Source organism: Kitasatospora sp. NPDC053057 (assembly GCF_044546945.1).
Classification (GTDB): Bacteria; Actinomycetota; Actinomycetes; order Streptomycetales; family Streptomycetaceae; genus Kitasatospora.
The window spans coordinates 1-55,865 of sequence record NZ_JBITZP010000003.1 but is presented as its reverse complement, the minus strand read 5'-3'; the positions used below and the strand labels follow the sequence as shown (position 1 = coordinate 55,865).

General features: G+C 71.6%; 50 protein-coding genes, 2 tRNA genes and 1 other RNA gene. 25 read left to right on the top strand and 28 right to left on the bottom strand.

What is annotated here, in order from left to right; genetic code table 11:
• Nucleotides 1-32: 32 nt before the first annotated feature.
• Nucleotides 33-533, bottom strand: coding sequence for a MarR family winged helix-turn-helix transcriptional regulator (locus ACIG5E_RS04940; protein WP_396531507.1), 501 nt, complete (start codon nucleotides 531-533; stop codon nucleotides 33-35).
• Between the two features lie 39 nt (nucleotides 534-572).
• Nucleotides 573-2,237, bottom strand: coding sequence for an FUSC family protein (locus ACIG5E_RS04935; RefSeq protein ID WP_396531506.1), 1,665 nt, complete (start codon nucleotides 2,235-2,237; stop codon nucleotides 573-575).
• Nucleotides 2,238-2,376: 139 nt separating this feature from the next.
• Here ACIG5E_RS04935 and ACIG5E_RS04930 point away from each other — a divergent pair, with 139 nt between their 5' ends.
• The gene (locus tag ACIG5E_RS04930; RefSeq protein ID WP_396531505.1) at nucleotides 2,377-3,165 is read left to right on the top strand and encodes an alpha/beta fold hydrolase; all 789 of its coding nucleotides are present in this window, start codon (nucleotides 2,377-2,379) and stop codon (nucleotides 3,163-3,165) included.
• A gap of 98 nt (nucleotides 3,166-3,263) precedes the next feature.
• Here the strand turns inward: ACIG5E_RS04930 and ACIG5E_RS04925 are convergent, their stop codons facing one another.
• On the bottom strand, nucleotides 3,264-4,082 hold the full coding sequence (locus tag ACIG5E_RS04925) for an isocitrate lyase/phosphoenolpyruvate mutase family protein (protein ID WP_396531503.1): 819 nt from the start codon (nucleotides 4,080-4,082) through the stop codon (nucleotides 3,264-3,266).
• 113 nt (nucleotides 4,083-4,195) lie between these two features.
• Here ACIG5E_RS04925 and ACIG5E_RS04920 point away from each other — a divergent pair, with 113 nt between their 5' ends.
• Complete coding sequence (locus ACIG5E_RS04920) at nucleotides 4,196-5,233, top strand: DUF5937 family protein (protein ID WP_396531502.1); 1,038 nt, start codon at nucleotides 4,196-4,198, stop codon at nucleotides 5,231-5,233.
• A gap of 152 nt (nucleotides 5,234-5,385) precedes the next feature.
• On the top strand, nucleotides 5,386-6,060 hold the full coding sequence (locus tag ACIG5E_RS04915; protein ID WP_030288117.1) for a Crp/Fnr family transcriptional regulator: 675 nt from the start codon (nucleotides 5,386-5,388) through the stop codon (nucleotides 6,058-6,060).
• Between the two features lie 77 nt (nucleotides 6,061-6,137).
• On the opposite strand, the gene ACIG5E_RS04910 is transcribed toward ACIG5E_RS04915, so the two are convergent.
• From ACIG5E_RS04910 to ACIG5E_RS04890, 5 genes are all read right to left on the bottom strand, one after another.
• Nucleotides 6,138-6,971 (bottom strand): MBL fold metallo-hydrolase, encoded by an 834-nt coding sequence (locus tag ACIG5E_RS04910; RefSeq protein WP_396531501.1) that lies wholly within the window; start codon nucleotides 6,969-6,971, stop codon nucleotides 6,138-6,140.
• A 218-nt stretch (nucleotides 6,972-7,189) separates the two neighbouring features.
• Nucleotides 7,190-7,363, bottom strand: coding sequence for a hypothetical protein (locus tag ACIG5E_RS04905; protein ID WP_396531500.1), 174 nt, complete (start codon nucleotides 7,361-7,363; stop codon nucleotides 7,190-7,192).
• A 92-nt stretch (nucleotides 7,364-7,455) separates the two neighbouring features.
• Nucleotides 7,456-8,322, bottom strand: coding sequence for an NUDIX hydrolase (locus ACIG5E_RS04900; protein ID WP_396531499.1), 867 nt, complete (start codon nucleotides 8,320-8,322; stop codon nucleotides 7,456-7,458).
• A 63-nt stretch (nucleotides 8,323-8,385) separates the two neighbouring features.
• Complete coding sequence (locus tag ACIG5E_RS04895) at nucleotides 8,386-8,853, bottom strand: RidA family protein (RefSeq protein WP_396531498.1); 468 nt, start codon at nucleotides 8,851-8,853, stop codon at nucleotides 8,386-8,388.
• A complete protein-coding gene (locus ACIG5E_RS04890) occupies nucleotides 8,850-9,008 on the bottom strand; it encodes a DUF4177 domain-containing protein (protein ID WP_094743074.1) in 159 nt (52 codons plus the stop codon). The genes ACIG5E_RS04895 and ACIG5E_RS04890 overlap by 4 nt, the downstream gene beginning before the upstream one ends.
• A 247-nt stretch (nucleotides 9,009-9,255) precedes the next feature.
• On the opposite strand from ACIG5E_RS04890, the gene ACIG5E_RS04885 reads away from it, so the two are divergent.
• Both ACIG5E_RS04885 and ACIG5E_RS04880 read left to right on the top strand, forming a co-directional pair.
• The gene (locus ACIG5E_RS04885; RefSeq protein ID WP_396531497.1) at nucleotides 9,256-10,344 is read left to right on the top strand and encodes an ArsA-related P-loop ATPase; all 1,089 of its coding nucleotides are present in this window, start codon (nucleotides 9,256-9,258) and stop codon (nucleotides 10,342-10,344) included.
• Nucleotides 10,341-11,531: an ArsA family ATPase gene (locus ACIG5E_RS04880; protein ID WP_396531496.1), complete on the top strand. Its 1,191-nt coding sequence runs from the start codon at nucleotides 10,341-10,343 to the stop codon at nucleotides 11,529-11,531. The genes ACIG5E_RS04885 and ACIG5E_RS04880 overlap by 4 nt, the downstream gene beginning before the upstream one ends.
• A 75-nt stretch (nucleotides 11,532-11,606) precedes the next feature.
• Here the strand turns inward: ACIG5E_RS04880 and ACIG5E_RS04875 are convergent, their stop codons facing one another.
• Nucleotides 11,607-11,930: a WhiB family transcriptional regulator gene (locus tag ACIG5E_RS04875; RefSeq protein WP_030240986.1), complete on the bottom strand. Its 324-nt coding sequence runs from the start codon at nucleotides 11,928-11,930 to the stop codon at nucleotides 11,607-11,609.
• Between the two features lie 505 nt (nucleotides 11,931-12,435).
• Between ACIG5E_RS04875 and ACIG5E_RS04870 the strand changes: the two genes are divergently transcribed.
• The gene (locus ACIG5E_RS04870; protein ID WP_396531495.1) at nucleotides 12,436-14,688 is read left to right on the top strand and encodes a transglycosylase domain-containing protein; all 2,253 of its coding nucleotides are present in this window, start codon (nucleotides 12,436-12,438) and stop codon (nucleotides 14,686-14,688) included.
• A gap of 215 nt (nucleotides 14,689-14,903) precedes the next feature.
• Here the strand turns inward: ACIG5E_RS04870 and ACIG5E_RS04865 are convergent, their stop codons facing one another.
• A complete protein-coding gene (locus ACIG5E_RS04865; RefSeq protein ID WP_396531494.1) occupies nucleotides 14,904-15,356 on the bottom strand; it encodes a GatB/YqeY domain-containing protein in 453 nt (150 codons plus the stop codon).
• Between the two features lie 90 nt (nucleotides 15,357-15,446).
• Here ACIG5E_RS04865 and ACIG5E_RS04860 point away from each other — a divergent pair, with 90 nt between their 5' ends.
• The 4 genes from ACIG5E_RS04860 to ACIG5E_RS04845 all read left to right on the top strand — a co-directional run bounded on the left by ACIG5E_RS04860 (nucleotide 15,447) and on the right by ACIG5E_RS04845 (nucleotide 19,027).
• Nucleotides 15,447-16,175: a CGNR zinc finger domain-containing protein gene (locus tag ACIG5E_RS04860; protein ID WP_396531493.1), complete on the top strand. Its 729-nt coding sequence runs from the start codon at nucleotides 15,447-15,449 to the stop codon at nucleotides 16,173-16,175.
• Complete coding sequence (locus ACIG5E_RS04855) at nucleotides 16,175-17,119, top strand: metallophosphoesterase (protein WP_396531492.1); 945 nt, start codon at nucleotides 16,175-16,177, stop codon at nucleotides 17,117-17,119. Before ACIG5E_RS04860 ends, ACIG5E_RS04855 begins: the two co-directional genes overlap by 1 nt.
• A gap of 99 nt (nucleotides 17,120-17,218) precedes the next feature.
• Nucleotides 17,219-17,292, top strand: a tRNA-Pro gene (locus tag ACIG5E_RS04850).
• Between the two features lie 772 nt (nucleotides 17,293-18,064).
• Nucleotides 18,065-19,027, top strand: coding sequence for a YDG/SRA domain-containing protein (locus ACIG5E_RS04845; protein WP_396531490.1), 963 nt, complete (start codon nucleotides 18,065-18,067; stop codon nucleotides 19,025-19,027).
• A gap of 55 nt (nucleotides 19,028-19,082) precedes the next feature.
• Here the strand turns inward: ACIG5E_RS04845 and ACIG5E_RS04840 are convergent, their stop codons facing one another.
• Entirely contained in the window at nucleotides 19,083-21,899 is a 2,817-nt protein-coding gene (locus ACIG5E_RS04840; RefSeq protein WP_396531489.1) for an ATP-binding protein, read from the bottom strand.
• A gap of 179 nt (nucleotides 21,900-22,078) precedes the next feature.
• Here ACIG5E_RS04840 and ACIG5E_RS04835 point away from each other — a divergent pair, with 179 nt between their 5' ends.
• The 4 genes from ACIG5E_RS04835 (at nucleotide 22,079) to ACIG5E_RS04820 (ending at nucleotide 26,626) form a co-directional block, all read left to right on the top strand.
• Nucleotides 22,079-22,456, top strand: coding sequence for a nuclear transport factor 2 family protein (locus tag ACIG5E_RS04835; protein WP_396531488.1), 378 nt, complete (start codon nucleotides 22,079-22,081; stop codon nucleotides 22,454-22,456).
• 172 nt (nucleotides 22,457-22,628) lie between these two features.
• Nucleotides 22,629-24,050 carry an MFS transporter gene (locus tag ACIG5E_RS04830; RefSeq protein ID WP_396531487.1) on the top strand — a complete coding sequence of 474 codons (1,422 nt, stop codon included), beginning with the start codon at nucleotides 22,629-22,631 and terminating at the stop codon, nucleotides 24,048-24,050.
• An 81-nt stretch (nucleotides 24,051-24,131) separates the two neighbouring features.
• A complete protein-coding gene (locus ACIG5E_RS04825) occupies nucleotides 24,132-25,982 on the top strand; it encodes a S9 family peptidase (RefSeq protein WP_396531486.1) in 1,851 nt (616 codons plus the stop codon).
• Nucleotides 25,979-26,626, top strand: a complete 648-nt coding sequence (locus tag ACIG5E_RS04820) for a hypothetical protein (protein WP_396531485.1) — start codon at nucleotides 25,979-25,981, stop codon at nucleotides 26,624-26,626. Before ACIG5E_RS04825 ends, ACIG5E_RS04820 begins: the two co-directional genes overlap by 4 nt.
• Nucleotides 26,627-26,669: 43 nt before the next feature.
• Here ACIG5E_RS04820 and ACIG5E_RS04815 read toward each other — a convergent pair whose 3' ends face one another.
• The 10 genes from ACIG5E_RS04815 to ffs all read right to left on the bottom strand — a co-directional run bounded on the left by ACIG5E_RS04815 (nucleotide 26,670) and on the right by ffs (nucleotide 36,581).
• The gene (locus ACIG5E_RS04815; RefSeq protein ID WP_396531483.1) at nucleotides 26,670-27,461 is read right to left on the bottom strand and encodes an SURF1 family protein; all 792 of its coding nucleotides are present in this window, start codon (nucleotides 27,459-27,461) and stop codon (nucleotides 26,670-26,672) included.
• 84 nt (nucleotides 27,462-27,545) lie between these two features.
• The gene (locus ACIG5E_RS04810; protein ID WP_396531482.1) at nucleotides 27,546-28,700 is read right to left on the bottom strand and encodes a hypothetical protein; all 1,155 of its coding nucleotides are present in this window, start codon (nucleotides 28,698-28,700) and stop codon (nucleotides 27,546-27,548) included.
• Complete coding sequence (locus ACIG5E_RS04805; protein WP_030288192.1) at nucleotides 28,693-29,238, bottom strand: SigE family RNA polymerase sigma factor; 546 nt, start codon at nucleotides 29,236-29,238, stop codon at nucleotides 28,693-28,695. Before ACIG5E_RS04805 ends, ACIG5E_RS04810 begins: the two co-directional genes overlap by 8 nt.
• A gap of 332 nt (nucleotides 29,239-29,570) precedes the next feature.
• Complete coding sequence (locus ACIG5E_RS04800; RefSeq protein WP_396531481.1) at nucleotides 29,571-30,629, bottom strand: aspartate-semialdehyde dehydrogenase; 1,059 nt, start codon at nucleotides 30,627-30,629, stop codon at nucleotides 29,571-29,573.
• Nucleotides 30,630-30,657: 28 nt separating this feature from the next.
• Nucleotides 30,658-31,938: an aspartate kinase gene (locus ACIG5E_RS04795; RefSeq protein ID WP_030288196.1), complete on the bottom strand. Its 1,281-nt coding sequence runs from the start codon at nucleotides 31,936-31,938 to the stop codon at nucleotides 30,658-30,660.
• A 340-nt stretch (nucleotides 31,939-32,278) separates the two neighbouring features.
• Entirely contained in the window at nucleotides 32,279-32,986 is a 708-nt protein-coding gene (locus ACIG5E_RS04790) for a DUF5063 domain-containing protein (protein WP_396531480.1), read from the bottom strand.
• The gene (gene recR / locus ACIG5E_RS04785; RefSeq protein ID WP_188307117.1) at nucleotides 32,979-33,578 is read right to left on the bottom strand and encodes a recombination mediator RecR; all 600 of its coding nucleotides are present in this window, start codon (nucleotides 33,576-33,578) and stop codon (nucleotides 32,979-32,981) included. The genes ACIG5E_RS04790 and recR overlap by 8 nt, the downstream gene beginning before the upstream one ends.
• Nucleotides 33,579-33,720: 142 nt before the next feature.
• The gene (locus ACIG5E_RS04780) at nucleotides 33,721-34,059 is read right to left on the bottom strand and encodes a YbaB/EbfC family nucleoid-associated protein (RefSeq protein WP_072654976.1); all 339 of its coding nucleotides are present in this window, start codon (nucleotides 34,057-34,059) and stop codon (nucleotides 33,721-33,723) included.
• 114 nt (nucleotides 34,060-34,173) lie between these two features.
• Nucleotides 34,174-36,387: a DNA polymerase III subunit gamma and tau gene (locus ACIG5E_RS04775; RefSeq protein ID WP_396531479.1), complete on the bottom strand. Its 2,214-nt coding sequence runs from the start codon at nucleotides 36,385-36,387 to the stop codon at nucleotides 34,174-34,176.
• Nucleotides 36,388-36,490: 103 nt separating this feature from the next.
• An RNA gene (ffs, locus tag ACIG5E_RS04770) (signal recognition particle sRNA small type) lies at nucleotides 36,491-36,581 on the bottom strand.
• A gap of 110 nt (nucleotides 36,582-36,691) precedes the next feature.
• Between ffs and ACIG5E_RS04765 the strand changes: the two genes are divergently transcribed.
• Together ACIG5E_RS04765 and ACIG5E_RS04760 are read left to right on the top strand one after the other, a co-directional pair.
• Nucleotides 36,692-36,779: transfer RNA gene (locus ACIG5E_RS04765), tRNA-Ser, on the top strand.
• A 329-nt stretch (nucleotides 36,780-37,108) separates the two neighbouring features.
• Entirely contained in the window at nucleotides 37,109-38,200 is a 1,092-nt protein-coding gene (locus ACIG5E_RS04760) for a DUF4236 domain-containing protein (protein WP_396531478.1), read from the top strand.
• 77 nt (nucleotides 38,201-38,277) lie between these two features.
• On the opposite strand, the gene ACIG5E_RS04755 is transcribed toward ACIG5E_RS04760, so the two are convergent.
• The 3 genes from ACIG5E_RS04755 to ACIG5E_RS04745 form a co-directional block, all read right to left on the bottom strand.
• Nucleotides 38,278-39,513 (bottom strand): tyrosine-type recombinase/integrase, encoded by a 1,236-nt coding sequence (locus tag ACIG5E_RS04755; protein ID WP_396531477.1) that lies wholly within the window; start codon nucleotides 39,511-39,513, stop codon nucleotides 38,278-38,280.
• Between the two features lie 10 nt (nucleotides 39,514-39,523).
• On the bottom strand, nucleotides 39,524-39,823 hold the full coding sequence (locus ACIG5E_RS04750; RefSeq protein ID WP_380417380.1) for a helix-turn-helix domain-containing protein: 300 nt from the start codon (nucleotides 39,821-39,823) through the stop codon (nucleotides 39,524-39,526).
• A 334-nt stretch (nucleotides 39,824-40,157) separates the two neighbouring features.
• A complete protein-coding gene (locus ACIG5E_RS04745) occupies nucleotides 40,158-40,679 on the bottom strand; it encodes a helix-turn-helix domain-containing protein (RefSeq protein WP_396531476.1) in 522 nt (173 codons plus the stop codon).
• A gap of 337 nt (nucleotides 40,680-41,016) precedes the next feature.
• Between ACIG5E_RS04745 and ACIG5E_RS04740 the strand changes: the two genes are divergently transcribed.
• Nucleotides 41,017-42,498 (top strand): DnaB-like helicase N-terminal domain-containing protein, encoded by a 1,482-nt coding sequence (locus tag ACIG5E_RS04740; RefSeq protein WP_396531475.1) that lies wholly within the window; start codon nucleotides 41,017-41,019, stop codon nucleotides 42,496-42,498.
• Between the two features lie 760 nt (nucleotides 42,499-43,258).
• Here ACIG5E_RS04740 and ACIG5E_RS04735 read toward each other — a convergent pair.
• Together ACIG5E_RS04735 and ACIG5E_RS04730 are read right to left on the bottom strand one after the other, a co-directional pair.
• Nucleotides 43,259-43,834: a GNAT family N-acetyltransferase gene (locus ACIG5E_RS04735; RefSeq protein ID WP_396531473.1), complete on the bottom strand. Its 576-nt coding sequence runs from the start codon at nucleotides 43,832-43,834 to the stop codon at nucleotides 43,259-43,261.
• A 23-nt stretch (nucleotides 43,835-43,857) separates the two neighbouring features.
• The gene (locus tag ACIG5E_RS04730) at nucleotides 43,858-45,264 is read right to left on the bottom strand and encodes a hypothetical protein (RefSeq protein ID WP_396531471.1); all 1,407 of its coding nucleotides are present in this window, start codon (nucleotides 45,262-45,264) and stop codon (nucleotides 43,858-43,860) included.
• A 370-nt stretch (nucleotides 45,265-45,634) separates the two neighbouring features.
• Here ACIG5E_RS04730 and ACIG5E_RS04725 point away from each other — a divergent pair, with 370 nt between their 5' ends.
• A complete protein-coding gene (locus ACIG5E_RS04725) occupies nucleotides 45,635-45,892 on the top strand; it encodes a hypothetical protein (protein ID WP_396531470.1) in 258 nt (85 codons plus the stop codon).
• Between the two features lie 52 nt (nucleotides 45,893-45,944).
• Complete coding sequence (locus tag ACIG5E_RS04720; RefSeq protein WP_396531469.1) at nucleotides 45,945-46,952, top strand: NAD-dependent epimerase/dehydratase family protein; 1,008 nt, start codon at nucleotides 45,945-45,947, stop codon at nucleotides 46,950-46,952.
• Here the strand turns inward: ACIG5E_RS04720 and ACIG5E_RS04715 are convergent.
• Nucleotides 46,949-47,821, bottom strand: coding sequence for a glycosyltransferase family 2 protein (locus ACIG5E_RS04715; protein WP_396531467.1), 873 nt, complete (start codon nucleotides 47,819-47,821; stop codon nucleotides 46,949-46,951). The genes ACIG5E_RS04720 and ACIG5E_RS04715 overlap by 4 nt on opposite strands.
• A gap of 18 nt (nucleotides 47,822-47,839) precedes the next feature.
• Between ACIG5E_RS04715 and ACIG5E_RS04710 the strand changes: the two genes are divergently transcribed.
• The 4 genes from ACIG5E_RS04710 to ACIG5E_RS04695 all read left to right on the top strand — a co-directional run bounded on the left by ACIG5E_RS04710 (nucleotide 47,840) and on the right by ACIG5E_RS04695 (nucleotide 53,083).
• Complete coding sequence (locus tag ACIG5E_RS04710; protein WP_396531466.1) at nucleotides 47,840-48,601, top strand: hypothetical protein; 762 nt, start codon at nucleotides 47,840-47,842, stop codon at nucleotides 48,599-48,601.
• Nucleotides 48,602-48,612: 11 nt separating this feature from the next.
• On the top strand, nucleotides 48,613-49,923 hold the full coding sequence (locus ACIG5E_RS04705) for a hypothetical protein (RefSeq protein WP_396531465.1): 1,311 nt from the start codon (nucleotides 48,613-48,615) through the stop codon (nucleotides 49,921-49,923).
• Between the two features lie 501 nt (nucleotides 49,924-50,424).
• On the top strand, nucleotides 50,425-51,705 hold the full coding sequence (locus ACIG5E_RS04700; protein ID WP_396531464.1) for a hypothetical protein: 1,281 nt from the start codon (nucleotides 50,425-50,427) through the stop codon (nucleotides 51,703-51,705).
• Nucleotides 51,706-51,994: 289 nt separating this feature from the next.
• Nucleotides 51,995-53,083, top strand: coding sequence for a DUF4041 domain-containing protein (locus tag ACIG5E_RS04695; RefSeq protein ID WP_396531463.1), 1,089 nt, complete (start codon nucleotides 51,995-51,997; stop codon nucleotides 53,081-53,083).
• 575 nt (nucleotides 53,084-53,658) lie between these two features.
• On the opposite strand, the gene ACIG5E_RS04690 is transcribed toward ACIG5E_RS04695, so the two are convergent.
• Nucleotides 53,659-54,471 (bottom strand): helix-turn-helix domain-containing protein, encoded by an 813-nt coding sequence (locus ACIG5E_RS04690; RefSeq protein WP_396531462.1) that lies wholly within the window; start codon nucleotides 54,469-54,471, stop codon nucleotides 53,659-53,661.
• A 158-nt stretch (nucleotides 54,472-54,629) separates the two neighbouring features.
• Here ACIG5E_RS04690 and ACIG5E_RS04685 point away from each other — a divergent pair, with 158 nt between their 5' ends.
• A complete protein-coding gene (locus ACIG5E_RS04685; protein WP_396531461.1) occupies nucleotides 54,630-54,992 on the top strand; it encodes a VOC family protein in 363 nt (120 codons plus the stop codon).
• A 23-nt stretch (nucleotides 54,993-55,015) separates the two neighbouring features.
• A complete protein-coding gene (locus tag ACIG5E_RS04680) occupies nucleotides 55,016-55,432 on the top strand; it encodes an SRPBCC family protein (protein WP_396531460.1) in 417 nt (138 codons plus the stop codon).
• The last annotated feature ends 433 nt before the right edge of the window (nucleotides 55,433-55,865 follow it).

Genomic DNA, 55,865 nt, shown 5'->3' with positions numbered 1-55,865 from the left:
GAGGCGGGTCATCGGATCCGGCCGGAGGGTGTTCACCGCAGCGGGCGGCCGATGGTGCCCTCAAGGGTGTTGAGCAGGCCGGCCAGGGCCTCGGCGAGGCGGTCCTGCTCGTCGGGGGTGAGGCCGGAGAGCAGGGCGCGGTCGTGGGCGACGAGCTCCTGGACCAGGCCGTCGACCAGCTCCCGTCCGGCGTCGGTGAGCGAGAGGTGGGCGACCCGGCGGTCGCGGTCGTCGGTGCGGCGGCTGACCAGCCCGCGCTCCTCCAGCAGCCGCAGGCGCTTGGTCACGGCGGCACCGGAGGCGAAGCTCTCGCGGGCCAGCTGGGTGGGTGTCAGCTCGACGTCGACCCGGCGCAGGGCGCCGAGGATGTCGAACTCGGCACGGGTGAGGCCGGCCCGGGTGAGCGGGTCGGGCGTCTGCTGGAGCAGCGCGGCGCAGCGGTTGATCCGGCCGAGGACGGCGATCGGGCCGGTGTCCAGGCCCGGGTAGGCGCGCTCCCACTGGCGCAGCACACCTGCGACGACGTCCTCCACGTGCGCTGCTCCCGTTCCGCGACCGACCGTCCGTCGATCCTAGACCGCGCGTACTCCGGTGCCGCGCCGCTCCAGCAGGGCTGCCAGCAGGTGGTGGGCGTGCTGCTCGGTGTCGGCGGTGCGCTGGTGCGGGAGGGCGGGGCGGCGCCACTCGCCGGTGGCGGTGTCGGCGGCCTCGCGCAGTTCCAGCAGGGCGCCGGCCAGCCCAGTCCGGGCGGCCGCGGCCTCGGAGCCGACGGCCTCGGAGCCGACGGCCGCGGCGGCCGCGACGGCGGCCCGGGTGGCGGTCTCGGCCCCGGCCAGGGCGCGGGACAGCCGGGTGGCGGTGCGCCGGTTGGTGACCAGCAGGCAGGCGGCGAGGCCGGTGAGCGCGCCCACGCAGGTGTCCAGCCAGCGGTCGGCGACCAGGGTCCGGGCGGGTTGGAGGCCTGCGAACTCGGTCATCAGCAGGGCCATCGGGGTGACGAAGACGGTGGCCAGCCAGTAGCTGCGGGCGATCGTCGCCTCCGCGCCGAACTGGCACAGCAGCCCCAGCCCGATCAGTGCCACCTGCCCCGAGCGCGCGACGGGCAGTGCGGCGGTGAACAGCACCAGGCCGATCAGGTTGCCCAGCACCCGTTGCATGGCGCGCTGCCAGGAGAGCGTGCTGTTGGCCTGGAACACCGAGGCCGCGGTGACCACCGCCCAGTACGGTCGGCCGACGCCGAACGCCAGCGAGAGCCATCCGGCGGCGGCGCAGCCGACGGCGACCCGCAGGCCGATCGGCAGCAGCGCCGAGCCGGGCCCCAGCGCCCGGCGCAGTGCCTGGCGCGGCGACGGTCGGGGGCCGGGGCGGTGGACGCCCAGTTCGGCGGCCTCGGCCTCGGTGAGGTCGAGCCGCGGCAGCTGGCGGCCCCGGCGCAGGTCGCGGGCCCAGGCCGCGTACCGCTCGGCAACATCGGCAGCGGCGACGTCAGCGGCCACCGGCTCGGCGGGCGCGGCCAGGGCCGACTCCGCGTGGACGAGCAGCCGCTCGGGAGCGTCGCCGAGGGCGCGCCACCGGGCCGGGGAGGAGAGGGCGAGGCTCTGCCGGGCCGCGTCGACCGCACCGACCAGGGCGGTCCGGCCAGCCGCGTCCGGGGCGCCGGGCGCAGTGCGGGCCAGCCGGGCGGCGGCCTCCAGCGCGCGGGCGGTGGCGATCCGCTCGGGCCCGTACGGGCGCAGCAGCGCGGGGGCCATGCAGACCAGCCAGGCCAGTGCGGCGCCGAGCGCGGTGAGCGCCAGGTGCGGCGGCAGGTCGGCGGGGTGCTGCGGAACGAAGGCGCAGCTGGCGGTGGTGAAGGTGATGATCAGACTGCCGGGCGGGCCGATTCGGGCGGCGTCGCAGCACAGCTTGTGCAGCGCGGCGAGCACGGCCGCCACCGCGACCAGCACCACGGCGTCGCGGGTCAGCGCGGCGGCGGTGAGGGCGGCGGCGGTGCTGAGCACGGTGCCGAGCAGCACGCCGGCCAGGGTCCGGGCCCGGGCGCGGTAGGGCAGGCCGTGGCCGTACAGCGCGCCGAGGCCGCCGGCCGAGGTGTAGAGCGCGAGGTCGAGTCGGCCGAGGGCGAGCAGGGTGAGGTTGAGGATGCCGAGGGTCACCACGGCGCTGAGCGCGGGCTTGTGCCAGATGTCCCCGGGCGGGCCGACCCGGAGTGCCTGTCGGAACTGGGCGGTTGTGGCCATGGAAAAAGATTAGCAGTTAATTTATCCGTGAAGCATCTGCTCGCGGGATCGCCGAAAAATTTCTCCGCCGAAGCGATGAGTTCTGCGGCGAGCCCCGGTCTACCCCTATGACCGACTCGTACGACAGAAGGAACACCCCATGAGCACCGTGATCTCCGCCGACGGCACCACCATCGCCTGCACCGTCACCGGCTCCGGCCCGGCCGTGGTGCTGGTGGACGGGGCGATCGGCCACCGCGCCTTCGACCCGGGCGTCGCGGTCGCCGAGCAGCTCTCGGCCCACCACACCGTGTGGGCCTACGACCGGCGCGGCCGCGGCGGCAGCGGGGACACCGCGCCGTTCGCCGTGGAGCGCGAGATCGAGGACCTGGCCGCCGTCATCGCGGCGGCCGGCGGCTCGGCGGCCGTCTTCGCCATCTCCTCGGGCGCCGCGCTCGCGCTGCGGGCCGCCGCCGCGGGCGTCGGGATGACCCGACTCGCCGTCTACGAGCCGCCGTTCAGCACCGAGGAGGGGCAGGCCGAGCGCTTCGTCGGGTACGTCACCGAGCTGGAGGCGGCGCTCGCCGAGGGGCGGCGCGGAGATGCCGTCGCGGCCTTCATGACCTTCGTGGGGATGCCCGGGGAGATGGTGGACGGGATGCGCTCCGCCCCGGTGTGGCCGGTGTTCGAGGCGGTCGCGCCGACCCTGGCGTACGACGCGGAGGCGCTCGGCGCGCGGACCGGCGCGACCGTGCCGGTCGAGCTGCTGGCCACCATCGCCGTGCCCACCCTGGTCCTGGACGGCGGCGCCAGCCCGGAGCTGCTGCGGGCCCCCGCCCGCGCGGTGGCCGAGGCCGTGCCGGGCTCCGAGTACCGGACGCTGGCCGACCAGACCCACGAGGTGGCGGCCGAGGCGCTGGTGCCGGAGCTGCTGAAGTTTTACGCCTGACAGGCACCAGCCCCCGGAGCCGCTGAACCCCCGTCCAGAGCCTCGCCGAGCTGGGCTTCACCGGCTGACGCCTCCTGGAGCCTTGACTGCACACCCCGTCAGTACAGCTCGTTCAGCTCCCCGAAGCCGAGCGCCCCGTCGAGCTCCGTCAGCGTCCCGGCCCCGAGCAGTTCGACGGCGGCCCGGTGGGCCGTGGTGTACGCGGCCTGGGCGAGGCCGGTGCCGACGCTGACCCGCCGCACCCCGGTGGCGGCGAGCTCGGCGACGCTCGGCCCGCCCGCCCCGGCCATCGCGTTCACCGGCAGCGGGGAGCGTCGGCACAGCTCGGTGAGGGCGTCGAGGTCCAGCAGCCCGGGGACGAACAGGCCGTCGGCGCCCGCTTCGGCGTAGGCCTCGGCCCGGACCAGCACATCGTCGAGCCCGCCCAGTCCGAACAGGAACACGTCGGTCCGGGCGTTGACCAGCAGCTCGGGCAGCCCGGCCGCCGCTGCCGCGGTACGGGCCGCGCGCAGCCGCTCGGCCTGCTCGGCCACCGGGAACAGCGGGCCACCGACGGCCGTCGAGTCCTCCAGGTTGACCCCGGCGGCGCCGACGCCGACCAGTTCGGTGACGGTCGCGGCCACGTCGACGGGCAGCGGCCCGTACCCGCCCTCGGCGTCGACGGTGACCGGCAGGTCCACCGCGGCGACGACCCGGCGGGCCGCCTCGACCGCCGCCGCCCGGTCCATCCGCTGGCCGTCGCCGTGGCCCAGCGACCAGGAGACGCCGCCGCTGGTGGTGGCGATCGCCCGGGCGCCGGCCGAGGCGATGACCGCGGCGCTGCCCGCGTCCCAGGCGTTGGGCAGGACGAGCACGCCCTCCGCGACGAGCTCGCGCAGCCGCAGCGCCCGCTCGCGGGCCTCGGGGGTGGTGGACATATCTGGTCACCGGCTTTCGTACGGATCGGTGGGGACGCGGGCATCCTTCACCCCGGCCGGAGCGCGCCACCAGTGATTAAGCTGGGGCCGAATCTTCCGAAGGGGGCCCGCAGATGCGGACGGAACTCCAGTTCTCCACCCATGACTTGGCACTGACCCGGTTCGCGGTCAGTCCGATGCAGGAAGTGGTGACCAGCCTGCGCGCGCTCGCCCACTCCCCCGTCCCGGCGCTGCACCGCCGCTGGGCCGGGCAGGTGCGCGCCCGGCTGGCCGCCGCCGGGCTGGACCGGGGCCGGCTGGCCGCGATGGTCCCGCCCCACGGCCACCTGCCCGACTTCCTCAACCCCGCCCCGGCGGGTTGCTCGACCACGCTCGCCGAGGAGCTGGCCACGATCACCGCGACCGGCTCCGAGCAGGTCCGGGCCGACCTCGACATCCTGGCCGCCGAGGCCGGCGGCCGGCTGCCGGCCGCGCTGGTGCCGCTGCACCGCGACCCGGCGGGTCAGCTGCCCCGGCTGACGGCCGAGATCGAGGCGTACTGGGAGCTGGCGCTCGCCCCGTACTGGGCGCGGATCCGGGCGCTGCTGGCGGCGGACGTCTTCCACCGCTCCCGGCAGGCCGCCGAGCACGGCACCGCGCGGATGCTGAACGAACTGCACGGGACGGTCCGCTGGGACGGCACCGCGCTGCTGCTGGAGCAGCGGCACTGCGCCGTCACCCGGCTGACCGCCGGGGCCGGACTGCTGCTCGTGCCCTCGGCCTTCGCCTGGCCGCGGGTGCTCACCCGGGTGCTGCCGCCGGACCCGCCGCAGCTGGTCTACCCGGCGCGCGGCACGGCCGCGCTGTGGGAGGAGCGGCCCGGCTCGGCGGCGCGCACCGACGCGCTGGCCGCCGTCCTCGGCCGGTCCCGGGCCCAGTTGCTGGCCGAGCTCGACTCCCCGGCCTCGACCACCGAGCTGGCCCGCCGGACCGGGCTGTCCCCGGCCGCCGTCTCCCAGCACCTCACCGCCCTGCGCGCAGCGGGCCTGACCAGCGCCCACCGGGCCGGGCACGCCGTCCTCTCGGCCCGTACGGCAGTGGGCGACTCCCTGTTCGATCTCAACGGACAGACGTTCGACCGGGCGACGTCCGCCGAGCGTCCCGCCCCGTGACCCGCCGGTACGAATGGCCCCGCACCGCACACCCGGACACACCCCCTCCTCATATGATCGGAGCGACATGCGCCATGCTTGGTGATGCAGAACACTGAACGGAACTTGCGCCGGACGGCCCACCCGCCGGACGGCCGAGAAGGAGGAAGCACGTGGACGACGTTCTGCGGCGCGCCGCACTCTTCGCGGCACTCGACGACGAACAGGCCGGCGAGCTGCGCGCTTCCATGACCGAGGTCACCCTCGCCCGTGGTGAGTCGCTGTTCCACGAGGGCGACCCGGGCGACCGGCTGTACGTCGTCGCCGAGGGCAAGGTGAAGCTGCACCGCGCCTCGCCGGACGGCCGCGAGAACATGCTGGCCGTGCTCGGCCCCAGCGAGATGATCGGCGAGCTGTCGCTGTTCGACCCGGGCCCGCGCACCGCCACCGCCAGCGCGCTGACCGAGGTCAAGCTGCTCGGCCTCGGCCACGGCGACCTGCAGCCCTGGCTGCACGCCCGCCCCGAGGTCTCCATCGCGCTGCTGCGGGCCATCGCCCGCCGACTGCGCCGGACCAACGACGTGATGTCCGACCTGGTCTTCTCCGACGTGCCCGGCCGCGTCGCCAAGGCCCTGCTGGACCTCTCCCGCCGCTTCGGCGTGCAGTCCGAGGAGGGCATCCACGTCGCCCACGACCTCACCCAGGAGGAGCTGGCCCAGCTGGTCGGCGCCTCCCGCGAGACCGTCAACAAGGCGCTCGCCGACTTCGCCGGCCGCGGCTGGCTGAAGCTGGAGGCGCGCGCGGTGGTCCTGCTGGACGTCGAGCGGCTGTCCCGCCGCTCGCGCTGACGCTCCGAGCACCGCGAAGGGCCCGTCCGACCCGGACGGGCCCTTCGGCGTTTCCCGGACCGGCCCCGGGTCCGGGGTCAGTCCTGGTCCGGGATCAGCCCGTGCTCCTCCAGGTACTCCAGCTGGGCGCGCACCGACAGCTCGGCGGCCGGCCAGAGCGCCCGGTCCACGTCGGCGTAGACCCGGGCGACCACGTCGGCGGCCGTCCGGCAGCCCGCCTCGACCGCCGTCTCCACCTGGGCGAGCCGGGTGGCCCGGTGCGCCAGGTAGTAGTCGACGGCGCCGAGCGCGTCCGCGAGCACCGGGCCGTGGCCGGGCAGCACGGTACGGACGCCGTGCGCGGAGGCCATGGTGTGCAGGTGGCGCAGCGAGTCCAGGTAGTCCCCGAGCCGGCCGTCGGGGTGGGCGACCATCGTGGTGCCGCGGCCGAGCACGGTGTCCCCGGTGAGGACCGCGCCGTCGTCCGGCAGGTGGAAGGTCAGCGAGTCCGAGGTGTGGCCGGGGGTGGCGACCACCCGCAGGTCGAGGCCGCCGACGTCCAGCCGCTGGCCGCCGACCAGGCCCTCGGAGCCCAGCCGGTGCGCCGGATCCAGAGCCCGTACCTCGGTGCCGGTGAGCTCGGCGAAGCGGGCCGCGCCCTCGGAGTGGTCGGCGTGGCCGTGGGTCAGCAGGGTGAGCGCGATCCGCTTGCCGCGCTCCTCGGCGAGGTCGAGCACCCGGCGCAGGTGGCCCTCGTGCAGCGGGCCCGGGTCGATCACGACCGCGAGGTCCGAGCCGGGCTCGGAGAGCAGCCAGGTGTTGGTGCCGTCCAGCGTCATCGGCGACGGGTTCGGCGCCAGTACGCACAGCGCCCGGGACGTGGCCTCGCCGCCGACCACGGCGGCGGGGTCACCCGGCAGAAGGCCGCTCATGCGCCCGCCTCGCTGCGCTCGGTGGGCTCTTCGCGCAACGCGCACCTCTCGATGGCTCGCTCGCTTCGCTCGCTCATGCGCCCGCCTCGCCGCGCTCGGTGGGCTCTTCGCGCAACGCGCACCTCTCGATGGCTCGCTCGCTTCGCTCGCTCATGCGCCCGCCTCGCTGCGCTCGGTGGGCTCTTCCCGCAACGCGCACCTCTCGATGATTCGCTCGCTCACCGGCCACGCTCGCCGTCGCGATGCAGGGCCCGCAGCGGCAGGGCCCGGACGAGTGCACGCTGGGCGACCTCGACGAACGGGACCTGGCTGTCGCAGGCCGGGGTACGGGGGGTCAGTCGGCGGGCGGGCAGCTCGGGGGCCGTCCGGCGAGCCACGTCGTTGTGGTTCATCGGTCATCGGTCCTTTCTGGTCGTCTGATCGGCATCTTTTCAGCGGTGGTCGGGAATCCCGGGTCGGTCCTCGTGTGTCAGGAGTTCCCGGGTCAGGAGTCCTCCGGGAACTCCCCGTCGATGGTCAGTTCGTCGTACCCGGGCCAGCGGACCGTCATCCGGTCGCCGCGAACCTCGGCCCGGCCCAGCACCGGCTCCAACGTCCGCCCGGCGGCCGCGGCCAGCGCCTCGGCGGCGGTCCGGACCGGCGACAGCTCGCGCAGCACCGTCACGGTCGGCGGCAGCATGCCGAACCGGCCCTCGTGGTAGCCCCGGACCGCCTCGGTCGGCGTCAGCCAGGCGACCCGGTCGGCCTCGCCGACCTCCAGCGCCGCGCGCTGACCGGCCGGCAGGGCGGCGACGAAGAACCAGGTGTCGTAGCGCCGCTCCTCGAACTCCGGCGTGATCCAGCGGGCCCAGCCGCCCAGCAGATCGCTGCGCAGCACCAGCCCGTGGTCCCGCAGGAACTCGGCGAGGGACAGCTCGTGCGCCTCCAGCGCGGCCCGTTCCACGGACCAGTCGCGCGGCGCGGCGACGCTCTGCGCGTCCGGGCCGGCCAGCAGCACGCCGGCCTCCTCGAAGGTCTCGCGCACGGCGGCGCACACCACCGCCCGCGCCGTCCGGGCGTCCACCCCGAGGCGGCGCGCCCACTCCTCGGGCGACGGCCCGGCCCAGCCGGGCTCGACCTCGGCGTCGCGCGGGTCCACGCCGCCGCCCGGGTAGGCGTACATCCCGGCCGCGAAGGCCATCGAGGTGCGACGGCGCAGCAGGTAGGCCTCCGGCCCGTCGGCGCAGTCGCGCAGCAGCACGACCGTCGCGGCGGGCCTGGGCACCGCCGGGGTGAGCAGGCCGGAGTCGACCGCCCGGATCCGGGCGGGCCAGCCGGGCGGCATCGGGAGCGTCGTTGCTCGATGGTCCATGCCCGGATGCTAAGCGCACGGAGGCGGGGTTGGACAGGCCCAACCCCGCCTCCGCGATCACACTCAGGCGCTCTTGACGCGCACCTGGATCTCGACCTCGACCGGGGCGTCCAGCGGCAGCACCGCGACGCCGACCGCGCTGCGGGCGTGCACACCGGCCTCGCCCAGCACCTGGCCGAGCAGCTCGCTGGCGCCGTTGATCACCCCGGGCTGGCCGGTGAAGTCGGGGGCGGAGGCGACGAAGCCGACGACCTTCACGACCCGCTCGATCCGGTCCAGATCGCCGATCACGGACTTCACGGCGGCCAGGGCGTTCAGCGCGCAGGTCTGCGCGAGCTCCTTGGCCTCCTCCGGAGACACCTCGGCGCCGACCTTGCCGGTGCTCGGCAGCTTGCCGCCGACGACCGGCAGCTGGCCGGAGGTGAACACGAACTCACCGGACTGCACGGCCGGCACGTACGCGGCGACCGGGGCGGCCACCGGCGGCAGGGTCAGACCCAGCTCGGCGAGCTTCGACTCGACCTGGCTCATGCGTTCTTCTCCCGCTTGAAGTAGGCCACCAGCTGCTCCGGGTTCGGGCCCGGCACGACCTGGACGAGCTCCCAGCCGTCCTCGCCGAAGTTGTCCAGGATCTGCTTGGTGGCGTGCACGAGCAGGGGCGCCGTCATGTATTCCCACTTGGTCATGGCCAGACTCTAGACGAGCCGTCCCGGCGATCGCCGCCGCCCGCCGACCGGCGTGTGAGGTGAGGCACAAAGGGGGCATGATTCAGTCCTGGCACCCCGGGTGCTCCGGGCATCGGGAGCGCTCCCTGGTTACTCTCGCGAGAGGGCACCCTCATGGAGGGACACCCCGTCCGCGCGCGGGCACCCCCGGCAGGGGCACCTCGCGGGAGGGGACGCCCGTAGGGACGGAGACGGACGGAGACGCAGCGTGGCACGCACCCCCGGCCAGGCGGCCCGGCGCGACCCCGACTGGGAGGGGGTCCGGCTGCACGTGGTCAGCGGCAAGGGCGGCACCGGGAAGACCACGCTGGCCGCCGCGCTGGCCCTGGCCCTGGCCGCCGACGGCGGACGGGTGCTGCTGATCGAGGTCGAGGGGCGGCAGGGCATCGCCGAGCTGTTCGGGATCGCCGCGCTCCCGTACGAGGAGCGCCGGATCGCCTCGGTCTCCCGCCCCCAGCTGGGGCTTCCGGCCGGGGAGGCGCCCGCGGGCGGGGCACACGCCGGCGAGGTGCTCGCGCTGGCGATCGACACCGAGCAGGCGCTGCTCGAGTACCTGGAGATGTTCTACAAGCTCGGCCGGGCCGGCAAGGCGCTGCAGAAGGTCGGCTTCGTCGACTTCGCCACCACCATCGCCCCCGGCGTGCGGGACGTGCTGCTCACCGGCAAGGCCTGCGAGGCGGCCCGCCGCAAGGGTCCGGACGGGCGGCGTCGGTACGACGCGGTGGTGATGGACGCCCCGCCGACCGGGCGGATCACCAGGTTCCTGAACGTCAACTCCGAGGTCGCCGGGCTGGCCCGGATCGGCCCGATACACACCCAGGCGCAGGCCGTGATGCGGGTGCTGAGGTCGCCGGAGACCGCCGTGCACCTGGTCACCCTGCTGGAGGAGATGCCGGTGCAGGAGACGGTCGACGGCATCGCGGAGCTGCGCGAGGCGAAGCTCCCGGTGGGCGGGGTGATGGTCAACATGGTCCGGCCGCCGGTGCTGGACGCGGCGGCGGTGGCCGCGGTGGACGGGGACCACCGCGAGGACGTGGCGCTGGCCCTCGGCGAGGCCGGGCTGGGGGGCCGCTCGCGCAAGGCGGAGACGGTCCGGGCGGCGGTGGAGCCGCTGCTCGACCCGCTGCTGGAGCAGGCCAGGGAGCACGCCGAGCGGGTCGAGCTGGAGCGCGAGCAGCGCGCCGACCTGCAGCAGCTGCGGCTCCCGACGTACGAACTGCCGCTGCTGGGCGAGGGTGTGGACCTCGGCGGGCTGTACCGGCTGGCGGGCGAACTGAAGCGGCAGGGGGCGGCGTGACTTCGGCGAACAACGGCGCAGCGTCGGACGGCGTGCGGGGCACCGGCAGTCGGCTCGCGGTGGACGGGCTGATCGACGACCCGAAGACCAGGATCATCGTCTGCTGCGGCTCCGGCGGTGTCGGCAAGACCACCACCGCCGCGGCGATCGGCCTGCGGGCCGCCGAGCGCGGCCGCAAGGTCGTGGTGCTGACCATCGACCCGGCCCGGCGGCTGGCCCAGTCGATGGGCCTGACCGAGCTGGACAACACCCCCCGGGTGGTCAAGGGCGTCACCGGCGACGGGGAGCTCCAGGCCATGATGCTCGACATGAAGCGGACCTTCGACGAGGTCGTGCTGGCCCACGCCGACCCCGAACGGGCCAGGGCGATCATGGAGAACCCGTTCTACCAGTCCCTGTCGGCCGGCTTCGCGGGCACGCAGGAGTACATGGCGATGGAGAAGCTCGGGCAGCTGCGCGCCGCCGAGGAGTGGGACCTGATCGTCGTGGACACCCCGCCGTCCCGCTCGGCGCTGGACTTCCTGGACGCGCCCAACCGGCTCGGGTCCTTCCTGGACGGCCGGGTGATCCGGATCCTGACCGCGCCGGCCAAGGTCGGCGGCCGCAGCGCGATGCGGTTCCTCAACGCCGGGATGGGCCTGCTCACCGGCACCCTGGGCAAGATCTTCGGCGCCCAGCTGCTCACCGACGTGCAGACCTTCGTCAGCGCGACGGACTCGATGTTCGGCGGCTTCCGCGAGCGCGCCGACCGCACCTACCAGCTGCTCAAGGCGCCGGGCACGGCGTTCCTGGTGGTGGCGGCGCCGGAGCGGGACGCGCTGCGCGAGGCGGCCTACTTCGTGGACCGGCTCGCCGCGGACCGGATGCCGCTGGCCGGGCTGGTGCTCAACCGGGTGCACAGCACGGGCGCGCCGCAGCTCACCGCGGAGCGGGCGCTGGCGGCCGCCGAGGCCCTGGAGGAGAACGGCTCGGAGCACTCCTCGCCCGAGGCGGAGCTGCTCGCGGCCGGGTTGCTGCGGCTGCACGCCGAGCGGATGCAGATCATGGGGCGCGAGCGGCGCACCCGGGACCGGTTCGTCTCGGTGTACCCGGACGTGCCGATCGTGGAGGTGGCCGCGCTGCCGGGCGACGTGCACGACCTGGACGGGCTGCGGGCCATCGGGGAGCGGCTCAGCGGCGCGGCGTGAGCACCCCGGGGGGCCGGTGCGGCTGACGCGACCGGGGCCGACGGAGCCGACGCGGCCGGCCTGCCTCCGCCGGGTTCAGCCCGCCTGGGCGTAGTCCGTCAGTATCACGCCGGTCGCGAGGGACTCCTCGTACTCGGTGCGGGCCGTCTCCAGCAGCCTGCGCCACGAGATGACCGTCGGGCGGCGGCGCAGCAGCGCCCTGCGCTCGCGTTCCGTCATCCCGCCCCACACCCCGAACTCCACCCGGTTGTCCAGTGCGTCCGCCAGGCACTCCGTACGGACGGGGCAGCCGCTGCACACCGCCTTCGCCCGGTTCTGTGCCGCCCCCTGGACGAACAGTTCGTCCGGATCACTCGTGCGGCAGGCGGCCTGCGCACTCCAGTCGTCAACCCAGCCCATGCCGGCGCCGTCCTCTCCCGATGATTCGAGGCTCCCCCACGGCGGCAACGGCATATTCACCGTTGCCAGTTGAGGACGTTACGGAAGAAGGACAGCTTGCAACAGCCCCTTCGGGCTCAATCTCGAATGACCCGATTGGACTATGGGTATCGGTCATCTCACTCGTTGGAGTGATCGCAGGTCGCGGCCCTTGCCAGGCCGGAGGCCCCCACTCTCACCGCAGGCGCCGTCACGGAGCGCAACCATTCACTCGAACACAGCAGGCCTCAGCCGCCTCAAAATCCGGGGCAATTACGGGCAATTCGGGCAAGTCTTCCCACTCACAAGAGTGAGTGATGTTGACGCACCGAAGCTGTCGCAAGCTTGTGACAAGCCTAGGCGAACACCTGCCCCTATGTGCGGGATTCGGGGACGTAGGGTTCTCCCCATGGCACCGAAGCGCCCACCGGCACCCCAGCCCCCAGGCAACCCCGGAGCTCCGCGCCGCAAGAGCAGCGGATCACCGATGGACCACGTCGGCAACGGCGTGAAGTTCCTGGGCGTCAGCGTGCTCTCCGGAGTCCTGCTGGCAGGCCTCGCCCTGCCGGCCGTCGGCGCCATGGGGCTGACCGCCAAGGACACGGCGGAGAGCTTCCAGAACATCCCCGACGACTTCAAGACCCCGCCGCTCACCCAGGCCACCCAGATCTTCGACGCCAAGGGCGGCCTGATCGCGAAGGTGTACGAGCGCGACCGCACCGTCCTCAGCGCCGACCAGATGTCGCCGTACATGCGGCACGCCCAGGTCGACATCGAGGACGCCCGGTTCTACGAGCACGGCGCCGTCGACCTCAAGGGCGTCCTGCGCGCGGTCGGCAAGAACGCGGAGAGCGGCACCGCCGCCCAGGGTGCCTCCACGCTGACCCAGCAGTACGTGAAGAACGTCAACGTGGAGAAGGCCGGCGACGACCAGGCCGCCGTCCTGGAGGCCCAGCGCAAGACCCTGGGCCGCAAGATCCAGGAGCTCAAGGTCGCGATCAAGCTGGAGGAGGACCTGACCAAGGATCAGATCCTCACCAACTACCTCAACATCACCTTCTACGGCCACCAGGCCTACGGGGTCGAGGCCGCGTCCCAGCGCTACTTCAGCAAGAGCAACAAGGACCTGACCATCGCCGAGGCCGCCACCCTGGCCGGGCTGGTCCAGAACCCGTCGCAGTACGACCCGGTGCGCTACCCGGACAACACCATCAAGCGCCGCAACACGGTCATCGACAAGATGCTCGAGAACAAGCACATCACCGCCGACCAGGCGAAGGAGGCGAAGGCCGCCCCGCTGGGCCTGAAGTACAAGGACCCGCAGAACGGCTGCATCACCGCCCAGGCCGGCATGGGCTTCTTCTGCGACTACGTCCGCCACGTGGTCAAGCAGGACCCGGCCTTCGGCAAGAACGCCGACGACCGCAAGAAGCTGTGGGACACCGGCGGTCTGAACATCTACACCACGCTGGACCCGGACAAGCAGGCCGCCGCCCAGAACGCCGTCACCAAGAAGGTCAACGTGACCGACCAGGTGTCGGCCGCGGCGACCATGATGGAGCCCGGCACCGGCAAGATCCTGGCGATGGCCCAGACCCGCCCGTACGGCCTGGACCCGAACAAGAACCAGACCGTCGTCAACCTCAACGTCGACGCCTCGATGGGCGGCGGCAACGGCTTCCAGACCGGCTCGACGTTCAAGCCGATCATGGCCGCGGCGGCGCTGGAAGCGGGCATGTCGAACACCCAGTCGTTCCCGTCCGAGAACAAGATCGACTACCCCCAGATGTCGACCTGCAACGGCACCTGGAAGAACACCGACAAGCCCAAGGCCACGGTCAAGAACGAGTCGGCCGGCGAGGTCGGCCCGTACGAGCTCAAGCAGGCCATGGCGCTCTCGGTCAACACGTACTTCGTGGAGATGGAGCAGCAGGTCGGCCTCTGCCCGATGAAGCAGATGGCCAACAAGCTCGGCATCACCCAGTCCGCGAAGGGCGACCAGTTCCAGGAGGTGCCCTCGATGGTCCTCGGCACCCTGGAGCTCTCCCCGCTGACCATGGCGAACGTCTACGCGACCTTCGCCGCCCGCGGCAAGTACTGCACCCCGATCGCGATCAACAAGATCACCACGGTCGACGGCAAGGAGCTCAAGGTCCCGCAGTCCCAGTGCAACCAGGCCTTCTCCGAGCAGACCGCCGACTCGGTCAACACCGTCCTGCTCAACGTGACCGAGAAGGGCACCGCGGCCGCCCTCGGCCTCGACGACGGCCGCAAGATCGCCGGTAAGACCGGTACCACCGACGAGAAGAAGGCCGCCTGGTTCGACGGCTACACCCCGTCGCTGGCCACCGCGGTCTGGCTCGGCGGCCCGGCCGGCGGCGTCAAGATGAAGAACATCAACATCGGCGGCAAGCACTTCGACGAGGTGTTCGGCGCCGACGGCCCCGGTCCGATCTGGCAGATGGCGATGAACCAGGCGCTCAAGGGCACGCCCCTGGAGCCCATCCAGACCACCAACATCCCGGACCCCCAACCGACCACGCCCCCGCCGGGCACCCCCCCGGCGACCGACCCGAACGCCCAGCCGCCGCAGCAGCCGGGCCAGAACCCGCCGCCCGGCCCGGGGAACGGGAACGGCGGCCCCGGTGGGGTGATAGGAGGAGGGTTCACCCTCCCGCCCGGCATGATCGGCGGCAACGGGAACGGCAACGGCGGCAAGCACGGCGGCGGCAACGGCTGACCGGCTCTCCCCCGTACGAACGGCGAAGGGGCGCCCTCCGGATCTTCCGGGGGGCGCCCCTTCGGCGTGTCGGTGTGCTGCGCTTCGGCGTGTCGATGTGCTGCGCTTCGGTGTGTCCGGTGTTCTGCGCGCGGGCGTGTCCGGTGTTCTGCGCGCGGGCGTGTCGGTGTGCTGCGCTTCGGCGCGTCGGTCCGCTGCGCGCGGGTGCGTCCCGGTCAGGCCAGGGCGGCCTTCACGGCGGCGGCCACCCGGCCACCCTCGGCCAGGCCGTCCACCTTCGGCTTCACCAGCTTCATCACGGCGCCCATCGCCTGCGGGCCGCTCGCCCCGCTCTCGGCCACGGCGGCAGCCACGATCGCGGCCAGCTCCTCGTCCGACAGCTGCTTGGGCAGGTAGGCCGCCAGTACCTCGCCCTCGGCGCGCTCCCGGGCGGCCTGGTCGACCCGGCCGCCCTGGTCGAAGGCCTCGGCCGCCTCGCGGCGCTTCTTCGCCTCGCGGGTGATCACCTTGAGCACCTCGGCGTCGGACAGCTCGCGCTTCGCCTTGCCCGCCACCTCCTCGCTGGTGACGGCGGACAGCGTGAGCCGGATGGTGGACGAGCGCAGCTCGTCCCGGTCCTTGATGGCAGCCGTGAGGTCCTCCTGCAGCTGCGCCTTGAGCGTCGTCATGGCCACGAGTCTCCCACCTGCGCCGTTCGGTCGCTTGCCATTAAGTGCCGAGCACCGCCGGTTCGGCCTGTAACCACTTACCCTGGTTACATGACCGATCGAGACGGAGCACCGGACCCCGCGCCCGGCCTGGTCCTCAGCACCCCGGGCGACACCGCCTTCCTCTTCGACCCCGGTGCTCTCTGCCTCGAACTGCTCACCACCGGCGGCCCCGGCGACCTCTCCCGGTTCGAGGCCCTGCACCGCCCGTCCGACCTCACCGACTGGCTCCCCCGCTCCCGGCTGCGGCTGCCCGTCGGAGCCGTACGGATCACCGCCGAGCAGCTCGCCGACGCCCGCACCCTGCGCGACACCCTCTGGCGGCTGGCCGCCGCCCGCGCCCACGGTACGACCGGCACCGCCGCGGACCACGCCGCCCTCAACCGGGCCGCCGCCCACCCTCCGCTCGTCCCGCAGATCGCCCCCGACGGCACCGCGGCCGCCCCGCTGCCCGCCGACGGGGCCCAGCTGCTCTCCACCCTCGCCCGGGACGCCATCGCCCTGCTCACCGGCCCGTACGCGGACCGGATCCGGGAGTGCGGGGCGCACAACTGCCGGCTGCTCTTCGTCGACACCTCGCGGCCCGGGCGGCGGCGCTGGTGCTCGATGGAGCGGTGCGGCAACCGCAACAAGGTCCGGGCCCTGCGCGCCCGGCGGGAGTCCGAGGAGCCCGCAGCGGGGGCCGTTCCCGCAGCGGGGGCCGTTCCCGCAGCGGGGCCGTTTCCGCAGCGAGCCACCGGACGTTCACCAGCTGATCCACCGTCTGAGAGCATGGACTGATGCGACCGCTGTACTCCGTTCCCCTCGGTGTCGCCGCCGCCGGCGCCGCCTGCCTCGCCTACTCCGTCGGGTACGAGGTACGTGCCTTCCGGCTCCGCCGGGTCGAGGTCCCCGTCCTGCCGCCCGGCGCCAAGCCCGTCCGGATCCTGCAGGTGTCCGACATCCACATGGTGAGCGGGCAGGGCAAGAAGCAGCGCTGGCTGCAGAGCCTGGCCGGCCTGCGCCCGGACCTGGTGGTCAACACCGGCGACAACCTCTCCGACCCGCTCGGCGTCCCGGCCACCCTCGACGCGCTCGGGCCGCTCATGGAATTCCCCGGCGTCTACGTCTTCGGGTCCAACGACTACTACGGCCCGGCCCGCAAGAACCCGGCCCGCTACCTCCAGGCCATGCGCAGCGGCGTCCACGGCATGAACAACCCCGACGGCACCGGCAACCGCGGCATCAGTGGCGCCGTCCACAACCCCTGGGAGAAGCTCCGCGACGGCTTCGACGCGGCCGGCTGGCTCGGCCTGACCAACGCCCGTGGCCGCCTCACCGTCAACGGCCTCGACCTCGAGTTCACCGGCCTCGACGACCCGCACATCCGCCGCGACCGCTACGCCGAGGTCTCCGGCGGCCCCTCCGCCGACGCCGACCTCTCCCTCGCCGTCGTCCACGCGCCCTACCTGCGCGTCCTCGACGCCTTCACCGCCGACCGCTACCCGCTGATCCTGGCCGGCCACACCCACGGCGGCCAGCTCTGCATCCCCTTCTACGGCGCCCTGGTCACCAACTGCGACCTCGACACCCGCCGGGTCAAGGGCCTCTCCACCCACCAGGCCGGCGGCCACCGCTCCTACCTCCACGTCTCCGCCGGCTGCGGCACCAACCGCTACACCCCGGTCCGCTTCGCCTGCCCCCCGGAAGCCACCCTCCTCACCCTCACCCCCACCCCCCGCTGACCCGACCGGACGCCCGCGCGAAACCGGATTTCGTGTCTCGGCGAGCGTCCGGTAGAGTTCTACTCGTCGCGAAGGAGACGGAGCGACAAACAGAAAGACCGGGGTGTGGCGCAGCTTGGTAGCGCGCTTCGTTCGGGACGAAGAGGCCGTGGGTTCAAATCCCGCCACCCCGACCCAGTGCAGAGGGCCCATCGGAGAGATCCGATGGGCCCTCTGACGTTGCATCCGGAAGAATTCCCATGGCCGGGGTCGCACGCGTCCGACAGTGACGCCCGTCACCTGATGGCCGAAGCGCCCCGCTGTAGGGGTGAACTCCTTCGCTGTGGCGATGCCGTTCCCAGCCCATCAGGGGTCGACGAGCATGCCGCTTCCGTATGCGGGGGCCACCGGCTTCAGACCGCGCATCTGCACCTCTGGATACCGAGCGATGGGATGCGCGCGTACCAGCCAGCCAACTCATTGGACTCGGCGAAGCGCTCGATGCCGCGGAGCGGCTGGGGGCCAGGCGCGAATTCCTCGGGATGCTCCGGGCTCGCTGTGATCACCATTGGCACCTGTTGGCAGACGCTCCTGACCTGGTCGTGTGGGCGGCCGCTCGCCGGCTGCCCCTCGGCTGGGTGCACTGCGATGAATGGGATCCAGCGGCCCCGTCGGTGGGAGGACATCCATGACAACGACGTGCCCGCGTTGACCCGAAAAACGGCCGAGCGGCTTGTCTGTGCGTACAAGCAGCTGAGACGGAACGGTGTGTACCAACGAGCCGAAGTCCGCGAGCTGCCTTACTGGCACAAGCTCCTCAAGTCCGCTGGCATGACTCGCTAGGCGGCGTCCCACGGGCTGATGGCTCGCTTCGACGGGTGGAACCACGACGGGTCGGCATGCGTTTCGCGATACGAACATCGACCCCTGGTACATCGGTTCTTTGACGCTGAGAGGCCTGGAGCTTTGCCGAACGGAACATTCCCCATCCCGCCCGACGGCTTTGATGGCTTCGGAGCCGTGCCTGGGATAGAGGTCGGAAGCATCTTCGTCAACCGGCGGGCGCTCTCCAAGGCCAAGGTGCACCGGCCGTTGCAGGCGGGTATCTGCGGCACGGCCAAGAGCGGTGCCGAGTCCATCGTCGTCTCCGGAGGCTATGAAGACGACCAGGACCATGGCGACTTCATCGTCTACACGGGGCAGGGAGGTCGTGACCCCAATACGGGCCAGCAAGTCAGTCACCAGGAGCTCACCCGCGGCAACGCTGCTCTAGTCACCAGCATGACCACTGGGGAGCCGGTGCGAGTCATCCGCGGGGCGGCGGGAGATCCTCAGTACTCGCCCACGACCGGCTACCGCTACGACGGGCTTTTTCGTGTCGAGCAGTCCTGGCACGAGAACGGCCAAGCAGAGTTCCGCATCTGGCGCTATCGGCTGGAACGAATCGATTCTGCAGTAGGAACAGCGCCAAAGCCGCTACTCGTGGAGCCTGTTGGTCAGGAGAAGCCGACCCGCACGGAAGCGATGGTCCAAAGGGTCGTACGCAGCACCAAGGTTGCGAACTTCGTGAAGCAGACCCATGACTTCACCTGCCAGGTGTGCGGGATCCGCCTTCAAACGCCGACGGGCGCCTACGCAGAGGCGGCTCACATTCGCGGGCTGGGTCAGCCACACGACGGTCCCGACGTCACCGGCAATGTGCTCTGCCTCTGCCCGAACCACCATGCGCTGTTCGACTTCGGCATGTTGACCATTGGAGACGACCTGATGGTTACCGACCATGCGGCAGGTAGCCCGATCGGGAAGCTGCGCGAGGCCGCGAACCATCAGATAGACCGAGATCATCTGGCCTACCACCGAGAGCACTACTCGCCGGGGTGGAAGCATTCCCCAGACGTTCCAGACGACGACGTCGACGCCGAGGAGTAAAAGGATCGGGGCCCTGCCGACTTGTTCGGCAGGGCCCCGAGTCGTTCCACGCAGGTCAGAACACGGTGGGGAGGGCCGTGCGGGAGGTGATGCCGAGTTTGGGGTAGGCCTTGTAGAGGTGGTGGGCGACGGTGCGGGGGCTGAGGAAGAGTTGGGCGGCGATGTCGCGGTTGGTGAGGCCCTGGGCGGCCAGGCGGGCGATCTGGAGTTCCTGAGGGGTGAGGGAGTTCAGGGGGGTGAGGGGGGCCTGGGGGGCCGGGGTGCCGGTGGCGGAGAGTTCGGTGCGGGCGCGGGCTGACCAGGGGTGGGCGGCGAGGCGGTCGAAGGTTTCCAGGGCTGCGGTGAGGTGGGGGCGGGCGTCGGTGCGGCGGCGGGTGCGGCGGAGCCATTCGCCGTAGAGGAGGGCGGTGCGGGCGTGTTCGAAGGAGCGGTGGGAGGTGGCGTGGAGGTCGAGGGCGGCGCGGTAGGCGGGTTCGGCGAGTTCGTCGGGGCCGAGCAGGGCCTGGCAGCGCAGGCGTAGGGCTTCGGCCCAGGGGCGGTCGGCGGCGGCGGTCCAGCGGGCGAAGCGTTCGTAGGGTTCGGCGGCGCGCTCCTGGGTGCCGAGCCGGACGGCGGCCTCGACCAGGTCGGGGACGGCCCGGGTGGCGCTGACGTGGTGGCGGTGCGGGCCGGTGGTGAGGGCGTGGAGGCGGTCGGCGGCGCCGGCGGCGCGGCCCTGGCCGAGGTCGAGCAGGGCCAGCGCCCACTGGGCCCAGGGGTGGCCGGCGGCGGGTGCGGCGGTCTGCGGGCCGGTGGTGGCGAGGGAGGTGGTGGCCAGTTCGGTGCAGCGTTCGGTGCGGCCGTCGAGGGCGGCCAGGTAGGCGAGCAGTGCGCTGAGTTGACTGACCCACTGCTGCTGGCCGGTGTCCTGGGCGAGGGCGAGCGCCTCGGTGGCGGTGAGTTCGGCGTCGGCGTGGCGGCCGTGGAAGAGCTCGGCTTCGGCGAGGAAGAACTGCAGGGTGGGCATCACTCCGAGGGCGCCCTTGGCGCGGGCCTCGGCGACCAGTTCGCTGCCGAGGTCGACGGTCTCCTCGTCGCGGCCGAGGACGAGGGTGGCGCCGCAGAGTTGGACCAGGTCGGCGGGGCTCTCGGCGCCGGCGCGGCGGGCCGCATCGACGGCCTCGCGGGCGGCCGGCAGCGCGTCGGCGGGCCGGCCGAGGGCCGGGAGGACGGCGGCGGGCAGGTAGCGGGCGAGCGGGGCGAGGGGGTCGTCGGCGGCCAGGGGGAGGGCGGCGAGCCGGTCGAGCACGTCGGCCACCGGCTCCTCCCCCGCGTACCAGGCGGCGTGGAAGGCCTGCACCAGCATCCGGGCGGCGTAGGCGGGTTCGATGGCAGCGCCGTCCACGGCGAGGGCGGCGTCGAGCAGCAGCCGGTAGGCCGTCGGGTACGAGCCGCGCCAGAAGTGCGCGGTGGCCCGGACCTGGTCCAGCAGGGCGTGGGCGAGGGGGCTGTCGGTACGGGCGGCGGCCTCGTCGGCGAGTGCTTCGGCCCGGGCCAACTCGCCTTCCTCGGTGGCGGCTTCGGCGGCCAGGACGAGGCGGCGGGTGGCGCCGTCGCGGTCGGGGGTGAGCCTGGCGGCCCGTTCGTACGCGGCAGCGCCGCCGTGGCCGCCGCGTCGGCCGGTGCGGACGGCGGTGCGCTCCAGCGCGTCGGCGAGGGCGGCGTCGGGGGAGGTGGCGGCGAGGGCGAGGTGCCAGGTGCGGCGGTCGCCCTCCGGCAGGGCCTCGGCGATGGTGCGGTGGACCGTCAGCCGCTGGTGGTGCGGGGCGCGCTGGAGGATGGCGGAGCGCAGGAGCGGGTGGCGGAAGGCGATCCGGCGGTCGGGAGTGACGGTGACCAGGCCGGATTCCTCGGCGGGGGTGAGGTGTTCGGCGCCGACGCCGAGCGCGGACGCGGCGGGCAGCACGACGTCGAGTTCGCCGCTCTCCTCGGCGGCGGCGACCAGCAGCAGGGTCTGGGTGGCCGGGGGCAGGCCGGTGACCTGCCCGTGGAAGGCGATCAGCAGCCGGCTGGTGAGCGGCAGGCCGCTCGCGGTGTGCGCCTGCGGTCCGGTGGCGACGGGGAGTTCGGTGAGGGCGAGCGGGTTCCCGGCGGCTTCGGCGAGCAGCCGGTCGCGGACGGCGGCGGGCAGGTCGGGGCCGGCCCGTTCGGTCAGCACCCGGGTGGCGTCGGCCTCGGCCAGGCCGGTCACCCGTAGTTCGGGCAGGCCCAGTCGGCGCTCGGCCGGGGCGCCGCCCTCGGTGCGGGCGGCGAGCAGCAGGGCGACGCCTTCGGCCTGGAGGCGCCGGGCGGCCAGCAGCAGGGCGTCCAGGGAGGCTCGGTCGAGCCACTGCACGTCGTCGAGCACGCACAACAGGGGCTGGTCAGCGGCGAGTTCGGCGAGCAGCCCGAGGGTGGCGAGGCCGACCAGCAGCCGGTCGGCGGGCCCGGCGGCCGGTTCCGTTGCTGCGGGTTCCGTTGCTGCAGGTCCCGTTGCTGCGGGTCCCGTTGCTGCGGGTTCCGTTGCTGCGGGCTCCGCCACGGCCGGTCCGTCGCCGAGCCCGAACGCCGCCTCCAGGGCCCGTCGTTGCGGCCCGGGCAGGACGTCCAGCCGGTCCAGGCCGGGCGCCAGCAGCAGGCTCAGCCCGGCGAAGGGCAGTTCGGCCTCGTACTCGACGCCCGCGGCCCGGATCACCCGGAACGCCTTGCCGGCCCGTGCGACGGCGTCGTCCAGCAGGGCGGTCTTACCGATCCCCGCCTCGCCGCGGAGCAGCAGCGCCCCGCTGCGTCCGTCCCGCGCCTGCGCCAACAGACCGTCGACGGCGGCCTGTTCGTGTTCCCTCCCGTACAGCATGCCCCCGACCCTATCGAGCCGGCCGGCGCCGCCCCCAGGGGAACGGCTACGTATCCACGGGCGGGAACCTACGCACCCCCCTACCTATCCGTGACTGATTCGCCCGCGGCCGCCCGTCCCTACCTTTGTGAGCAGCGGGAACGACCCGCCAACCACCCACCGGAACACGGGAGATGACCATGACCGAGATCACCACCGCCGCCCTCCAGCAGCTCGCCGAGCGCTACCTCGCGGTGTGGAACGAGACCGACCCGGCGGCCCGCCGCAAGCTGATCGACGAGGTGTGGGCCGAGGACGGCCGCTACACCGACCCGCTGGCCGCCGTCGCCGGCCGGGACGCGATCGACGCGCTGATCGGCGCCGCCCAGGCCCAGTTCCCGGGGCTGGAGTTCACCCTCGGCCCGGTGGACGCGCACCACGACATCGCCCGGTTCACCTGGAACCTCGGCCCGGCGGGCGCCGAGCCGGTGGTGATCGGCTTCGACGTGCTGGCGGCCACCCCGGAGGGCCGGATCGGCACCGTGCACGGCTTCCTGGACCGCGTGCCGGGCGCCTGAGCAACCCGGAAAGCCCGCGGGCGGGGCGCCGCACCCCCACGGCGGCGCCCCGCTCCCGTCCCACCCTCACGACAGCCCGCCCCCGCCGCACCCCCACAGCGGCGCCCCCACGGCGGCGCCCCCACGGCGGCGCCCCCACCGCGGCGCCCCACCCCCTGGAGGAGAGCCCGAGATGAGCACCGCCCTGGACACCCCGCGGCCGACCGAAGCCGCGGCCGCCTCGGCGGCACCCGCCCCCAGGGGCCTGCTGCCGGTCGTCCTGACCGCCACCTTCATGACCGCCCTCGACACCTTCGTCGTCAACGTCGCCGTCCCCTCCGTCCAGGCCGATCTGGGCGCAGGCCGGGCGGTCGTCCAGTGGGTGATGGCCGGGTTCGGCCTGGCCCTGGCCGTCGGGCTGGTCACCGCCGGCCGGCTCGGCGACCGGTACGGCCGCCGTCGGGTGTTCGCGCTCGGCCTAGCCCTGTTCACCCTCGCCTCGGCGGGCTGCGGCCTCGCCCCCACCGCGGCCGCGCTGGTCGGCGGCCGGGTCGCCCAGGGCCTGGCGGCCGCGCTGATGGGCCCGCAGGTGCTGGCGATCCTGCGGACGGCGTTCAGCGGAGCCGCGCAGGCCCGGGCCTTCGCCCGGTACGGACTGACCATGGGCATCGGCGCGGTGTTCGGCCAGCTGATCGGCGGGCTGCTGATCCGCGCGGACCTGCTCGGCCTCGGCTGGCGCAGCTGCTTCCTGATCAACCTGCCGATCGGCCTGGCCGCCCTGGCCGCCGTCCGCCGCTGCCTGCCGGAGTCGCGCGCCCCGCAGCGGCCGGGCCTGGACCCGGTCGGCGTGCTGCTGGTGTCCGTCGCGCTGACGGCCCTGGTGCTGCCGCTGATCCAGGGCCCCGGGCTCCATTGGCCGCTGTGGACGGAGCTCTGCCTCGCCGCCGCGGCCGTCCTGCTCGCCGCCTTCGCCGTCCACCAGCACCGCGCCACCGCACACGGCGACACCCCCTTGGTCGACACCCGGCTGTTCCGCGGCGGCGCCTTCCGCACCGGGCTGCTCGCCCAGCTGGTCTTCTGGCTCGGCCAGGCCTCCTTCTTCCTGGTCCTCGCCCTGCACCTTCAGCTGGGCCGCGGGCTGGACGCGCTCGGCTCCGGACTGGTCTTCACCGCGATCGGCCTCGGCTACCTGCTCACCTCGAACGCCACCCACCTGGTCACCGGCCGCCTCGGCGAGCGCCGCACGATCACCGTCGGCGGGCTGCTGATGGCCGTCGGGCTGGGCCTGCTCGCCCTCGCCGCCTACGACGCGGCGGACGCGAGCGTCTGGTGGCTGGCGCCCGGGCTGTTCGTCGACGGCCTCGGCATGGGCCTGGTGATCGCGCCGGTCACCACCGTCGCCCTGGCGGCCGTCGAGCCCGGACTGGCCGGTGCGGCGGCCGGGGTGGTGGCCACCGTGCAACAGGTCGGCGGGGCCGTCGGGGTCGCGCTGATCGGCCTGGTCTACTACGGCGCCGGCGACCCGACCGCCGCCTTCGGCCGCAGCGTGACGGCGCTGGCGGTGCTGGAGCTGGTGCTGGTGGGACTGGTCAGGCTGCTGCCGCGCCGTTCGTGAACACAGCAGGAGCCGCAGGCGGGTGGGGTGAACCCCACCCGCCCGTTCCGTTCCGTCCCCCCGATCGGGTTGGATGGTCGGATGAGCGAGGAGAAGAGCGCCGTACCGGCGTGGGAGCAGCGGTTCCGGGCAGCACGCGTGTCCCTGCCCGACTGGGCCGAGGACGCCCCCGACCGGGCGCTGTACGTGTCCAACGCGACCGGCACCTACGAGGTCTACGCCTGGGACCGTGCCACCGGCACCCACCGCAGGGTCACCGACCGCCCGAACGGCACCACCGACGCCGAGCTGTCCCCGGACGGTGCCTGGGTCTGGTGGTTCGACGACCACGACGGCGACGAGTTCGGCGTCTGGCGCCGCCAGCCCTTCGCGGGCGGCCCGGACGAGGAGGCCGTGCCCGGTCTCGCCCCCTCCTACTCGGCCGGCCTGGCCCTCGGCCGCGACGGCACGGTGGTCGTCGGCCGGTCCACCGACGAGGACGGCACCACGCTGCACCTGCGCCGCCCGGGCGCGGCCGAGCCGGTCGAGATCTACCGGCACGAGGAGTACGGCGGCGTCGGCGACCTCAGCCACGATGCCACCCTGCTCGCCATCGACCACACCGAGCACGGCGACGCGATGCACTCCGCGATCCGGGTGGTCCGGCTGGCCGGCGGCGGTGTCGAGACCGTCGCCGAGCTGGACGAGGTCACCGGCCGGGACGAGCCGCGCGGTGTCGCCTGTCTGGGCTTCGCCCCGGTCGAGGGCGACACCCGGCTGCTGGTCGCCCACCAGCGCACCGGCCGCTGGGAGCCGATGATCTGGGACGTCGCCACCGGCGTCGAGACCGCCCTCCCGCTGCGCGACGAGCAGGGCCGCGAGCTGCCCGGCGACGTGTCCGCGCAGTGGCGCCCGGGAGCCGCGGAGCTGCTGGTCGAGCACGAGTACGAGGCGCGCAGCGAGCTGTTCACGTACACGCTCGCGGACGGCCGGCTGACCCGCCTGGAGACCCCGCGCGGCACCGTCGGCGGCGCCACCGCCCGTCCGGACGGCACCGTGGAGTACCTGTGGTCCTCCGCCGCCGAGCCCTCCGCCGTCCGCTCCACCGCCGGGGCGGTCGTGCTGCGGGCGCCCGGCCCGGTGCCGCCCGGGTCCGTCCCGGTCGAGGACGTCTGGGTGGACGGGCCCGGCGGGCGGGTGCACGCCCTGGTGCAGCGCCCGCGGACGGCGGGCCCGGGCCCGTACCCGACCGTGTTCGAGATCCACGGCGGCCCGACCCACCACGACAGCGACTCCTTCGCGGCCGGCCCGGCCGCCTGGCTGGACCACGGCTTCGCGGTGGTCCGGGTCAACTACCGCGGCTCGACCGGCTACGGCCAGGCCTGGACCGACGCGCTGCACGAGCGGGTCGGCCTGATCGAGCTGGAGGACATCGCGGCCGTCCGGGAGTGGGCGGTCTCCAGCGGTCTGGCCGACCCGCGGCGGCTGGTGCTCACCGGCGGCAGCTGGGGCGGCTACCTGACCCTGCTCGGCCTGGGCGTGCAGCCCGACAGCTGGTCGCTGGGCGTCGCCGCCGTGCCGGTCGCGGACTACCACACCGCGTACGCCGACGAGATGGAGGCGCTCAAGTCGCTGGACCGCACGCTCTTCGGCGGCACCCCGGAGGAGGTCCCGGAGCGCTTCACCGCCTCCTCGCCGCTGACCTACGTCGAGCAGGTGCGGGTGCCGGTGTACATCAGCGCCGGGGTCAACGACCCGCGCTGCCCGATCCGGCAGATCGACAACTACGTCGAGCGGCTGGAGCAGCTCGACAAGCCGCACGAGGTGTACCGGTTCGACGCCGGGCACGGCTCGCTGGTGGTGGAGGAGCGGATCAAGCAGCTGCGGCTGGAGATCGACTTCGTCCGGCGGCACCTCGGCGTTCCGGGCGGGAGCACCGGAGGGGCCGGGTGAGACGTCTGCTGACGCTCGCGGGGGCGGCGGTGGCTGGGGTGCTGGTGCTCAGCGGCTGCTCGGGGTCGCACGGCGCCGAGGCCGACTGCCCGCCGCCGGTCGCGCCGCGGCCGGCGAGCCCGGCGAGCCCGGCGGCGGGCGTACCGACGGCTGCCGCCACTCCGACGGCCGCGACGACGGCCCCGACGACGACCCCGCCGTCCCGTTCGGCGACGAAGGCGAGCGCACTGGGCGGCGGCTCGGTCCTCGGGTCGGTCGTCAGTCGGGCGTCGTACGGGCCGGGATCGACGGAGTCCACCGGCGGGGAGGAGGACACGGCCGAGCGTGGCGGCTCGCACGGTTCGAGCGGTTCGCACGGATCGAGCGGCTCGCACGGATCGAGCGGTTCCAAGGGCTCGTCCGGCTCGAAGGGCCGTGGCACCACGCACCACCACATCGACCACCACGACTCGGACAACGTGGTCGGCGGCCACGGCCACTGCCGCGGCGGCTCCGAGCCGGTGGACGACGACACCGCGGCACCGTTCGGCGGCGAGCAGAGCCCGACGGGCCCGTCACAGTCCCCGACACCGACCGTGGTGCCGACGCCGGTCGCGACCCCGGCCAAGCCACTGCCGACGCCGACCGGCAAGCCGTCCAGGTAACCCGGTCAGGCAAGTCGTCCAGGCAAGCCGGTCAGCAAGCCGGTCAGTCCAGGACCGGGTCCAGCCCGAGGGCCCGGTCCTGCTCCGCCTCCGCCTCCCGGCGCATCAGGCGGAACCACATGAAGATCACGAAGCCCGCGAAGACGAACCACTCCAGGGTGTAGCCCAGGTTCTGGAACGCCCGCAGGGTGAGCCCGTCACCGCCCTGCGGCTGCACGGTCGGGACCTCGGTCAGCCCGACGGGCACCTGGTCGGCGGCCACCCAGCCGTCGTACCAGCCGTCGTACGCCAGCACGTTCAGCAGCGAGGCCCGGTTGATCATGCCGAGCTGCCCCGCGGGCAGGCCGCCCGCGACCGCGCCGTTGCTGCCGACGGACTCGTTGGCCTGCAGCCGTCCGGTGACGGTCACCTGCCCGGTGGGCGCGGCCTCGGCCGCGGGGGCGGAGCCGGACGGGGCGCCGGGCGCCCAGCCCCGCACCACGGCGACGGCGTGTCCGTCGGCGGTGCGCAGCGGGGTGAGCACGTAGTAGCCCTGCTTGCCGTCCAGCACCCGGTTGGGGACGAGGAGTTGGTGCTCCGTGTCGAAGCTCCCGGTCACCGTGACGGGTTTGCCGACGGTCTCCGTGGTCACCTGCGGGATGGTCGGGCCGAGCAGCGCGTCGATCGGCCGGGCGTCACCCGAAGCGGTGAGCGACGCCTTGGTCTCCTGGTGGGTGGAGACGCGGTCCTCGAACCGGCCGAGCTGCCAGGAGCCCAGCCAGACGCACACCACCACGGCCGCCATCGCCAGGGCGGTGCCGCCCAGCCAGCGCGGAGTCAGGAGGAACCGGTACACACCCCCCACGGTAACCATTCCTCACACCGCCCCGGACCACAGGGTCCGCCCCCGGGCGGGGCACCGGCCCGGGCGGGTGCCCGCTCAGCCCGCCGCGGGCGGCCCGGCCGTCTGGGCCGCGGAGCCGCCGGCCGACTGCACGCCGCCCCGGTAGAGCGTCCCGCCGCACTCGACCGGCAGCGAGGCCGTCGCGGCCGCCGGGCTGCCCGGGGCCGGGGTGTGGGCGATGGTGGCGGTGGCCTGCGCGGAGGTGGGGCTGCCGCTGGGGGTGGCCGTCGGGCTCGGCGCCGAGGTGGTCCCGGACGTGGGCGAGGAGCTGGCGTGCGGGTTGGCGCTCGGCGCGGCCGAGGCGCCGGAGGCCGGGGCGGCGCCGGAGGCGGCGGGGGCCTGAGTGGTCAGGGAGGCCTGGTTGGCGCCGGTGGTCGGCGCGGTGGTGGCGCCGCCGGAGCCGCAGCCCTGGTCGGGGATCCACGCGAACGACACCCGGTACCCCGCCTGCGGAGCGAGCACCGGCGGTTCGGCGTCCATCGCGGGCAGGCTGCCCGCCGGATCGCCCGGGCTGTGGTCGGCGGTGCGGACCCGGCTGCGGTCGGTGCCGCTGACGTCGGTGACGGCCACCGCGCCCGGCCCGCCGAGGCGGCAGCTGCGGCCGGAGACGTTGTACACCGTGAAGGAGCCGTAGATCCGGCCCTGCGCGTCCGCCGGGCCGACCTGTGCGGTGCCCTGCCCGAGGTCCGTCCGGGTGCACAGCGGGAGGATCCCGCCGTCCGCGGTGCCGGTGGCCCCGGTGGGGGTGGCGGTGCCGGGGCGGGTGGCGTCCGCGCCGGGGCTGGGTGAGGCGGTGCCCACGCCCGGCGAGGGGCCGGTACTCCCGCCGCCGGTGCCGGCGTGCGGGCCTGCGCCGGTGGCGCCGGCGCCGGCCGCGGCGCCGCTGGGGGCGGCGAGGGTCGCGCCGTTGGCGGTCGTGGAGCCGGGGCCGCCGGACAGTCCGAGGTGGTCGCCCTCGTGGAGTACCGGCAGGGCGATCGCGACCGTCAGTGCCAGCGCCGCCGCGCCGGTCCAGGCCCCGCGGCGGGCGGCCCGGCGCCGGGGTACGGCCTGCCGGATCCGGGGCAGGGCACCGGCCCCGGGCTGGATCCCGGCCACCGCGTGCCGCATCAGCTCGCGCAGCGCCCGTTCCTCGGAGGAGAGGCCGGGGATGTCGTCGTCCTCGGGCCGCTGCCGGGCGCCGTCAGCCATGGCCGGCCTCCATCTGGATCCGGAGGGCGGCGAGTCCGCGCGAGCCGTACGCCTTCACCGAACCGAGTGAGATGCCCAGGGCCTCGGCGACCTGCGCCTCCGTCATGTCCACGAAGTAACGCAGCACCAGAACCTCCCGCTGACGGCGTTGCAGACCCTTCAGCGCGGCCTTCAGCTGGTCACGCTCCAGGGCATCGTAGGCACCTTCTTCTGCACTGGCCATGTCAGGCATGGGCTTCGGCAGCAGTCGCAGGCCGAGGATCCGGCGGCGCAGCGTGGAGCGCGACAGGTTGACCACCGTCTGCCGGAGGTAGGCCAGGGTCTTCTCGGGCTCGCGCACCCGGCGCCGGGCGGCGTGCACCCGGATGAAGGCCTCCTGCACGACGTCCTCGCAGGTGGAGAGGTCGTCCAGGAGTAGCGCGGCGAGCCGCAGCAGGGAGCGGTAGTGCGCCTGGTAGGTCGCGGTGAGCAGGTCCTCGCTGGTACCCGCGTCGGTACCGGCGCCGGAGTCCGCCGCACCGGGTGCGGCCGCCGTCATCTGGTCTTCTTCCGGCCTACTCGAAGACCACGGGGCGCGCGACGGGAAGGTCACCACGGCCCTCGCCGGGATGCCCGCCCTTGCCCCCACCATCACGTTCGCCACGCCCGTTGGACACTCGATCCCCTGTCATGGTTGCCCAGCCCGGGGCCCATTCTTCCGCATCGGCCGAAGCGGCCTCCAGGGGATTCCCACGGGATTCCGGACGGATTGTGTCGAGGAGCGGACACAGGTCCGGACATCCTCGGGCACAAAGGGCCCTCCGACCCGGGCTGATGACGGATCCTAGGGCTCCTCGACCGCCAGCTCGCCGACCGCCAGCTCGCCGACCGTCAGCTCGCCGACGTCAGCTCGCCGGCCACCAGCTCGGCGATCTGCAGCAGGTTGAGCGCGGCCCCCTTGCGCAGGTTGTCGCCGCAGAGGAAGAGGTCGAGCGCGTCCGGCTCGTCCAGCGCCCGGCGCACCCGCCCGACCCAGACCGGGTCGGTGCCGACCACGTCGTTCGGGGTGGGGAACTCCCCGGCCGCCGGGTCGTCGTAGAGGACCACGCCGGGCGTCTCGCGCAGGATGTCCTGGGCGTGCTCCTGGCTGACCTCGCGCTCGAAGCGGGCGTGCACGGCCAGCGCGTGGGTGCGGACGACCGGGATGCGCACGCAGGTCGCGGAGACCCGCAGGGCGGGCAGCCCGAGGATCTTGCGGGCCTCGTCGCGCAGGCCCAGCTCCTGGGCGGACCAGCCGCCCTCGCGCAGGCCGCCGGTCCAGGGCACGGCGTTGAAGGCGAGCGGGGCGGCGAACGGCCCCTCGTCGGCGATCACCGCGCGCAGGTCGCCGGTCTGCCGGCCGACCTCGGTGCCCGCCACCAGGGCGGTCTGCTCGCGCAGCGCGGACACGCCGGCCCGGCCCTCGCCGCTGGCGGCCTGGTAGGTGGCGACCACGAGCTGCTCCAGCCCGTACTCGGCGTGCAGCGCGCCGACCGCCGCGACCAGCGCGAGCGTGGTGCCGGCCGGGCTGGCCACGATGCCGCGCGGACGGATCCGCAGCGCGGCCGCGTTGACCTCGGGGACGACCAGCGGCACGTCCCCGGCGGTACGGAAGGCGGCCGAGTCGTCGACCACCACGACGCCCTTGGCCGCCGCGATCGGCGCCCACTGGGCGGAGACCGCGTCGGGGACGGCGAACACGGCGACGTCGATCCCGGCGAAGGCCTCCTCGGTCAGCGGGACGACCTCGACCGCCTCCCCGCGCACCACCGGCGTACGGCCGGCCGAGCGCGGGGAGGCGACGAGTCGGACCTCGCCCCAGATGTCCTGACGGAGCGACAGCAGGCCGAGCAGCACCTCGCCGACCGCACCGGTGGCGCCGACGACGGCGAGGTTGGGGCGCCGGGTCACCTCCGGGGACCCCTGCCCGGCTTCCGGGTCATCGCCCGGTGCCGCCGTAGACGACGGCCTCGTCGCTCTCGCTGTCCAGGCCGAAGGCGCTGTGCACGGCGCGGACCGCCTCCGGCACGTCGTCGGCGCGGGTGACCACCGAGATGCGGATCTCCGAGGTGGAGATCAGCTCGATGTTGACGCCCGCGGCGGACAGCGCCTCGAAGAAGGTGGCGGTGACGCCCGGGTTGGAGCGCATGCCGGCGCCGACCAGCGAGATCTTGCCGATCGCGTCGTCGTAGCGCAGCGACTCGTAGCCGATGCCCTCCTTGACCCGGCCGAGCGCGTCGATGGCCTTCTGGCCCTCGGTCTTCGGCAGGGTGAAGGAGATGTCGGTCAGGCCGGTCGACGCGGCGGAGACGTTCTGCACCACCATGTCGATGTTGACCTCGGCGTCGGCGATGGCACGGAAGATGCGCGCCGCCTCGCCCGGCTTGTCGGGCACGCCGACGACCGTGACCTTGGCCTCGGAGGTGTCGTGGGCGACTCCGGAGATGATGGCCTGCTCCATCTCGCCCCCTTCGGGCTTGTTCGGGTTGTCGTTGCTGACGATCGTCCCGGGAAGACCCGAGAAGGACGAGCGTACGTGAATCGGGATGTTGTAGCGGCGGGCGTACTCCACACAGCGGTCGAGCAGCACCTTGGATCCGGACGAGGCCAGCTCCAGCATGTCCTCGTACGCGATCCAGTCGATCTTGCGCGCCTTCTTCACCACGCGCGGGTCGGCGGTGAACACGCCGTCCACGTCGGTGTAGATCTCGCAGACCTCGGCCTTGAGCGCGGCGGCCAGCGCGACGGCGGTGGTGTCCGAGCCGCCGCGGCCCAGCGTGGTGATGTCCTTGCTGCTCTGGGACACGCCCTGGAAGCCGGCCACGATCGCGATGTTGCCCTCGTCCAGGGCGGTGCGGATGCGACCCGGCGTCACGTCGATGATGCGCGCCTTGTTGTGGACGGAGTCGGTGATGACACCGGCCTGACTGCCCGTGAAGGACTGGGCCTCGTGACCCAGGGATTTGATCGCCATGGCCAGCAGCGCCATGGAGATGCGCTCTCCAGCGGTCAGCAGCATGTCGAACTCACGGCCGGCAGGGAGCGGTGACACCTGCTCCGCGAGTTCGATGAGCTCGTCCGTCGTGTCGCCCATCGCGGACACCACGACGACGACCTCATGGCCGGCCTTCTTGGCATCAACGATTCGGCGGGCAACGCGCTTGATGCCTTCGGCATCCGCAACGGATGAGCCGCCGTACTTCTGCACGACTAGGCCCACGTGCGCTCCTCGACTAGTGTCGTTTTCCGGGGGCGCCAGGCCCCCGTACCCCCGGGGGAAAGGGGGGTGCGGTCCGCGCCAGTCTACCGAGCAGGGGTGCCCTGACCGGCGCTTTCCATATGATGAGACGGCGGTTTCGGCAGGTGGGCGGCGATCCGGGCGGTGCCACCGGCAGGTCTGCGGGGCATTCGGCGCGGCTCCGCAGAATCCTCGGACGAATGCCCGCTGCCGCGGCCGGATTTCTTTTCCGGGCGGATTGCTGAGGCATTCGTCACAATCAGCCTCCGCATCGGCCTCTGCTCGCCGTGGATTGCCGTGGATTGCCGGCCGGGCGTCGGAACTACCGGCCGAGACCGAGTTCGGCCGCCATCAGGTCGCCCGCCTGCTGCTCCAGCTGCTCGTCGGTGAGCCCGTCGTCGTCGATGTCCGCGCCGTCCGGCGCCGCACCGATCGGGCTGTCCAGGCGGACGTGGGCGATCAGCGACTGCAGCGCCCGCAGCACCGCCGTGCAGGTCGTGCCCCAGTTGGAGAGGTACGAGAACTGCCACCACCACAACGCCTCGCTGACCCGGCCCTCGCGGTAGTGGGTCAGACCGTGCTGGAGCTCGCTGACCACGCCGGCCAAGTCGTCCGAGATCCGGAAGGCGTTCGGCTTCTCCGGCGGACCGTACGGGTCGAAGACCTCGTGGTAGACGTCGATCGGCGCGAGCAGCTCGGCGAGGCGCTCGCGCAGCTGCTCACCGTCCGGCTCCGGCCCGGCGTCGGGCTCGAAGCGGTCCTCCGGGACGACGTCCTCGATGGCGCCCAGTCGGCCGCCCGCCAGCAGCAGCTGCGAGACCTCCAGGAGCAGCAGCGAGACCGCGCTGCCCGGTTCGTCGCCCTTGGCGACCTCGGTGACGGCGAGTACGAAGCTCTCCACCGAGTCGGCGATCTGCACGGCGAGGTCGTCCGGCTCGGAGCCGTGGCCGTGGGTGTGCGGGGCGTGGGCCTCGGGCTCCGGGTGGGGCTGCGGGCCGTGGGGCTGCTGGTTGATCGTCCGGTCAGACATCGAGCAGTCGTCTCCCTTCGAAGGCGCGGCCGAGGGTGACCTCGTCCGCGTACTCCAGGTCCCCGCCGACGGGCAGACCGCTCGCCAGCCGGGTCACCTTCAGGCCCATCGGCTTGCAGAGCCGGGCCAGATAGGTGGCGGTCGCCTCCCCCTCCAGGTTGGGGTCGGTGGCCAGGATCAGCTCGGTGACCGTGCCGTCCGCGAGGCGCGCGAGCAGCTCGCGGATGCGCAGGTCGTCCGGGCCGACGCCCTCGATGGGGCTGATCGCGCCGCCCAGCACGTGGTAGCGGCCGCGGAACTCACGGGTGCGCTCGATGGCGACGACGTCCTTGGGCTCCTCGACCACGCAGATGACACCGAGATCGCGGCGCGGGTCCAGGCAGACCCGGCACTGCTCGGCCTCCGCGACGTTGCCGCAGACCGCGCAGAAGCGGACCTTGTCCTTGACCTCCAGCAGCGCGTGCGCGAGGCGGCGCACGTCGACCGGGTCGGACTGCAGCACGTGGAAGGCGATCCGCTGGGCGCTCTTGGGCCCGACGCCGGGCAGCCTGCCCAGTTCGTCGATCAGGTCCTGAACCACGCCCTCGTACAACGTCGCGCCTTCCCTCGGATGGTCGGTGTGCTCCTGGTCGGAGGTGCTCCGGTGCCATCATCCAACGAATCGGGCGCCGGACACACCGGCCGACGCCCGACTCCCACAGAAATCACATGAGGAACGTCCTGGAACGGACGTCCTAGAAGGGCAGGCCCGGGATGCCGCCGCCCATGCCCTGGGTGAGCGGACCCATCCGCTCGGCCTGCATCTTCTGGGCCGCCTGGGTGGCGTCCCGGACGGCCGCCAGGATCAGGTCGGCCAGGGTCTCGGTGTCCTCCGGGTCCACGGCGGCCGGGGCGATGGTCAGCGCCACCAGCTCACCCGAGCCCGTCACCGTGGCCTCGACCAGGCCGCCGCCGGCCGTACCGTTCACCTTCGCCTCGGCCAGCTCCTGCTGGGCCTTCGCGAGCTCCTGCTGCATCTTCTGCGCCTGCTTGAGCAGCTGCTGCATGTTGGGCTGACCACCACCGGGAAACACGGCTCACTCCTTGCTGTCACGCGGTTCTTCGTTCGTCACCGCTGAGCCTACGGGCCCGGGCCCGCCCGTGGGGACCGCTCCCAGGGTCCCCACCGGACCCGCCCAGGACAGGCCCTAGTTGCCGCGGTGGTGGATCTCCTCCAGCACCGTGGCGCCCAGCTCGCGGATGATCAGCTCCTGGCCGGAGAACGCCTCCTCGTTGAGGTCAGGGTCGTCCTCCTCCGGGATGTCGTCCTCCGGAGCCACCGACCGCACCGGGCGGGCCGGGGGCACCGGCGCGGCCGGGGACGGGGCCTGCACCGGCGCGGGGGCCGGCGCCGGCGGCTGGGGCTGCGACTGGACCGGGGCGGGCGCCTGCACCTGCGGCTGGGGCTGCACCGGGGCCGGGGCGGCCATCGGCGGCGCGGCGGCCGCCGGACGGGCCGGGGCCCCCCAGCCGCCGCCGGCCGGGGCGGCCGCGGCCGGGGCCATGCCTCCGCCACCTCCGCCACCGCCTCCGGACGGGTCGACGATGCACTCGATCCGCCAGTCCACGCCCAGCGCGTCCGACAGCGCCTGGCGCAGCACGTCGTCGCTGTTGCTGCCGACGAAGCTGTCCCGGGCGCCCGCGTTGATGAACGAGACCTGGAGGGTGCTGCCGTCGAACCCGGCCACCTGGCCGTTCTGGCTGAGCAGGATCCAGGTGAAGCGGCGGCGGTTCTTCACCGCCTCCAGGATCTGCGGCCACAGCTGCCGGACCTGCGCCGCACCCTGCTGGGCGGCCGCGGACGGCTGGCCGCCGGCGGGGGCCGGGGCTGCGGGGGCCTGCTGGACCGGGGGCGGAGTGGGCGCGGGCTGCGGGGCCGCCTGCGGCTGCTGGTGTGCGGGCGGGGCGGCGGCCGGGATCGGGGCTGGTGCGCCGCCTGCGGGCGGGAAGCTGCGCGGGATCGGCCAGGCGCCCGGGGCGGGCCCGGCGGGAGCCGGGGGTGGGGTCGCCTGCGCGGGGGCGGGGGCCGTGGCGACGGGCACGGCGGGTGCGGCCGCCGGGGCGGGCACCTCCACCGGCGCCTCGACCGACGCAGCTGCGGCCGGTACGGCCACGTGCGGGGCCATCGGAGCAGCCATCGGGGCGGCAGCCATCGGCGCGGCGGCCATCGGAGCCATCCCGGCCGGCGCGGCGAGACCGCCCGCGGCCGCCCGGCGCTCCAGCTTGTCCAGGCGCGCCTGCAGCGACAGCTCGTCGCTGTACGCGCCCGGCAGCATCACCCGGGCGCAGATCAGCTCCAGCTGGAGCCGCGGCGCCGCGTTGCCGCGCATCTCGGTCAGCCCGGTGTTGACGATGTCGGCCGCCCGGCTCAGCTCGGCCGCGCCGAACGCGTCCGCCTGCGCCTGCATCACGGCGATCCGGTCCGCCGGGGCGTCGATCAGCCCCTTCTCCCCCGCCTCCGGCACGGTGGCGAGGATCACCAGGTCGCGCAGCCGCTCCAGCAGGTCGGTGACGAAACGGCGCGGGTCGTGCCCGCCCTCGACCACCCGGTCGATGACCTGGAACACCGTCGCCCCGTCGTGCGCGGCGAAGGCGTCCACCACCTCGTCCAGCAGTGCCGAGTCGGTGTACCCGAGCAGCGCCGTCGCCATCTGGTAGGTGACACCGCCCTCACCGGCACCGGCCAGCAGCTGGTCCATGACCGACATCGAGTCACGCACCGAGCCCGCACCGGCCCGGACCACCAGGGGGAACACCGGGTCCTCGACCTGGATGCCCTCCCGGCCGCAGACCTCCGCCAGGTAGTCGCGCAGCGTGCCGGGCGGGACCAGCCGGAACGGGTAGTGGTGGGTACGGGACCGGATCGTCCCGATCACCTTCTCCGGCTCGGTGGTCGCGAAGATGAACTTGAGGTGCTCCGGCGGCTCCTCGACCACCTTGAGCAGCGCGTTGAACCCGGCCGAGGTCACCATGTGCGCCTCGTCCAGGATGAAGATCTTGTACCGGCTGTGCACCGGCGCGAAGAAGGCCCGCTCGCGCAGCTCGCGCGCGTCGTCCACACCACCGTGCGAGGCGGCGTCGATCTCGATCACGTCGATCGAGCCGGGCCCGCCGGTCGCGAGGTCCCGACAGGACTGGCACTCCCCGCAGGGCGTCGGCGTCGGCCCCTGCTCACAGTTCAGACAACGGGCCAGGATGCGCGCGCTCGTCGTCTTGCCACAGCCGCGCGGCCCGCTGAACAGGTACGCGTGGTTGACCCTGTTGTTGCGCAGGGCCTGCTGGAGCGGAGCGGTCACGTGCTCCTGCCCGATGACCTCCGCGAAGGTCTCGGGGCGGTAGCGGCGGTACAGGGCTAGGGACACACCACCGACGATATCGGGACGGGCCGACAAACGCGTCGCCCCTTCGTCCCGGCCCCCACTCCGGCCCCCGCTGCGCGCGACCCGGCAGCGCCCCCGGGAACGCAAAGACCCCCCGTGCACCCGCCAGAGCCCTCCTACCCTTGCTGCCTTCCGGCCCTGGGGGGGTTCAGAGAGATGACGCCACACGAGGGGCTGACCCCCACACTACCGGATCCCGGCCCCGACGATCCACAGGCCACCCCCACCTCCGGCCTGCGGGATAGCTGGTCGCGAGCACCCCGAAACATGTACTAAGCTCTCCCACGGAGGATTCGCCTAGAGGCCTAGGGCGCACGCTTGGAAAGCGTGTTGGGGGCAACCCCTCACGAGTTCGAATCTCGTATCCTCCGCCATGGCTGACCAGCCATAACGAAGGCCCCGACCGCCCAGCGGTCGGGGCCTTCGTCGTGCTCTGGTTGCAGTTTTGGCTGCGTTTCCGGTTCTCGACGGATGTCCGGTTGCGACTCGTTAGGACAGCTGTGACCTCGCGGGTACCCAATGGGTCGATGGCCATGGCGATGGGACGTGCGATGACACTCGATGCGGCTGCTGGACCTGTGGCGGCTAGGAGTGTCCGGGTGGGTGGGAGCTGGGACGGCTGTGGCTGCGGACGTCTCAGCCGGTGGAGAACGATTGGATAAACGGCACGCCTGGTGGCATCTCCGCCTGGCAGGCTCCGCGCATGGGTCTCTACCTCCGCAGCAGCCTCCGAGCCGGCCCGTTCCGCTTCAACCTTTCCCAGTCCGGCATCGGTGTGTCCGTGGGCGTTCCCGGGTTCCGCGTCGGGACCGGGCCACGAGGTAACTACGTTCGGGTCGGCGCTCGTAGCGTTTCCTATCGGGCCACACTCGCCTCCCAACGGGCTGGCTCCCGCAACACCCTCACCTCCCCGGCAGGCTCGCGCTCCTGGCATCCCGGATCGCCCACCACCCTGCCCGGAAGCGTCGCGGTTCAGGAGATCCCGACCGCGACCATCGAGGAACTGCAGGGCTCGGATCCCACTGACTTCATCGGACAGTTGCAGACCGCAGCCCAGCGGCGCTCAATCTGGCCCTGGGCTGCGACACTCGCCCTCCTGGTGTCCCTACCGCTACTGATGTTGCCCATGCTCGTCCTCGGCCCCCTGGTGTACTGGCTCTACCAACGCGACCGGGCAGCCCAACGAGTCATCGCCTTCTACGACTTCGAGAACCAGCCTGGAGAGCGGTTCGCCCGGCTCATCGACGCAGCCGAAGGGGTGCGCCAATCACAACAGAACTGGGTCATCACCGGCTCGGGCGCCGTAGTGACCACCATGCAACACAAGATGAACAGCGGCGCCTCCGCCGTCGTCCAGCGCAAACCCACGACGGTGAACATGGATGGCCCTCGGGAACTCGTCACGAACATTTCTGTTCCAAGCTTCCATTGCGGAGCCCACACGCTATACCTGCTCCCCGACCGCGTGCTGGTGAAGCACCGACGGAGCTTCGCAGACCTGTCCTACCAGGAGCTCCTCGTCGTCGTGAACGACTTGCGATTCCACGAGGGCGGCTCCGTGCCGCGAGACAGCCAACAGGTCGGCACGACCTGGCAATACGTGAATGTCAGGGGCGGTCCAGACCGACGGTTCAAGAACAACCCGCAGCTGCGCATCATGCTCTACGGGCGTATCAACTTCGCCACCCGTACTGGCTTGAACCTGAAGTGGGACTGCTCCAGGCCCGCGTCGGCGCACCAGTTCACACAGGCGATCTCGTCTTACGAAGCGCCGCCGGAACTACTCCGCCAGTAGTGCCGCTGTCCCGGACAGCTGGCCGAGGGGCCTGTTTTGACCTGGTGACAAGATCGTTGACGGGCCCCTCCATTTGATTAGGCGGCTGGTGACTCGTCGGGCACAGGCCAGAGCAAGCCGCCGATCTTGTTGGCAGTGTCCTTGAGGACAGGGCCCGTCAGGTGCTGGTACCGCCGGCGCATCCGAGCGGACTTGCCAGGCTCCCACCCCATGATCGCGTCGACGACCGCATCGGGAACGCCCAGGATCAGCAGGACAGTGGCAGCGGTGTGGCGGGCATCGTGGAGCCGACCGTCGCGAACATTCGCCGCCTTTAGCAGGTCCTTCCACCGGTGGTAGTCGGTGTTGGGGTTCAGCGGCTGGCCAGTCGGAGAGGTGAAGACATACCCCTTCTCCTCCCACAGGTCGCGGGCAAGCCGCCGTTCGCGGTCCTGCTCGACCTTGTGCTGCGCAAGCAGCTTCATCAGCTCATCAGGGACGCCGATCGGGCGCCTGCCCGCACGTGACTTGGTGTCCTTGGTCTCGCGACGGATGCTGATCTTCTGCGGGCAGTAGCCCGGCTTGCGCCCGCAACGGTCACCGCAGCCGTGCTGGTAGCGGGGCCGCAACCGTCCACGCCGCACGCGGATGACGCTGGCTTCGAAGTCGACGTCGGTCCACTGCAGGCCCAGCACCTCTCCCTGCCGCAGGCCGAGGGCCAGGGCGATCACCCAACGGGCGGCGTTCTGCTGGCGCTCCGCTTCGATGAGAAGCCGCTGCATCTCCTCGACCGAGTACGGCTCGACCTCCTCTTCCTCCAACCGCGGGGCCTTGGCCACCGTCGCCGGGTTCTCGGTGATGTGCCGACGCCGCTTCGCTTCGTTGAGCGCCGCGCGCACCGTGCGGTGGACCTGGTGCGCAGTGCCGGCGGCGCTGCCGTTGTCCCGCATCTTCTTGTAGAAGCGCTCCAGGTGCTCCGGCTCCAACTTCTCCAGGCGGTGAGCACCGAGGCCGGGGATGAGGTGGTGGTTCACGGCCACGCGGTATCCGTCGATGGTGTTCTCGGAGACATGCAGAGCGGCGATGTTCTCGACCCAGTGGGTGAGCCACGTCTTGACGGTCCAGGTCTGGCCGGTCTTCCGCACCGCGCCGGAGTCGCGCTGCCGTTCCAGCTCGCGGACCGCCTTGGTGACATCGGCTCGGGTCTTACGGGTGACGTGACGGCGGTCGGGACGACCGTCGTCCTTGACTCCGACGGTGACGTAGCCGTGCCAACTACCGTCCTTGGCCTGGTGTATGGATGATGCGCCGTTGGGCTGACGGGAGTTCGCCATGTCTGCCCCCTCAGGCCGCAAGGTCGAGGCCGGCGGAGTGAAGGCGCTTCGCGAGGAACGCGCCCACCGCCTCGGCGGGTATCCGGCGGAGGCTTCCGATCTTCACGGAGGGGATCTCGCCGGAGACGACGAACTCGTACATCTTCGTTCGCCCGATGCCGAGTCGGCGGGCAGCCTCCTCGACGGTGAGCGCGACCAGTGTGGAGTCGGCCGCAGCCCCGTCCTGATCAGCGATCAGGCGGAGGAGCACGTGCTCGGTGGTGCCGAGGGCGTAGGCCACTCGGGAGAGCTCGAAAGACGTTTCGGACATGGGTGTCCTATCCCAGCGGCGCTTTCGGCTATGCGCCACCGTTGTCGATGTTCCAGGGATGGGCGATTGGTGGTTCGGGTCCGCGTGGCGACCCCCGGCGTTCGTAGCGCCGAGGGGCTGCGGAGGGCATGGCTGGTCGAGGGTTCACTGGCTGGCGAAGCCCGTGGTCGGACCGGCGGGACGGGACGTTAGCCGCAGATTCCGGCCGCACCAAACCGCCGGATGCCCGGCATGATGCCGGTCATCATCGGATCGGCGACGGGACTGGCGTGCGGAAGCAGCGACGGATAGCGGGCGGCCTCAGGTGGTCGGGGCACGCCCTCGGGTGCTCTGGCTACGTCTCGGTTCCTGGGTCGCCGAGACCCTCGGCGTCGGAGGCGCCGGGCGGGAAGTTCGGCGAGCGGTAGTCGTCACCTGCCGCGTCCGCTACGACCCGGGTGATCATCGCTCTGATGAGCTCTTGGAGGTTCGGGTGGGCACGGCCATAGGCGTCGAGCGCCTCGCGGGCCAGGTCCATCTCCTTGCGGGCGGCGACGGACTTCTGCCAGCTCTCGGCAAAATCGGCTAGCAGCCGCTTCACGTGGGTGTTCGCGGCGATCTCGGGTGGTCCGACCAGGTTGTCCAGGGAGATGTCGAAGACCTTGGCGAAGCCGATGGCCTCGTCCAGGTTGACCCTGCGACGTGGCTCGCCGCTCTCAATGCGCCACACCGCCGACTGGTTGAGCGGGTAGCCGGCCTCGGTCAGGCGCTCGGCGAGCGTGGCGGTACTCCACCCGCGCGCCTCGCGCTCCATTTTGATGCGCCGGGCGACGTTCTCCTCCCCCTCCAGTCGTTGTCGCCGGTCTTCGTCAGCCACGGTCAACCCTCCATGCATCGTCGATAAGCCCATTTGCAATGCGTCGAGCACGACGTTAACGTGATGCAAGATGAAACGCAACTGAGCCGAACTGCATCGGCCAGCCGGGCCAGCTACCCGGCGACGCGGCGAAGAAGGCCCCCAGTGCTACGAACACCGGGGGCCACAGCAGAAACCTCGAAACCGCCCATCCCTGGAACAGTCGACAACGGAGGAACCGGGTAGCCGCCCGAATCCTCCGAGTGAGGACACCGCTGTGGACAAGCCTACGGCTCCGCCGCCGGGCCCGTCAGCCCACGACCGGCGACGGGACCGCCGCGCGTCGGAGCCCTACCCCGTGCCCGTCGACACCACCTCCGGGGAACCGCCGCACAACATCGACGCCGAGCAGGCAGTCCTCGGCGCATGCATGCTGAAGCACCACGCGGTGGATCAGGTCCGGGGGACGCTGGACGCGGGCGACTTCTACCGGCCCGCCCACGAGACCATCTGGCGCGCGATCCTCGCCCTGCGCGCCGAAGACGCCCCGACCGACCCCATCGCCCTCGCGGACCACCTCCAAGGCAAGGGGGATCTCTCCCGCGTCGGGGGCTCGTCCTACCTACACACGCTGGTCGCCGTCGCGCCGCCCTCGACGGACAACGCCGACTACTACGCGCAGATCGTGCGCCGCGACGCCCAACTGCGGACCCTGCACGCCACCGGCATCCGCACCGTCCACCACGCGCTGACCCCAGGTGCTGACCCGGACGAGATCCGCACGGCCGTCGAGACGGAGATCCGTGCCGAGCGCGAACGCGCCCTGGCCTCCGGCAGCAGCCGCCTGTCCCGCTACATCGTCAACGGCTGGGACTTCGTCACCAAGACCGGCGCGGACAAGGAACCCCTCTGGGGCACCCGCGAACAGACCGCCTGGGCCTCCGGCGAAAGCCTGATGATCGTCGGCGCACCGGGCGTCGGCAAGACCACCATCGCCCACCAGGTCGTCCTCGCCCGCCTCGGCCTCCAGGCCGCCGTCCTTGACCTGCCCGTCGCCGAGGGAGAACGCGTCCTCTACCTCGCCATGGACCGCCCCCAGCAGATCGCCCGCGCCATGGCCCGTCGCATCACCCCCGCTGACGAGGCCCACCTGCGCGACCGGCTCGCCGTGTGGCAGGGCCCGCTCCCCGCCACCCTCGACAAGGAACCCGACCTCCTCGCCGAACTCGCCGCCGCCCACCGCGCCGACACCATCGTCATCGACAGCCTCAAGGACGCAGTCAGCACCCTCGTCGACGACTCCCTGGCCGTCGCCTTCAACAACGCCCGCATGCGGGCCCTGCGCGCAGGCGTCCAGATCATGGAGCTCCACCACCAGCGCAAGGCCACCGCCGACGCGCCACGCGGCCAGCGCCCCACCCTGGACCGGGTGTACGGCTCGACCTGGCTGACCGCCGGAGCGGGCAGTGTCCTGTTCATCGCCGGAGAAGCCGGCGACCCGGCGGTCACCATTCACCACCTCAAGACCGTGACCGGCGAGATCGGCCCGCTGCCGGTCGTCCACGACCACCAGCGCGGAACCACCTACGTCGAGCCGACCCTGGACCCGGTCACCCTCCTGCGCGCCACCACCGACGGCCTGACTGCCCGTGACCTGGCGACCGCTCTGACCGGCGAGGCCAACCCCGACCGCGCCGACATCGAGAAGGCCCGCCGCCACCTTGACCGACTGGTCAAGAGCGGGCTGGCGGTCAAGACCGAAGGCGCCGCCGGCGGCGCCGGGGGCGGCCAGCAGGCCCGTTACCGCCCCTCCGCCCGACACATCACCGCCGTCTCCTGACCGCCACAGCGGTGACAGGAGTGACCGGGGACAGCGCAGTGACCGCGCCCCCGGTCACTCCGTCGTACCGACCAACCGCAGCGACCGGGGTTCCGGTCACTCCGTCGTACCGACCAACCGCAGCGACCGGGGTTCCGGTCACCCCGGTCACTCTGGCCGACCAAACTGACCGGGGTGACCGCGTCGGACAGCGGGCAGCGCCGACCGTCGCAACCGCCCCGCTGGTGAACGGGCGGATCATCGCCACCACTGGGCGCCTTCCGGGCGCGACCCCGTACACGGGACCGTCCACGCACGCCTTCCGCAGAGGGCCGTGCGAAAACCGTTCACACCGTCCACGCTCGACGAAGAAACCGCAGGTAGAGCGATCACGGAGGCGCACACGCCGTCCACGCGACCCAGCGTTCACGCGCGAGCCCCCTTTTAGAAGGGGGCTCGCGTGTACGCCCCGCCGTGAACGCCCGGCTTCGAGCACATGGCCGAGCTTCCACCGCACGGTGCAACGCCCGATGGTTTGGTCTGTGCCAGCCCAGATTCAAGAGCAGTGCCGACCCGGAAGCCGGAGCAAGTTGTGGGGTAAGGAGTCCTTACCCCATGGCCCGCTCCTGACGGAGCAGGCTGTCGCATACGACGGCCGTACCGCCCGCCGCACGCATCTGCCCTCGCCCAGGGGTGCGAGGGCAGGCCCGGAGCCAAGGCCAGCGGGAGAGATCGCAGAGGTGCTGCGCTGCCAGAGCCATAGGCACAGATCCCCCGGGACTCAGCTCTCGTGCTCGGCGGCGATCTCTAGCACACCGTTCGGCGACCACTCCTGCTCCAGGATCGAGTAGGTGATCGAGTCGCGCCAGGCGCCGTGGACGAAGACGTGGTCGCGGATCCGCCCGTCCTCGGTCATGCCGGCTCGCAGCAGGGTGCGCGCGGATGCCTCGTTGAGCGGTGAGCGGGCGGCCCAGATGCGGTGCAGGCCGAGGGCGTTGAAGCCGAGGGCGCACAGCAGGTGGACGGTTTCCGTGCCGAGACCCTTGCCCCACTCGGCCGGGTGGAGGGCGAAGCCGATGGTGGCGGCCTGCTGCGGCTCAGTGGCCAGGCGGGCGTAGCCGATCAGCTGGTGCTCGCCGAGCCGGGTGATGGCGAGGCAGTACTCGGTGCGCGGGGTGGCGTTCGCGGAGACGATGGAGCGGGCGGTGATGGCCTGGACCTGCTCGCGGGTACGGGGTTCGAAGCTGAGGTGCCTGGTGGCCTCGGGGTCTCCGTAGATGGCCAGGAGGGCATCGGTGTCCTCGGGTTCGACTTCGCGCAGCGCCAGGCGGGGGCCGGCCAGGTGAACTGGGGTCATGGCTGCGGAGCCTATCCGTGGGGTCACCGGACAAGGACTGAGGTCGGGGTGGCGGTGAAGGCCTCGATCTCCTCGCGCACGTCGGCCGCCGCACCGACACCGCGGCGGCCGTCGCCGTGCAGGGCGGCGTGGACGCGCTGGGCGCTGCTGACGATGCCGAAGTTCCGCTGCTCGATGGGCAGGTCGAGCACCGGGCGGACGGCCTCGGTGGCACCTTCGACCTCGCCTCGGGCGATGCGGGCGAGGGCGAGGTCGGTCTGGGCGCCGGCCTCGTCGCCGAAGGCCCAGTCGTCCTCGGAGGCGTCGCGGTAGGCGGCGACGGCGGCCTCGGACTGGCTCTCGCCGAGTGCGGCGTCCTCGCCGAGCTGCACGGTGGCCTCGGCGACGTAGTAGAGCTGTCGGGGCACGGGGAAGGTCATGATGCCGCCGAAGGCGTCGAGGTCGTCCGGTTCAGCGGCCGCGCGGGCGTCCTCGGCCTGCTGGACGGCGGTGCGGGTGGCCTCGCCGTCGCCGAGGAGGGAGTGGGCGCGGGCGGAGAGACAGGCGAGCCAGACGCTGGTGGTGCCGCGGACGTCGCCAGCCGCGCTCTGCCCGAGGGCGGCGTAGTCGGCGGCCTCGCCGGGGCGGCCCGCCCAGTAGGAGATGAGCGACTGGAGCGAGCGGACCCAGACGCGCATGGCGTGGTGGTCGGCGTTGTCGGCGCAGACAAAGGCGGTGCGGGCCTGCATCATCTCGGCGCTCGGGTTGCCCAGGTCGTGGCTGGCCTTGGCGAGCATGCCGGAGGTGATCCCGGCGAGCAGGTACAGGTCGCGGGCCTGCAGCGGCTTGACCCGGCCGTGTTCCAGCAGCCGGAAGGTGAGGTCCTGGACCTCGACCAGGTCGCCGAGCAGGGTCGGCAGCGCCAGCCTGGGGTAGGCGACGGTCAGTCGCCGCACCTCGTCGTGGATCTGTCCCAGGGTCTCCGGGCCGATGCTGCTGCCCTCCGCCATCGCGGAGAACCGAAGTGCACGACGAGCCGCCATCGTGACCTGCCTTTCCAATTCCGTGGTGCCCGCGTCGAAGCGGGTCTCGCTGCTGAACGGACCGCCGGCAGGCAGCGCCGCTGCCTGCTCGGATGGGAGTAGGACAGGGACCGGCCGTGGCGGCGGGATGACGAACGAGCCGGCGACCGCAGGCGCTGGCAGGGACGGGGCCGGTGCGGGCGCGAGGAGCACGTCGACGCTGACCCCGAACATCGCCTCCAGCACCCGGCACTGGTCCGGGTAGGGGCGGGTCTTCACCGCGCCGCCGTACCAGCGCTCGAACTGCCGTTTGGAGACCGACAGGCCCCGGAGACGGGGGTCGTTTTCCTGCTCGGCGGCCGAGTTCGCCGTCGCCTCGAACCGGAGGCGGAAGGTCTCGTAGACCTGCCAGTGGCGCTGTAGCGTCAAGACCCTTAAGAGCGTGGGAGTTTCGGCCACTGCGGATCCTCTCCGTCCCCGTTCGTCTGCTCTGACGATAGCCGTGGCCGGTCCGCAGGAAACCCGTTCGGAGGGCTCTCGGGCCAGATGACGGCAGCCATGACGGTGGTCATGACGCACCACGTCGTCGACCACGCCAACCAGCGCCAGGCGACGACGCGGCCATGACGGCAGCGACGTCGTATCGATGCGTGGCCGCCCGCCGCCATGCTGACGGCACTTCGCAATCCGCGCACAACTGACAGCGAAGAGTGAGATCGGGGCGGTTTGCAGCACCTGCCGATCACCCCGTCCAGCACCACGGGCGCACCGGCCCGTGGCCGGCAATGGGAGGGATCCGATGGACAACGCCATGACCGGACATGCCCCCGAAGCGCGGTCCCCGGCGGATAGCAAGGCGAGCGCAACTGCTGAAGAGGGCCGCGCTACTCGTGCCAGCCGTCGCCCGGGTCTGACCATCCGCACGTTCAGGATCGCGCAGGACGGTACCCGCTACGACGACTCCGGCGTGATCGCCGCCAACCCGGGCCCCGACGAGTACGTCGCCCGGATCGAGGTCTGGCCCGACTGCGCCTGCCCGCAGCATCGCACCGGCTGATCCGCATAAGTCGCAACCAGCCAACCACTACTCACCGTTGGAGGAGAACCTCATGTCCCTGGAACAGCTCTCCGGGAAGACCGTCCTGATCACCGGGGCCGGCGGCCTGATCGGCAGCCGCATCACGGCCCAGCTCCGCCGACTCGGCGCACGCGCCATCTCGGTGTGCAAGCTCGACGCCTATCCGCCCGAGGTGTACCGCGAGCGCTTCGGCATCGACACCTTCAACCCGGACTTCATCGTCGGCGACATCGCCGAACCGGGTCTGATGAACCGAGTGATCACCGAATGCGACTACGTGATCCACGCCGCCGCGCTGGCCGACGTCGCCGCCTGCACGCGCCGGCCGCTGGACGCCATCAACTCCAACATCATCGGCACCCAGCACGTCCTCGACGCCGTCGCCGCCTCCACGCGGGTGCAGCGCATGGTGTTCGTCTCCTCGGCCAGCGTCTACGGCAACGGCAGCCCTCGGTTCGTCGAGGACGCGGCAGTCGCGCCGGTGTCGGTGTACGGGAACAGCAAGGTCTGGGGCGAGTACCAGACCGCCGCCATGCTCGGGGAGGCCGACCGCTCCTATGCGATCGTGCGGTACTTCTCGGTCTACGGCGACCCTCAGATCGTGAAGGAGAACAGCCACTCCTGGGTGGTCGCCTGGTTCGCCATGCGGGCCGCGCTCGGCCTGCCACTGCAGCTCAACGGCGGCGGCCACCAGGTCCGTGACTTGGTCCACGTCGACGACATCGCCACTGGCACCCTGCACGCGCTGACCTCGCCCCGCGCGCACAACGAGACCGTGAACATCGGTACGGGCACCGGCACGTCGATCCGGCAGGTCGCCGAACTGGTCCGCGCCCACTACCCCGACACGCAGCTCATTGAGACACCGATGCCGCCCGGCGACCCCGAGGGCGGGTACGCCTCCGTCGAGCGGATGGAGGAGCTGCTGGGCTGGCGGCCGACCACCAGCATCGAGGAGGGCGTCGCCCGCTACGTGGCCTGGCTGCGGGCGAACCCCGGCGCGATCCCGGAGTGGATGCGTCGGGCGGCTGCGGCCTAGATGATCGGGGGCCGGCCGAGCCGGGTCATGGTCCACACCGTGCGCCAGCGCATCGGCTTGCGCCGACCGCACGGTGTGCGCCAGCCCTCGGCGAAGCCCGAGAACCACGCCTTCAACCCAGCCGCGTTCCGGGTGCGGGCGACGGTGAGCACCACCCACACGCCGAGGTAGACCGGCACCAGCACGGCGGGCAGGTGCCGGCGCGCGAGGTACACGCGGTTGCGGGCGTTCACCCGGTAGAAGAACGAATGCCGGGTCGGGCTGGTCCGCGGGTGCTGCAGCAGCAGTTCCGGGGCGTACAGCACCCTCCAGCCAGCGTCGAGCGCCCGCCAGGCCATGTCGGTCTCCTCGTGCGCGAAGAAGAACGCGTCCGGCCAGTCCCCGACCTGCTGCAACATCCTCGTCGACAGCCCATGGCCGCCGCCGAGGAAGCTGGTCACCTCGCCACCGCGCATAGGATCGCCGGCCCGCAGCCGGGGAACGTGGCGGCGCTGGGTCAGCCCGGTCTCGTCGGCGATCCGGAAGGAGACGATGCCCAGCCGGGGGTCGGCCTCGTACAGGGCCTCGATCCTCGCGAACACGTCGTCGGCGACCAGCAGGCCGTCGTCGTCCAGGTCGATCACCACGTCCACGTCGCGCAGGTGCTCCAGCGCCACGTTCCGGCCGCCGGTCACCCCAAGGTTCTCGGCCAGCTCGACGCCCTCCACCCACGCCGGGAGCTCCGGCAGCGGGCAGCCCTGGGCAACCACCACGACCTTCGCGGCCGGGACGGTTTGCATCTCCACCGAGGCCAGCAGCTCGGCCAGTTCCTTCGGCCGCGTGCCCATGGTCAGCACCGCCACGCCCAGCTTGATGCCCACCGAACCCATCCCTTCGAGGAAACAGACATGGCCCAACGAACGCACAGCTCGGACGCCGCGTCACTCAGAGAACTCGCCGAGAGGCGGATGCTTCCGGACCACCAGGTCATGGACCGGCCCACGCTGAACTGGATCGCCGGGATGCGGCCCGAGGTCTCCGCCGTGCCGCCCACCCTGCCACACCCGCCGCTCATGCTGGTACCGGACGTCACCTGGTTCACGGAGCCCCGGTGCGCCGACTCCATCCACGGCGTTCGTCACAACGCCCGAGTCTCGCTGCTCTCGTCGATCCTGGCCCAGGAGTACGGACTCGACCGCGACCACAGAGCCGCGCTGTGCGCCGCCGCAGCCGTCCACGACTGCCAGCGCCACAACGACCGGGACGACCCCGGCCACGGCCGACGGGCAGCGGCCTGGTTCACCCGCAACCACGCCGCCGTCACCGGCCTGGTCGGCCGGGAGCTGCCGCAGGACGTCCTCGCGCACGCCTCCACCGCCATCAGCCTCCACGACGTGCCGTACGAGCGCTTCACCCCGCAGCAGAACCACCTCTACCAGCGAGCACCGCACCTGATCGACCTACTCAAGGCCGCCGACTGCCTGGACCGTTACCGGCTTCCCCTCGCCCGCTGGTGGCCTGACCCGTCCCACCTGCGGCTCGTGCCGCCCGACTGGCTCCACGCCGCCGCCCACGGCCTCGTGGTCCGCAGCGAACAGGCTCGCCTCGACGGCGCCAGCAACCACGGTGCACTCATCCACGCCCGCCAGATCCTCGACCCCGCGCAGTAGGAGGCCATCTCATGCACGCCGAGTGGGACAACGCCCACACCGACTACACCACCGACCCCACCCGCCCTGAGCCCGCTGGCCTCACCGAGACCGAAGCCGACTGGCGATCCCACCTCGAACACGAGACCCCCAACGGCTGGCTCCTGCGCGGCAACGCCATGACCGAGACCCTCGCCTCCGGCCGTCCCATCCACCTGATGCACACCACCGTCGCCCTCGACGCCATCCGCGCCAGCGGCCACCTCTACGCCTCCACCGGCTGCCTCGTCGCCGCCCTCTACTGCGCACCCCTCACACCGGAGCCTGTCGGCCTACGCCCCCACAACCTCGGCTCCTACCTCCTGGAGACCAAGAAACACACCAGCACCCTCGTCTTCGAGATCACCCCCGACGCCCCGGTCCCGCCCAAGGGCATCGACTACCTCCGCCTCGGCGCCATCCACCTGCGGACCTACCTCACCCACCGCAGCTTCCTCACCGAGCACGAAGACGCCAAGCTCCGCCGCACCGCCCTGCAACGCGTCCAGGCCGCGGCACCCTTCCTCGACACCGCCACCGGAACACCAACGCCGGACGCCGACTTCATCGACCAACTCGCCGCCACCGTGCCAGCCTTCCCGTTCCTCGGCTACCTCTACTTCGAGGTACTGTCCGAGTACCTGATGCTCCACTCCACCAGTCGCGAGACCAAGGCGTACGCACAGCTCGGCGAGATGAACAACCGCCTCTACAAACAGCTCGCCTTCTCCGCCGTCCAAGGCATGGACAAGCTCTTCGACCTGTCCCGCTTCAACCCGGGACACGGCCGCCTCCTCAACCTCGTCGGCCAGATCGAAACCGACCTCACCGCCGGAGTCGCCCAGTACACGAGGAGGCGCCTGTCGCATCTGTTCGCCACCGTGGCGCTTGCCCCCGACCAGGACGCAGCCTCCTTCACCTTCCACCACCCGGACTTCGACACTCTCACCAAAGCGGCACCGGGGTTGCTGGGACAGCTCGTCTTTCGAGACCTACGGGTCATCGACCGCTACCCGCAGCTCTACCTCGCCTTCGAGCAGGCCAAGGCCATGGAGGCGTGGGCCTATTGGAACACCGAGGGCGTCCCCGCCCCGTTCAACGGGACGGTCCCGAAGGGAGAGGTCGGCATCAACCCCGCCTACCCGCGAGCCGACTGCGCGGTGTGGGTCGCCGAGACCTGCGACCGGGGTCTCCTGCACCCGGTCGAACAGCTCGACGTGAAATTCCTCCCGCGCCTCGCCGAGTTGGCGATGACCGCCATGCGCAGAGACGAAACGGGGAAGGCAGCAGGGCACCGCCAGTAGCGTGGATCAGAGGTCCGCTTGGCTTCGCGTAAGTCGCCGCGCCTAACGGGGCCCAGCACTTCGCCCGGGCCATCGCGGTCCTGCTTCTCCACGCTCGCTCTGGCCGCCCCAAGCCAGACGCAGACCACGGAAACAGGTGATCAAAGTGCTTCCCAGCCAGCAGATGCAGTCCCTCGGCGTGGTCGAACAGGGCACCCCCAGCCTCAATCACCCGGCCGAGCCGTTCGACCTGCCGACCGAGGCCACCGCCGCCCAGACCGTGGTCGACGAACTGTTCACTGCCGTCGACCGGATCGGCCGTCCACTCCTTCGCCATGGGCATGGGCCTCGCCGCCCCACGGATCGGTATCCCCCGCGCCGCCGTCATCGTCCTGCTACCTACGCGGGACCTGCGGCGACCTCCGCCCTCAATCCTGGGTTAACCCCGCCGGCGACAGTGATCATCGCTACGGTGAAACTCGCAAGGTTTGATCCTCGGTACCGGGTCTTGTAGGGGATGTCATGGGCAAACGTCGCGGCTTCTTTGCGGAGATGAACTTCCAGGCGCAGCAGGCGGAGAAGCGCCGACGCCAGCAGCAGGCAGCCGCCCATCGTGCTCATCTTGCAGCGCAGCGCCAAGCCGAACAAGCCATGAGGGCATACGAACGCGCGCAGGTGGTGGCGGCAAGAGCCTCTGCTGCTGAGAAGAAGGCCGCGGAGCGCGAGGCTGCGCGACTCCATGTGGAGTCCAGGCTCGCCGAAGTCGAGTCCATGAACACCGATCTGGCCAGCGATCTTGCCGACATCGACAGTCTGCTCGCGTGGACCCTGGGCATAGACGACTTTGTCGATCTCGAATCATTGAAGATCTCGAAGGTCGAGCATCCTCCGTTCAATCCTCGCGGCCTGGTTGTCCCTGCGCCCAAGGTTACAGAGCCGCACTACGAGCCTGAGCCCGTGTATCAGGAGCCGCCTGCACCCAGCGGACTCTCAGCCATGCTTGGCGGCAAAAAACGGCACCAACAGGCCATCGAGGAAGCCCGGGCCGCCTTTGAAAACGCGCATGGCTACTGGGAGCGCACCAGGAATGCTGCCCACAACAGCTACCTCAAGGAAATGGCCCACCGCGAGAAATTGGAAGCCAAACGTGTGGCGGAACTATCTGCTGCCGAGGAGAAATACAAGCAGGAATGCGAAAAGCGCGAGGCTGAGGCGTCGGCTCACAACGCCAAGGTCAGCAAGCTCATCAACGACCTTGCCTTTGATGTCGAGTCCGCCATCCAGGAGTACGTCGGCATCGTCCTTTCCAACTCGATCTACCCCGAGGTATTCCCGGTCGAGCACGATCACGCGTTCAATCTCGCATCCCGCGAACTCGCGCTTGCAGTCAGCGTTCCAGAGCCCTCAAGCATACCCTCAGTGAAGGGGTACCGATACGTGAAGGCGAGGGATGAGATTGCCTCAACCGACCTGCCAATTCGCGAAAAAAAGGAGCGGTACGCGAATGCTGTCTGGCAGGTCGCAGTTCGCAGTCTGCATGAAGTCTTCGAGGCCGACCGCGCCGGCAAAGTCCACTCGATCGCGCTGACGGTCGGCGTCGATACAATCGACCCCGCCACTGGCCGCCCAACCACCGTTCCTCTTGTCATCGTCGCTGCGGACCGCGCGACCTTCAACACCTTCGATCTGGCCAAAGTGGTGCCCCAGGCCACATTGCAGCACCTTGGTGCTGCAATGTCGAAGTCGCCATTCGACCTAGTCCCGGCAAACACCAGTCGCGGCATCCGCGTTCGAGGACAGTGACAATGCGATTCAACCCACCGCCAGGGTGGCCTACACCGCCCGAAGGCTGGACTCCCCCGCCAGGATGGAAGCCCGACCCGGCCTGGCCGACCCCACCACCTGGCTGGCAGCTCTTCGTGCCCGACGGCGAGTCCAAATCGCACAGCGACGTTGACGGGTCCACGACCGCGCCAACTACCGAGACTTCCCCGGTCCCGGCACACAGGGGTCGTTGGTGACTAGGCCAGACCAGACATCTGCCAACCCGCCGACTCCGCCACCGTTCCGTGGAGTCGACCCCGCGCCGTTGTTGGCCCGAATCGCCGATCTCGAAGCGGCGCTCGCCGCCACACAAAGTGGCACCGACGTGATCGATCTCAGCGACCAGCGCGCCTTGCAGGACGTTGGCATCTACCGCTACCGCCATCCTCTGGAGAGCGCGGCGGCCTACAAGGACCGGCTGCGCAGTCTCGAAGGCCAGATCGACGACGTCATCAAGAGCAGCCGCGCGATCCTCGCCGCCGACATGTTCACCTTCGAGGGATCTCTAGCCCGAGGACGGAAACTTGTCGGCGATCTGTCCAGGCTGATGCTGCGGGCCTACAACGCCGAGGCCGACAACTGCGTGCGCTCGTTGAGGTCAGGGAACGTACGCACCGCACAGAGGCGGCTGGAGTCGGCGGTCACGGCGATCGAGAAGCTCGGGGCACTCATGGAGATGCGGATCAATCCCGAGTATCACGCTCTGCGAGTCACTGAACTCGAGCTGACTGCTGACTTCCAGATGAAGGTGCAGGAAGAGCGCGAACACGCCCGCCAGGAGCGCCAGCTTCTTCGCGAACAGCGCCAGGCTGAACGTGAGTTGGCTGCCGAGAAGGAGCGGCTCGAGAAGGAACGAGCGCACTACATAAGCGTCCTTGCGTCCCTCCGCGCCAAGGGCGACGACACCGCTGCCACCGAACTCTCCAGCCGCCTTGCTGACATCGAAAATGCCATCGCGGCCAACGACTACCGCATCGCGAACATCCGCGCTGGCTACGTATACGTCATCTCCAACATCGGCGCCTTCGGTCCGAACGTCGTCAAGATCGGCATGACCCGTCGCCTCGATCCGATGGACCGCGTCCGGGAACTCGGCGACGCTTCCGTGCCGTTCCGGTACGACGTCCATGCCCTGTTCTTCTCCGAGGACGCTGTGGCGTTGGAGTCCGAACTCCATCGGGCATTCGCCGATCGACGCGTCAACTTCGTCAACGCGCGACGCGAGTTCTTCTTCACCACACCATCCGAGGTCCGATCACTATTGGCAGACAGGGTGGGCGGCTTGCTTGAGTTCACGGAGGAACCCGCGGCTCTCGAGTACTTTCAGAGCCGCAACCGCTGGCCGCAGCAGAGCTGAATGTGGTTCACGGTTCCGAAGTCGAGTTCATGCGATCCGACCGGGGTTGTCGTACGACAACCTTTACGACAACCCCGGCGGACTACGACGGACCTTCTCACCCTCCTACGGCGGACGCACCTGCGCGTCGCTCAGATAGCGGGCCCTCTGGAGCGGCCTGAAGAACGGAAGGTCGCCGGTTCGAGCCCTCCGTGCGGAGCTGACCAGCGGTTGAGGGAGGCTCCCGCAGTCTCATCCGCTGCCGTCCGGCACCGTCCGAATCGTCACGTCCATGATCCCGCTGCGCACATACTCCGGTTGCAGTTTTGGTTGCGTTCACCCCCGTCCGGCTCCGTACAAAGCCCAGGGAGCGAGTCGCTCCGCCACAGGTCAGAACGTATGCAGCCAGCCCCGAACGTCCGGACGGACAGTTGGAAAGCGTGTTGGGGGCAACCCCTCACGAGTTCGAATCTCGTATCCTCCGCCTTGCCCAGTAGGGCAGTTGAAGGCCCCGACCGGTTTCCGGTCGGGGCCTTCGTCATGCCGTGGTCTCAGTTTTGGTCTCAGTACCGACGCGGGCGACGAGTGGCGTGGGGTCAGTACGCAGGGGCAAGGAGGCGTCGCAGTGCTGTCGGCGTGCGACCGAGGTGCTGGCGCATGGTCCTGGTGAGATGGGCCTGGTCGGCGTAACCGAGGTCGGCGGCGAGGACGCTGAGGCTCTCTTCGCCGGCCTCCAGGCGGTCAAGGGCTCGGCCGATGCGGACGCGATGGCGGTAGCGGGTCACCGACACCCCGAGCTCACGTGGGAAGGCCCGGCTGAGGCGGTAAGGGGAGACGCCGAGCAGGTCGGCGAGCGAGAAGAGGGTGTTCGAGGCGGGGTGCCCTTCGGCGATTGCCTCGCAGGCGGCTGCGACGAGGCTCCGGTCGGGTCCGAAAGAGTCTCCACCGATCGGGGTCGATCCGGTCGCCGTGCGACCGATCGCGCCCGACAGCAGGGCCAGCAGTTCCTCGGAGAGCGCGAAGTCAACGTCTCCCGCGTGTGCGGCCGCGAAGATCCGTCGGTGCGCCAGATCGAGGTGGGGGTCCACATAGATCGTCTGTGCGAGCAGGGCCGCATCCCCGGCCATGGATCGCCACAATTCCGGCGTCACGCTGATCGCCGTGCAGACGTCGCCGCCAGCGGGGTGGGCGAAGTGCTCCTCCTCGCCGGGTACCCCTACATAGGCCAAGGTGGCGTCGACGTCCGAGAGGACACCGGCGGCCCTCCGGCGAAACCGGCCACGGCGCACCAGCACCACGCGGTAGTCGTCGCGTACCTCCGCTGCCGACCAGCGGGTGTGGTCGGAGCGGCAGGCAACGGCGCTGATGCTGAAGTCGGGACGGGTCGCGACAGGAACGCTCGTGAGCACCCTTCAGACGCTACGCGGAGGCGCTGACAACGGGGCGCAAGGATGTTCAAGACGAGGACCTGTCGCCACCAGCAGACTGGCGGAGTCCGGCTGGCCGTGCTCTCGACACGCTCAGCCCCTAACACTCCGCTCAGCACTGAAGCTCAGGAGCCATCGGCATGTCTGCTCTCGTACAACTCAGCACGATCGTGATCGACTGCGCCGACCCGGCGGCACTCGCCGCCTTCTACCAGAAGGCCACCAGGTGGGAGATCACCTACAACGACCACGACTTCGCCTCCCTGGGCGCCGGCACCGCGGTACAGATCGCCTTCGTGCACATCGACGGCTACCAGGCCCCGGGATGGCCGAATCCCGCCAAGCACATGCACCTCGATTTCACCGTCGCCGACCTGGACGCCGCGGCCGACGAACTGCTTGCCCTCGGGGCGTCCAAGCCCGAAGACCAGCCGGGCGAAGGCAAGTGGATCGTGCTCACGGATCCCGAGGGCCATCCCTTCTGCCTCACCACCGCCGCCTGAGCACGTAGAGAGGAGACCGCCCCATGGCATCCATCCACCGGGAATTCCTGATCAACAACGCCCCTGAGAACATCTGGGCCGTGCTGCGCGACTTCGGTCAGGTCCACAAACGCCTCGCGCCGGGTTTCGTCACCGACACCCGTGTCGAGGGCGAGGTGAGAATCGTGACCTTCGCGGACGGCGCCGTGGTGCGCGAGCTCATCGTCGACATCGACGACGAAGTCCGGCGCATCGCCTACGCGGTGGTCGGCGGCTCATTGAAGCCCACGCACCACCACGCTTCCATGCAGGTCTTCGGCGACACCGAGAACCGCAGCCGATTCATCTGGATCACCGACGTGACGCCGAACAGCCTGGGTGAGCCCATCGCCCAGATGGTCGACCAGGGGATTCACGTGATCAAGCGCACCCTGGACCGCGAAGCCACGCCGGCCCGCTGACCAGCGGTCGTCGACACTCGGCGCGGCTGCAGTTCTGGTTGCGTTCACCCCCGTCCGGCTCCGTACAAAGCCCAGGGAGCGAGTCGCTCCACCACAGGTCAGAACGTATGCAGTCAGCCCCGAACGTCCGGACGAACATTTGGAAAGCGTGTTGGGGGCAACCCCTCACGAGTTCGAATCTCGTATCCTCCGCCTCTGCCCGCCAGGGCAAACGAAGCCCCGACCGGGTTCCGGTCGGGGCCTTCGTCGTCTCGTGGTTGCAGATTCCGGAATCCGCGCCCGACGTCCAATCCTCGACACCCGCACTGTGCTTGGCCCCTGCCTGCGGATCTGGGCGTTACTGACCTCGGCGCTTCAAGGTGATGGCGGTGGGAGGTCGAGGGAGAGGCCGGTGCCGGAGAGGAAGCCGTCGAGGATGTCGGAGCGGTACTGC

Excerpts from the sequence above, each read along its gene's own strand:
- ACIG5E_RS04935 (WP_396531506.1), bottom strand. The coding sequence starts at position 2,237 with ATGGCCACAACCGCCCAGTTCCGACAGGCACTCCGGGTCGGCCCGCCC.
- ACIG5E_RS04930 (WP_396531505.1), top strand. The coding sequence starts at position 2,377 with ATGAGCACCGTGATCTCCGCCGACGGCACCACCATCGCCTGCACCGTC.
- ACIG5E_RS04925 (WP_396531503.1), bottom strand. The coding sequence starts at position 4,082 with ATGTCCACCACCCCCGAGGCCCGCGAGCGGGCGCTGCGGCTGCGCGAG.
- ACIG5E_RS04920 (WP_396531502.1), top strand. The coding sequence starts at position 4,196 with ATGCGGACGGAACTCCAGTTCTCCACCCATGACTTGGCACTGACCCGG.
- ACIG5E_RS04910 (WP_396531501.1), bottom strand. The coding sequence starts at position 6,971 with ATGAGCGGCCTTCTGCCGGGTGACCCCGCCGCCGTGGTCGGCGGCGAG.
- ACIG5E_RS04905 (WP_396531500.1), bottom strand. The coding sequence starts at position 7,363 with ATGAACCACAACGACGTGGCTCGCCGGACGGCCCCCGAGCTGCCCGCC.
- ACIG5E_RS04900 (WP_396531499.1), bottom strand. The coding sequence starts at position 8,322 with ATGGACCATCGAGCAACGACGCTCCCGATGCCGCCCGGCTGGCCCGCC.
- ACIG5E_RS04895 (WP_396531498.1), bottom strand. The coding sequence starts at position 8,853 with ATGAGCCAGGTCGAGTCGAAGCTCGCCGAGCTGGGTCTGACCCTGCCG.
- ACIG5E_RS04890 (WP_094743074.1), bottom strand. The coding sequence starts at position 9,008 with ATGACCAAGTGGGAATACATGACGGCGCCCCTGCTCGTGCACGCCACC.
- ACIG5E_RS04875 (WP_030240986.1), bottom strand. The coding sequence starts at position 11,930 with ATGGGCTGGGTTGACGACTGGAGTGCGCAGGCCGCCTGCCGCACGAGT.
- ACIG5E_RS04870 (WP_396531495.1), top strand. The coding sequence starts at position 12,436 with ATGGACCACGTCGGCAACGGCGTGAAGTTCCTGGGCGTCAGCGTGCTC.
- ACIG5E_RS04865 (WP_396531494.1), bottom strand. The coding sequence starts at position 15,356 with ATGACGACGCTCAAGGCGCAGCTGCAGGAGGACCTCACGGCTGCCATC.
- ACIG5E_RS04860 (WP_396531493.1), top strand. The coding sequence starts at position 15,447 with ATGACCGATCGAGACGGAGCACCGGACCCCGCGCCCGGCCTGGTCCTC.
- ACIG5E_RS04855 (WP_396531492.1), top strand. The coding sequence starts at position 16,175 with ATGCGACCGCTGTACTCCGTTCCCCTCGGTGTCGCCGCCGCCGGCGCC.
- ACIG5E_RS04840 (WP_396531489.1), bottom strand. The coding sequence starts at position 21,899 with ATGCTGTACGGGAGGGAACACGAACAGGCCGCCGTCGACGGTCTGTTG.
- ACIG5E_RS04835 (WP_396531488.1), top strand. The coding sequence starts at position 22,079 with ATGACCGAGATCACCACCGCCGCCCTCCAGCAGCTCGCCGAGCGCTAC.
- ACIG5E_RS04830 (WP_396531487.1), top strand. The coding sequence starts at position 22,629 with ATGAGCACCGCCCTGGACACCCCGCGGCCGACCGAAGCCGCGGCCGCC.
- ACIG5E_RS04825 (WP_396531486.1), top strand. The coding sequence starts at position 24,132 with ATGAGCGAGGAGAAGAGCGCCGTACCGGCGTGGGAGCAGCGGTTCCGG.
- ACIG5E_RS04810 (WP_396531482.1), bottom strand. The coding sequence starts at position 28,700 with ATGGCTGACGGCGCCCGGCAGCGGCCCGAGGACGACGACATCCCCGGC.
- ACIG5E_RS04805 (WP_030288192.1), bottom strand. The coding sequence starts at position 29,238 with ATGACGGCGGCCGCACCCGGTGCGGCGGACTCCGGCGCCGGTACCGAC.
- ACIG5E_RS04790 (WP_396531480.1), bottom strand. The coding sequence starts at position 32,986 with ATGTCTGACCGGACGATCAACCAGCAGCCCCACGGCCCGCAGCCCCAC.
- ACIG5E_RS04760 (WP_396531478.1), top strand. The coding sequence starts at position 37,109 with ATGGGTCTCTACCTCCGCAGCAGCCTCCGAGCCGGCCCGTTCCGCTTC.
- ACIG5E_RS04755 (WP_396531477.1), bottom strand. The coding sequence starts at position 39,513 with ATGGCGAACTCCCGTCAGCCCAACGGCGCATCATCCATACACCAGGCC.
- ACIG5E_RS04750 (WP_380417380.1), bottom strand. The coding sequence starts at position 39,823 with ATGTCCGAAACGTCTTTCGAGCTCTCCCGAGTGGCCTACGCCCTCGGC.
- ACIG5E_RS04735 (WP_396531473.1), bottom strand. The coding sequence starts at position 43,834 with ATGACCCCAGTTCACCTGGCCGGCCCCCGCCTGGCGCTGCGCGAAGTC.
- ACIG5E_RS04725 (WP_396531470.1), top strand. The coding sequence starts at position 45,635 with ATGGACAACGCCATGACCGGACATGCCCCCGAAGCGCGGTCCCCGGCG.
- ACIG5E_RS04720 (WP_396531469.1), top strand. The coding sequence starts at position 45,945 with ATGTCCCTGGAACAGCTCTCCGGGAAGACCGTCCTGATCACCGGGGCC.
- ACIG5E_RS04715 (WP_396531467.1), bottom strand. The coding sequence starts at position 47,821 with ATGGGTTCGGTGGGCATCAAGCTGGGCGTGGCGGTGCTGACCATGGGC.
- ACIG5E_RS04710 (WP_396531466.1), top strand. The coding sequence starts at position 47,840 with ATGGCCCAACGAACGCACAGCTCGGACGCCGCGTCACTCAGAGAACTC.
- ACIG5E_RS04705 (WP_396531465.1), top strand. The coding sequence starts at position 48,613 with ATGCACGCCGAGTGGGACAACGCCCACACCGACTACACCACCGACCCC.
- ACIG5E_RS04700 (WP_396531464.1), top strand. The coding sequence starts at position 50,425 with ATGGGCAAACGTCGCGGCTTCTTTGCGGAGATGAACTTCCAGGCGCAG.
- ACIG5E_RS04685 (WP_396531461.1), top strand. The coding sequence starts at position 54,630 with ATGTCTGCTCTCGTACAACTCAGCACGATCGTGATCGACTGCGCCGAC.
- ACIG5E_RS04680 (WP_396531460.1), top strand. The coding sequence starts at position 55,016 with ATGGCATCCATCCACCGGGAATTCCTGATCAACAACGCCCCTGAGAAC.